The organism is Sphingomonas oligophenolica (assembly GCF_006438955.1).
Classification (GTDB): domain Bacteria; phylum Pseudomonadota; class Alphaproteobacteria; order Sphingomonadales; family Sphingomonadaceae; genus Sphingomonas; species Sphingomonas oligophenolica_A.
Genome location: NZ_RCZK01000001.1, coordinates 222,919 through 277,965 on the forward strand (window position 1 = coordinate 222,919; position 55,047 = coordinate 277,965).

Genomic DNA, 55,047 nt, shown 5'->3' on the forward strand with positions numbered 1-55,047 from the left:
GCAAGACCTGCGCTCGCGGTCGCGACGAAGGTGTTGATCATCGCCAGCGCCGCCGACCCGTTCGCCTCGAGCGCGCTGCCCGCGTTGAAGCCGAACCAGCCGACCCACAACAAGCCGGTGCCGACGCCGGTCATCGTCAGCGAATGCGGCACGATGCGCTCGGTCGGATAGCCGATCCGCTTGCCGAGGATCAGCGCCGCGACGAGGGCCGAGACACCCGCGTTGATATGCACCACGGTGCCCCCCGCGAAATCGAGCGCGCCCATCTTGAAGAACAGCCCGCCCGATGCCCACACCATGTGCGCGACCGGGAAATAAACGATCGTCAGCCAGATCGCGCCGAACACCATCACCGCGCTGAACTTCATCCGCTCGACGACCGATCCGAGCACGAGCGCGACGGTGATCGCGGCGAAGGTCATCTGGAAACAGATGAAGACATATTCGGGGATCGCGACGCCTGCGGTAAAGGTCGCGGCGGTCGATTCCGACGTGACGCCGCGGAGAAAGGCCTTGCCGAAGCCGGAGATGACATCACCCCCGCCGTCGCCGAACGCCATCGTATAGCCCCACATCACCCAGATCAGCATCGCGAGGCACGCGACCGCCCCGATCTGCGTCATCGTCGCGAGCATATTCTTGGCGCGGGTCAGACCGCCGTAGAACAGCGCGAGCCCGGGCAGGATCATCATCAGGACAAGGACGGTGGAGGTCATCATCCACGCGGTATCGCCCTTGTCGACCGTCGGTGGCGACGCCGCCGCGGCGGGCACCTGCAGCGCAGCGTCCTGCGCCCAGGCGGGCAGCGCCAGGAACAGCGCCGTGCCCGCGCCTACATGAGCGGCAATCTTCAATGCGTGTTTCATTCCGTCCCCCCTCACAGCGCAGAATCGTCGGTTTCGCCGGTGCGGATCCGCACCGCCTGGCCGACATCGAGCACGAAGATCTTGCCGTCGCCGATCGCGCCGGTGTTCGCTGAGGCTTGCACCGCCTCGACGACGCGGTCGGCCAGGCCGGCGGCGCAGACCACCTCGATCTTGATCTTGGGCACCATATTGGTGCTGTATTCGGCACCGCGGTAGATTTCGGTCTGGCCCTTTTGCCGCCCGAAGCCCTTGACCTCGGTTACCGTCATGCCGGCCACTCCCAACGTGGTGAGCGCTTCGCGCACCTCGTCGAGCTTGAACGGTTTGATGATCGCGATGATGAGTTTCATCCGTACCCCCCCAGTTGGTCGTGATGCTGCATCGCAACACTCGTGCCAGATGCGCAACCACGGGGAAGCGCGGAACGGACGCGCGGTGACATCAAATCGTGCGTAAAATAGGATCAGCGCGGGGCGGCTGCCTGCTTTTTAGGCAGCGTCGACGATCGCCTTGGCCGCGGCGAGATCGTCCTCGTCGACCATCACCCGCACCGGGATCAGCAGATAGCTGCCATCGGCGATGCTCGTGCCGCCATCGAAGACGACCGCGGGAATGCCTTCGGATTCGAGCCGTCCCGCAACGATATTGGCAAGATTGCGATCGAACCGCCCGACCTCGACCAAGCTCATGCGGGTATCACCGTCTGCGGGCGGACCGGAAACCCGTCGATGCTCCGCGTCCGCGTTGCCATCGTCGCGAGATAGGCATCGGGCTCCTGCTGCGCGTGGTATTTCACCAGCGTCTGGCGCTCCTTTTCCAGCGTCATCCGCGGCACGCCCCAGCCGCAACTCGTCTGCAACCCCTCGACCGCGATCGCGAAGATCTGCCGCGTCCCCGGCAGCAGCTCGAAATGTGCAGCGAGCGGACTGAATCCCTCGTCCTGTGGCAACACCGCGCGGCCACGGCCATAGATCCGCAGGATCAGCGCGGGGTTGTCGAACGCGCAGAACATGATCGTGATCCGCCCGTCGGCGCTGAGGTGCGCCTGCGTCTCGTTCCCCGATCCGCCCAGATCGAGATAGGCGACGGTCGAATCGTCGAGCACGCGGAAACTGTCCATGCCCTTGGGACTGCAATTGATCCGCGCGCCATCGGCGGCGGTCGCGACGAAGAACACCGGCTGTTTCGCGATAAAGTCGCGATGGTCGCGGTTGACGTGATCGAAGAATTCCATCGCCCGGCTCCGGATTGACGCATTCGCGCCCGACCTATATCTTTCGATCATGGCAACGTCGATTGATGATCGCGGCCCCCGTGCCGCTCGACATGCTCGGCGCGATCCGTTTGCCGAGGCCAAATCCTTGAATCTGGACGTCACCGGACTCGACGAGGCGGGAGCGCGACGCGCGGTCGGCAAGGAACAGGCCAGACAATATTACGCGGAAAACCGCGAATCCGTCGATGCATATAACGCTTGGATCAAAAAGAACGGGCTGCCGCTCGATAAATACCGACTCTTCTGATGGCGCAATTCGACGTGTACCGACTGTCGTCGGGTGACGTCGTCGTGGACTGCCAAACCGATCAATTATGGCATCTGGCGACCCGCGTCGTGGTGCCGCTGTTCGCCGACCATGAGGGCGTGCCGCCCAATGCGCGCCTCAATGCGGCTTTTCCGATCGATGGCGCGGAATGAATATTGATGACGCAGGCCATCTCCGCTGTTCCTGCGAGCCTGCTGCGGACTAGGATCGGCACGCTGGCAATGCAGTATCTCAAGATCCAGGCGGCGCTCGACACCCTTACCGGTAGCTACTGACACCGCCGCTATGGCGTAAAATCCCGCAGCCCCGCGACCGTCGTCGTATCGAGCCGCTTGATCAGCGCCACCACCAAATCGACCATCCCGTCGAAATCGCCGCGATCGATCACGCCGTTGTGCGCATGGGTGTAGCGCGCGGGAACGACGAGGTTCACCGTCGGCACGCCGCCCGCGGTCGCCTGGATCGCGGCACTGTCGTCGCCATAGCCCTGGACGAGGTCGCGCTGGAGCGGGATCCCCGCCGCTCTTGCGGTGTCGGCAACGAGTGCCACCATCTTGCGATTGGGGATCGCACTCGAATCATACAGGAAGATGCCCGGCCCGCCGCCGAGCACTGCCTGCGTTTCCTCGGGGTTGCGCCCGGGGCTGTCGCCGGTGATCCCGCCCTCGATCGCGATGCCGATATCAGGCTTGATCAGGTCCGCGGCGGTCCGCGCACCGCGCAGGCCCACCTCCTCCTGCACCGTCGCCGCGACGTAGAGCTGGTTGGGGTGGCCGCTCGCCTTGAGCCGCCGCAGCGCCTCGATCACCACCGCGACGCCGACCCGGTCGTCCCACGCCTTGCCCAGATAGCGTCCGTTGGCGAGAGCCGCGAACGGCGCGTCGGGCACCACCGGATCGCCCGCCCCGATCCCGAGCGCCGCGACCTCGGCGGCATTCTTTGCGCCGACATCGAGATACAGCGAATCACGCGGGAACACGCGGGTCCGCTCCTCGGCGGGAACGACGTGGATGTCGCGGATCCCGGTCACTGCGCGCACCGGGCCTTTCGACCCGATGATGATCCAGCGCTGGTCGGGCAGCGCCTGGTCGAGCCAGCCGCCGAGCATCTGCATCGACAGGAACCCGGTCCCCGTCACGCGCCGCACCACCCCGCCAAGCTCGTCCATATGCGCATCGAGCATGATCTTGGGCCCCGATGCGCCTTGCTTCGCAATCACCGACCCCAATCCGTCATAGGTCACGCTATCCGCGAGCGGCTTCACCTCGCGCACCACGATCCGGCGGACATCCTCCTCGAACCCCGGCGGCCCCGGCGCATCGGCGAGTTCGGCGAGCAGCCGTTCGGTCCGGTCCCCGGTTTGCGCCAATGCGGGCGACGCGAGGGTAAGCGCGATCAGCGCGACAAATATGGGTTTGAGCATACGGTCAGCGTCGCAGGCCGGGCGGGATCAGGCAAGCCCCTTACCCAAACGTCACCCCGGACTTGTTCCGGGGTCCATCGAGCGGCTTGGCGTAAGCTAGCGGCAGGAACGCGGCGCCCGCGGCATCATGGACCCCGGACCAAGTCCGGGGTGACGGGTGGTGCGAGGAATTACGCCGCGGTCCCGCCCACGGTCAGCCCATCGACCAGCAGCGTCGGCTGCCCGACCCCGGCGGGCACCGACTGCCCGCCCTTGCCGCACACCCCGATGCCCTCGTCGAGCGCGAAGTCGTTGCCGACGCCCGCCACCTTGGTGAGCACGGTCGGCCCGTCGCCGATCAGCGTCGCGCCCTTGATCGGCGCACCGATCCGGCCGTTCTCGACGAGATACGCCTCGGTGCAGCTGAATACGAACTTGCCCGACACGATGTCGACCTGCCCGCCACCGAAGCTCTTGGCGAAAATCCCGCGCTTGACGCGGCTGAGCAGTTCCGCGGGATCATCCTTGCCCGCCTTCATGAAGGTGTTGGTCATCCGCGGCATCGGCGCGTGCGCGAAGCTTTCGCGGCGACCATTGCCGGTCGGCTCGACCCCCATCAGCCGCGCGTTGAGACGATCCTGCATATAGCCCTTCAGGAAGCCGTCCTCGATCAGAATCGTCTCGCGCGTCGGGGTGCCCTCGTCGTCGATCGACAGCGACCCGCGCCGGTCGGGCAGCGAGCCATCATCGACGATCGTGATCCCGCGCGCCGCGACCTGCTCGCCGATCCGCCCCGAGAACGCCGACGTGCCCTTGCGGTTGAAATCACCCTCCAGGCCATGACCGATCGCCTCGTGGAGCACGATCCCCGGCCACCCCGGCCCGAGCAGCACCGTCATCTCGCCCGCGGGTGCGGCGACCGATTCGAGGTTTACCAGCGCCTGCGCCAGCGCCTCGTCGATCGCGCGGTTCCACGTCGCGGGCTCGAACAGCGAATCGTACAGATACCGCCCGCCGATCCCGAACGTGCCCGTCTCGCGCCGGCCATTCTGCTCGACCACGATCTGGACGTTGAGGCGCACCAAAGGCCGCACGTCGGTCGCGACGAAACCATCGGCGCGGACGATCTCGACCACGGCCCACGTGCCGCTCAATCCCACCGACACCTGCGCCACCCGCGGATCGCGCGCGCGCGCCGCGGCATCGATCGTCTGGCATAGATTCACCTTGTCCGCGAACGGCACCAGGTCGAGCGGATCGGCGTCGGTATACAGGTGGCGGTTCGTCCCCTGCGGCGGCGGTGCCTTGGCCGCGGTCCCCGGCTCGATCAGCGCCATCGTCTCGCCCGCGCGCTTGATCGCGGCTTCGGACAGCTCGTTGGCATGCGCGAACGCGGTCATCTCGCCCGATACCGCGCGCAGCCCGAACCCCGCATTGGTGTCGTAGCTCGCGGTCTTCAGCCGCCCGTCGTCGAACCCGAACGCCTCCGATTTCTTGTATTGCAAATAGAGTTCGCCGTCATCGGCCTTGCCAAGCGCCGCGGCGGTCAGCGCCTGCGCGGCGTCGGGTGACAGCGTGTCGCGATACAGGAACGAGCGGGGGTCTGAAGCTATCGTCATCCCCTAAAGATAGGAGCGCGGTGTCCTCGCGTAAACCTAAGGCTTGGCGGGCAGCGTATAGGTAAGGTCGTAACGATGGACGCCGCCCTCGATCTCGATACCGAACGTCCCCGCGATGCCCGCCAGCGCGCCCGTCCCGGTATCGGGCGCGATCACGACGCTGAGGTCCGCCGTGCCCGCCTTGTCGATCGTGCCCCGGTGCAACAACGCGAACCCTCCGCCGTGCCCATCGACGGTGCCCGTGAATTGATCGACCGCGACATAGGCCCCCGCCTGACCCGGCTTGGGTGCGCCCGCGCTCAGCATCGTGCCGGTCGCGGTGCCGGTCATGCCTCCGGTAAAGGTCTTGGCGATCCCCATCCGCGCCGTCGGCAACCCGCCCGCGGGCGCGTCAGCCTGCGCTTCGGGCGTAATCTCGACCGTGAACGTTCCAATCGCATGCATCGTCGGACTCCTGTCGAATGGGGGTGCGGCGGCGATCAGCGCGGGCGCAAGCAGATAGGCCAGCCCCCGCATCCTACCGCCCCGCGCCATCCCCGTGATCGGGTAGCAGCGACTGATCCGCGCCGTCCGCCGCGCCGCCAACCAGGATGAACCGCCGGTCGCAATAGCCGCAATCGACATAGCCACTCTCGTCAATCTCAAGATACACCCGCGGATGCCCCAGCGCCGCGCCGCCCGGAATATCGGTGGCGCCATCGCACGCGACACGGCGGTGGGAGACGCGGACGGTTTCGGGTGGCGGTACCATGGTGGCGCGATAGCAAGCGCCGGTGCTGCCCACAATCCTCCCCGGCACGGGGAGGGGGACCGCGCTCGAAGAGCGTGGTGGAGGGGCAGCGCCAAGCACTAGTCCTGCTTGGCTGCCCCTCCACCATGCTCCGCATGGTCCCCCTCCCCCGTCGGGGGAGGATTGTAGAGTTACACGTCGCGGCCTATCCCCCGCCCCATGACCACCGAAGCCGCGATCAGCATCCAGTCCCTCTCCAAAACCTACGCCGGCGGCAAGCAGGCGCTCGACGCGGTGACGTTCGACGTCCCCCGCGGCCAGATCTTCGGCCTCCTCGGTCCCAACGGCGCGGGCAAGTCGACGCTGATCAACATCCTGGCGGGGCTCGTCAACAAGACCGGCGGCACCGCGTCGATCTGGGGTTTCGACATCGCCGAACACCCCCGCAATGCCAAGGCGTCGATCGGGATCGTCAACCAGGAAATCCTGTTCGACCCGTTCTTCACGCCGTTCGAAACGCTCGAGATCCAGGCCGGGCTCTACGGCGTCGCCAAGCCGCAGCGGCGGACGATGGAACTGCTCCGCGCGGTCCATCTGGAGGACAAGGCCAACGCCTACGCCCGCACGCTGTCGGGCGGCATGAAGCGCCGCCTGATGGTCGCCAAGGCGATGGTCCACGCGCCCCCCGTCCTCGTCCTCGACGAACCGACCGCGGGGGTCGACATCGAACTGCGCCAGCAACTATGGACCTATGTCCGCAGCCTCAACGCCGCGGGCGTCACCGTCGTGCTGACCACGCACTATCTCGAGGAAGCCGAGGAACTCTGCGACCGGATCGCGATCATCAACCACGGCAAGCTGATCGCCAACGAACCGACCCGCGACCTCGTCGGGATGGCACAGGAAAAGATCGTCGCGGTCACGGTCGACCGCGACCTGACCGTCGCGCCGGTGGCCGCGTGCTTCGAAAAGATCGTGCTGAAGGGCGACCGCGTCCTCGAAATCACCTACCACAAGGGCCGCGTCAACGCCGGCGAAGTCCTCGCCGCGGTCCAGGCCGACGGCCTCGGCATCGTCGACGTAACAACCAAGGAAGCCGATCTGGAGGACGTGTTCCTCAACCTGACCCGCGCCGCAAACGCTTAATGTCGCTGCGTCTGGTAATGGTGGTTTGCAGTCCGACAGCTTTCGGGAACGAGGATTGCCTAAGCTGCCGTCGCTGGATCAATCGATGGCGGCAGCTAGGCGCCCTACTCTCGGCCGTTCGGCGACGCGAACCCAGTTCCCAAAAGCTGCCGTTCGCTCGCATGCGACAGCGTCCATTGCGGCGCTTGCCACCAGACTGCTTTTCCAGCCATGGCAGCGTGATCGATCCGGCCCTGCCGGAGACCGCCGTCATCGCACCGGCGAAGCTGCACCACGTAGTGGGACACGATCGCGATAACTACACCGCTGCGCTACATGCATCGTGATCCTGAGCGGGTTAACCACGCCGCAAGTGAGCTCAGCAGCGTATCCGGCCTGCCGAGGGTCTCACGCGATCCCGAAAAACAGCGTTCGTCTGATTCAATGCTCGCAACCAAGATCGGTCAGATCGGCCTCGATGTCGCTCCGATCTGCCTTGATGCCAAGTGCGTCGAAATGACGCGTCATGTAAGCATCGTTGGACGTGATGCTGCGCAGCTTAGTTTTCAGATTGCCGATCGTGACGCGCAACTGACGCCGCTCAGCAGTATCGGTCGCCAAAGGCACAAGCGTCGCCAGCTGTTCCGAGAGGTCCGAGACCTTTTCTAAATCCAACTGACGATGCGCGAGGCCATCATACAGCGCGGCCAGGGCAAGCTGTTCCTTGAGCGGAAAGTGGCTCAATGTCTGGCTTCCGCTGGCTAAATCCCAGTTGGCCGAGTGCATCCAGAACATGATTGCGTCGCTTGGTCTCGTCGATTTAATCGGGACCGCGGCGCCTACGGGTGCTTCCTGAGCCCAACGATCCAGCCGGTCGATCACTTTTACGGCGCAGGGAGCAATCGCCATGTTGACTTCCCACCGACCACGATCATTTGCCAGTTCACCCATTAGTGACGTGCGAACGACATCGACCGTCTCGTGCCAGTGCCACGCCTCGACGAGTTGTTCCCCCGTGAGCGCGATCAGGACGCCCAGCACGATTATCGCTACCTCGCCGAGGAACTCGCGCGAGTTATGGACCGGCTTGGGTTTGTGAATTTCCACGCTCTGATCCTCGCACTTGGGCGCTTGGGCAGGATCAGCTTCGAAAGCCGCAACCGGCGCGATTTCAGGCGATTCTCCCATGTAGCTCATTGGCTATACGGTTGCAGGCCACTTGCAATCCCTCAGTTAATCAGTGCCTGCTTTTGGAAGTCCATCGCGGCTCGGAGGAGGCGGCTATTGAGCGGTTGCGGTCAGGCAGCATTCCGTCCCGAAACCTGTCGGTCTGCATCCAGTCTCGCCTGATAGACAGACGGAGCGGGAATGGCGAGTAAGGGGTGGAAAGCTTCACTTCCGCTTCCTGGAAATTGCCGGTTTCATCACAACCGTGCCGGTGTAGGCTAGGCATGTTCGGGGAGATGGCAAAAATGGGCACGATCAACAAGGAACGGTTCGTACTTTTCAGCGACGGAGTGTTTGCAATCATACTCACGCTGCTCGTGCTCGACCTGAAGGTCCCCGAAAGTCTCGGTTTGGCGGGACTCAGAACCGCAACGCCTGGCCTGTTGGTGCACGCAGGAGCCTTTTTCGTAATCGGTATGGCGTGGATCACTCATCATCATTTCCTCGAGCATGTGGAGCGGATCGGCAGCAACATGCTCGGATACAATCTGCTAGTCCTCTTTTGGATCACACTGGTTCCCTTTGGCGCGCGCACGGCAGCGGAACATCCCTATGACGGCCTGGGTGCCGCGATCATGGTGGCCAGCATCGCGCTCAATTTGGCAAGCCTCTTGTTGATGGCTTGGTTTGGCGATTATGAGTCAGTTACTCACGACCCGATCATGCAACCATTAAGAAGGCGCCGCGGGCGCTATTTTCTCGCCTATCTCGCAATCGCCCTGATCGTCACGATGCTTTGCTTCGACTCCCCATGGTTTGGTTATGGATTCCTGATGTGGGGTGCCAGCGTTCTTTGGGTTGCTCCTCCGAGCGTAGTCCATGCGCGGCTAGTGGCGGAGGAAAACGGTTAAAGGCCCAAGTGCAGATCGTCCACACAAGGGTCAGGAGCCGAAAGTCCGCTTATCGTGCAGCTAGCTTTGCAAGCAGACCGTCCGGAACCGGCCCAACTCTCGCCGAAGAGCAATTGCTCAGCGAACGGCAGGTTTCAGGAAACCGAGAATTTGTGCTGGACGGCCGAGATTGGGCGCTTGCCGCCCGGCAGTTTCTCGACGTAAAACCTGCAAGTGGTCTTTTAGACGAGTCGCGTTGATTAGGAGCGCCGCAACGGAGATGTGTGGGTGGAAAGGAGACATGTGCCCGTCTTGGGCGGTCAATTGCTGCCGAATAGCTTCCCACTGTCCAACCGGGCATGGCTTGTTTTTTCTGGTGATAATGTCCGATGGGTGATTAAACTTATCGTGTTGTAGCCTGAATAAGGGGAAAGAAATGGCGATCGATTATGAGGCTCAGGCACGTGCGGAAGTGGCTGCGATGGAGGCGGACTGGCAGAAAGCTTGGCTGGCCTCTGATCCCGCTCGCATAACTTCGTTTTTTGCCGAAGACGGAATTGCGATGTTCACTGGCCTTACAATCCGGGGCAGAGAAAACATTCTGGCGTTAGTCGAGGCCTACTGTTCGGACCCGGCATTCTCTCTGAAGTTCGGCGTAGAGCGCCTCGATATGGCCCGATCATGCGATTTAGCGGTGATGGTTGGCACGTTCGTGACGCAACACCGACCCCGAAACATCGGAAATTATTACAACGACTGGCGCAACTACAGCCACATATGCCAAGGAGAGTGATGGGCAATGGCGCTGCCGACTAGACGTGGGTGTTCCCGCTGCCGCCTGATCACGAGATAAGCTGAAGAGCGTGGACATTGGGAATTAGGTCGAGAGAAAGCGCTTCGAAAATATCGGCTTTCGGTGGGTTTCGGCAAACCGAAAATTCGCGCTGACCTGCTGGTATTGGGGCGCTTCCTGCCCGGTCGATTCTGAACAAGCGGACCGGCAGCTATCTATGCCTCGCCGCCTAAAAGCGGTCCGACGGGAAAGTCCCCAGGTGCGGACCTTCATGGGGCATGGCGGCGAGCCTGAGCGAACGGCAGGTTTTAGGGACGCCGATCGGCGGGTTGAATGGCGACAACTGGGCGGAAGCCGCCTCTATGAATGTAGGAAAATAGCTGCCAGACCGATCAGATGCTGACTTTGACGCGTCTCTCTCCGATCGCCTCGCCCCAGGCGCCCGGCCCGGCCCGGACGAACCCGCGCGACGCTCTCCACTTTGTCCACTTCACCCGTCGTCGATGACCGCGACCAGCGACATCCTCATCATCGGTTCGGGCGCCGCGGGACTCACCGCCGCGCTCAACCTCGCCGATCGGTTCAGCGTGACCGTGCTCGCCAAGGGCGCGCTCAACGAAGGGTCGACCGCCTGGGCGCAGGGCGGGATCGCCGCGGTGCTCGAACCCGGCGATACGTTCGAAAGCCATATCGAGGATACGATGATCGCGGGCGCAGGGTTGAACGACCGCGCGATTGTCGAATTCGTCATCGAAAACGCCCCCGCCGCGATCCACCGGCTCGAAGAGCTCGGCGTGCCGTTCGCTACGGAGGGCGCCGACGGTCAGGGCGCGCTCCACCTGACCCGCGAAGGCGGCCATTCGCACCGCCGCATCGTCCATGTCGCCGACGCCACCGGCTGGGCGGTACAGGAGGCGTTGCAGCGCGCCGCCGAGGCGCATCCCAACATCACCCTCGTCCCCGATCAGGTCGCGATCGATCTCGCCACCAGCCGCCACGAGGAACGCTATTCGGGCGCGGGCAACGTCTGGGGGGTCTATGCGGTCGACAAGCCGAGCGGGCGCGTCAGCCTGTTCACCGCGCGCGCGACGATCCTCGCGACCGGGGGCGCTGGGCGGACCTATTTGTTCTCGACTGCGCCGCGCGGCGCGACCGGCGACGGGATCGCGATGGCATGGCGCGCAGGCTGCCGCGTCTCCAACATGGAGATGATGCAGTTCCACCCGACCTGCCTCTACAATCTCGAGGTCAAGAATTTCCTGATCACCGAGGCGGTCCGCGGCGAGGGCGGGCATCTCATCAATCCCTCGACCGGCAAGCGCTTCATGGCGGATTACGATCCCGAACGGCTCGAACTCGCGCCGCGCGATATCGTCGCGCGCGCGATCGATGCCGAGATCAAGCGCGACGGGCTCGATTATGTCCATCTCGATATCAGCCACCTGCCCGCCGATTTCGTCCGCGGGCATTTCCCCAACATCTATGAAAAATTGCTCGGGCTCGGCATCGACATGACGACCGGGCCGATCCCGGTGGTCCCCGCGCAGCATTACACCTGCGGCGGGATCGTCATCGATCGCGACGGCCGCACCGACCTGCCCGGGCTCTATGCCGCGGGCGAATGCACCGAAAGCGGGCTTCATGGCGCCAACCGGCTCGCGTCCAACTCGTTGCTCGAATGCTTCGTGTTCGGCGAGGCGGCGGCGAAGAGCATCGCCGCGCGCTGGGACGACCTACCCGCCGTACCGACGATCCGTGCATGGGATGAAAGCCGCGTCGCCGATTCGGACGAGGAAGTCGTGATCCAGCAGAACTGGACCGAGATCCGCCGCTTCATGTGGAACTACGTCGGGATCGTCCGCACCACCAAGCGGCTCGAACGCGCGCAGCACCGGATCCGGATGCTGACCGACGAGGTCAACGATTATTACGGCCATTTCCGCGTGACCCCCGACCTGATCGAGCTGCGCAACCTGCTCGCGACCGCCGACCTGATCGTCCGCAGCGCGCTCCACCGCCACGAAAGTCGCGGGCTGCACTTCACGCTCGATTATCCCGCCACGCTCCCCGACGCGGTCGACACCGTGCTGGTGCCCTGACCATCCCCGCGGGGGTGGGATGCAGGTCGACATCGCAGCCAAACGGAGTGCGACCGGCCCGGAACGAGCGCGACCGGAGCGACCGGCCGCAAGCGCGACGGCGTGTTCGCGCGTTGATCGAAGCAATGAGTCTGGATCTGCCGGTCCCCTGGCCCCGACCGCCGCCGGGGGTGTGTTAAGCGGGTAGGCCTCGAAACACGTTCGAGGCCGCGAGCTGCGCATCGACCGCCGCGAGCAGGCGGTCGAGCCCCGCCTGGTCGCGTGCCTCTGCGCGGACAGTGAGCGCGGCCTGCGTGTTCGAGGCGCGCAGCAGCCACCAGCCGTCGGCGGTGGTGACGCGCGCGCCATCGGTGCGGTCGACCTGCGCGGCAGCGTCAGCGAGCCGTGCGAGCACCTCGGCGACGACCGCGGTCTTGCAATCCTCGGCAACCGCGAAGCGCAGTTCGGTGGTGCTGACATAGGCGGGCAGCGCATCGCGCAGCTCGGCGAGCGAGTGTCCCGACAGATGCAGCGCGCGGATCAGCTGGATCGCCGCATAATGCGCGTCGTCGACGCCGTAGAGATCGGCGAAGAAGATGTGGCCCGACATCTCGCCTCCGAGCGGGGCGCCGGTCTCGCGCAGCTTCTGCTTCATCAGGCTGTGGCCGCTTTTCCACATCAGTGGCACGCCGCCGAGCGCGGTGATGCGATCGAACAGCGCCTGGCTCGCCTTGACGTCGCCGATGATCGTCGCGCCGGGATGCGCGGCGAGGACAGGTTGCGCCAGAATGGACAGAAGCTGATCCGCCCAGATCACCCGGCCTTGCGCGTCGATTGCACCGATCCGGTCGCCATCGCCATCGAAAGCCACACCGAAATCGAGCTTTTTCTCGGCGACGACGCGCTTCAGGTCGGCCAGATTCTCTTCTATCGTGGGATCGGGATGATGATGGGGAAATTCGCCGTCGACATGGGCATGGAGCACATGATGCTCACCCGGCAGCAGCTTCACCAATTGCTCGACGACCGGGCCGCTCGCGCCGTTGCCGCAATCCCACGCCACCCGATAGGTGCCACCAGTATAGCCCGCCATCAGCCGCGCGACATAGGCGTCGCGCACGTCGGCGTCGGTGACCGATCCTGCCCCCTCAGCCCAGCCGCCGGTCGCGGCAAGTTCCGCCAGGCGTTTGATGTCGTCGCCGAAAAACGAGCGATGGTGGAGTATCAGCTTGAAGCCATTGTCATCGCGGGGATTGTGGCTGCCGGTTACCTGGATGCCGCCATCCACTTCTAGATGCGCCTCGGCATAATAGAGCATCGGGGTCGGCCCCATCCCGATCCGCACGACGTCGACGCCCGAGGCGACGAGTCCCTCGACCAGCGCCGCTTCGAGCAGGGGCGAGGTCAGCCGACCATCGTAGCCCACTGCGATCCGCGTGCCCCCGGCCTGGCGGACCCGCGTCGCGAAGCAGCGGCCGAGCGCATGCGCGTCGGCGGCGGACAGGTTGATCCCCACCGTGCCCCGGACGTCGTATTCGCGCAAAATCGCGGGATCGAACCGGTGGGTCATCGCCCCTTCAGCAGCAGATCGCGCGCGGCGTTGACGCGGCGCGCCAGGTCGACCGAGCCCCCGCGGTCGGGATGGACCTGCGCGGCGAGGCGGCGGTGCGCGGCATGAATGGCATCGGCGTCGGCACCTTCGGTCACCCCCAGGATCTCGCGTGCCTCCGCCTCGGTCGCGACCGGCAGCCGCTTAGCCTTCTTCGGCTTGAGATAGGTCCAGGCGAGCAAGATGCACGCAATCGCGATGAGCCAATGGATCATGCGACGAGGTGCAGTGCGGGTTCGGGCAGCTGGAGCGCGGCCATCATTTCGCGCAGTTCCTGCCGCGCGGCGACGTGGCTGAGGCCCATCGACCCGAATTCCTTCGAATCGATCATCGTGAGGCCGGCGGGGAACAGCTCGCGATAGATCACGCGCTCGCCGAGCCCGGGGATGATGCGAAAGCCGACGCGCTTGGCGAGCTGGGTCAGCGCTTCGGAGACGCGGCGCATGTTGCGCGCCTCGATATGCTGGAGGCGGTTGCGCAGCACGACCCAGTCGATCTGCGTCCCGTCGGCGCGCGCGCGCTGCTTGCGCGCGTCCCAGATCAGTTCGGAATAGAAGCTGGGGCGCGTCACCTTGTAGGTTTCGGCGTCGACCTGGCCGATCAGGTCGAAATCGACGAAGCTGTCGTTCATCGGGGTCACCAGCGTGTTCGACATTGCCGCTGCGGTGCGCGCGAACGGGTCGTCGCGCCCGGGGGTGTCGACGACGAGATAATCCGCATCCGCCGACAGCTCGGCCCATAGCCGCTCGAACGCTGCCTCGGTCTGGTCGGTCAGCGTCGCATGGACCGGCATCGGCAGATCGCTGCCGGTGCGCCGCGCGGTCGCCGCGCGGTTGTCGAGATAGCGCCCGACGGTACGCTGGCGATGATCGAGATCGAGGCAGGCCACGCGCGCGCCCTTCGCCGCGAGCGCGATCGCGACATGGACCGCGGTGGTCGACTTGCCGGTGCCGCCCTTTTCGTTGGCGAAGACGATAACGTGAGGAGAAGGGGGAACATGGGGCCCATGGGGCAAGACGGTTTCCTCTTGGCGCAATTCGGTTGATCGGTGTTCGCCGCCTCCATAGAAGCCGCGCGCTCATTGTTCGAGGGGTTTGAGGTGGACACGGTCCGGGAAATTGGCGCGTTGCGGGACGCGGTGGCGGCGTTGCGCGACGACGGGGCGGCGATCGCGCTGGTCCCGACGATGGGGGCGCTCCACGACGGCCATGTCGCGCTGGTCGAGGCGGCGCGACGCCCCGGCGTGTGCATCGTCGCATCGATCTTCGTCAATCCGCGGCAGTTCGGCGCGAACGAGGATCTCGCGCGCTATCCGCGGCGCGAACAGGCGGACCTCAGGATGCTGACCGAGGCGGGGTGCGACCTGGTCTGGATGCCGTCGGTCGAGACGATGTATCCCGACGGCTTCGCGACCAATATCAGCGTCGGCGGGGTCAGCGAGACGTTCGACGGTGTCGCGCGGCCCGGGCATTTCGACGGCGTCGCGACGGTGGTCACCAAACTCTTCAACCAGGTCCGCCCCGACATCGCCTATTTCGGCGAGAAGGATTTCCAGCAGCTCGCGGTGATCCGGCGGATGGCGATCGATCTCGACCTGGGGATCGACATCGTCGGCGTGCCGACCCAGCGCGACGACGACGGGCTCGCGCTGTCGTCGCGCAACGTCTATCTCGACGTGCACGAGCGCGCGAAGGCGACGGCCCTGCCGCGGGCGCTGGGCATTGCGGCGCGGAGCATCGCGCGCGGCGACGACGCCGAGGATGCGCTGGTCGAGGCGCGCGCGACGCTGAACGCGGCGGGGTTCGACATCGACTATGTCGCTCTCGCCGACGCCGAGACGCTGGCGGCAAACCCCGCGGCGGATCGCCCCCGGCGGCTGCTGGCGGCGGCGCGGATGGGGGCGACGCGGCTGATCGACAATATCGCGATCCAGGATGACTAATTCGCGTTAACCATTTGGTGACACGAATCGAGGCAGGCTGATCCCCAGGGCAATAAGGGGTCCAACCATGGGTAGCAGTCTCAAGCGTGCGCAGTTCCTGATCGACAGCCGGATGCGCGACGCCGTGCGCGGCGATCCGGATGCGCTATACGATCTGGGTGTGTGTTATTCGACCGGGACGTCGGGGGTCGGGATCGACCTGATCGAGGCGCACAAGTTCTTCAATCTTGCCGCGGTATCCGGGCTCGATTGTGCGGCGGATGCACGCTCGGACATCGCCGAGGAGATGACGGCACGCGAAATCGCGACCGCCCAGGCCGCGGCACGTGCGTGGCTGGGATCGATGCAGCGCCGCGCGGCGTAACCCCCGCCGTCGCAACGATCGGGGCGGACGCCGAACCCCGCGCTGCCCGCGCGGTGCCGATCACGTCAGGTCTTGCCCAAGCGACGCAGGCGGCGCGTCAGGCTGCCTTCTCCTTTGTCACCGCCTTTTTCTTCGGGGCCGCTTTCTTGGTAGCTGGCTTCTTCGCGGCGGGTTTCTTCGCGCCCTTCTTCTTGCCCTTGGCCGGTCCCTGCGCGGCGCGGGCGTCGATGAGCTGGGCGGCTTCCTCGAGGGTCAGTGCATCCTGCTCGATCGACTTGGGTAGCGTCGCGTTGGTTTCGCCGTCGGTGACATAGGCGCCGTAGCGACCCTCCATCAGCTTGATCTCTAGCTCGGTCCGCGGATGGGGGCCGAGAATCTTTAGCGGCTCGCGCGCGGCACCGCGCCCGCGGCCGCCGCCTGCCGCTGCTTCGGCTAGCTTGACGACCGCGGCGTTCATGCCGGTTTCGAACACGTCGGCGGTGGTCTGGAGTCGCGCGTATTTGCCCGCGTGCTTGAGGTACGGGCCATAGCGGCCGATCGCGGCTTCGATCGGTTCGCCGGTTTCGGGGTGGGTGCCGATCGTCCGTGGCAGCCCGAGCAGCTTGAGCGCCCATTCGAGGTCGAGTTCGCCGATGTCCTTGGGGATCGACGCGCGCTTGGCCTCCTTGCCCTCGCCGAGCTGGATATAGGGGCCGAACCGCCCCGATTTGCGCTCGACCTCGAGCCCGGTCTCGGGATCCTTGCCGAGCCCCTCGGGCATCGCCTCCTCGCCGTCGCCGCCCGGTTGCGCGAAGCGGCGGGTGAACTTGCACTCGGGATAGTTGGAGCAGGCGATGAACGCGCCGAACTTGCCGCCGCGCAGCGCGAGCCGGCCTTCGCCGCAATTGGGGCAGAGCCGCGGATCGCCGCCGTCTGCCTGGTCGGGAAACAGATAGTCGCCGAGAAAAATATCGAGCTCGGCGGTGATTTCGCTCGGCTTGAAATCCATCACCTCGGTGGTGCGCGGCTTGAAATCGCGCCAGAACGCCTCGAGCACCGACTGCCATTCGGCACGGCCACCCGATACGTCATCGAGTTCCTCCTCGAGATCGGCGGTGTAGTCATAGGCGACGTATTTTTCGAAGAAGCGTTCGAGGAACGCCGTCACCAGTCGCCCGCTCTCTTCGGCGAAGAAGCGGTTTTTTTCGATCCGGACATACTCGCGGTCCTTCAGCGTCTTGATGATCGAAGCGTAGGTCGACGGACGCCCGATGCCGAGCTCTTCCATCCGCTTGACGAGGCTCGCTTCGGAAAAGCGCGGCGGCGGCTGAGTGAAATGCTGTTCGGCGTCGACCGCCTTCTTGGCGGGGGCATCGCCCTCGCGCATCCGCGGCAGGCGGCGCGAATCCTCATCCTGGCTGTCGTCGGTGCCTTCCTCATAAAGCGCGAGGAAACCGGGAAAGAGCACGACCTGCCCGGTCGCGCGGAGCATCGTGCGACCGGTGCCGTCGGCGAGGTCGACCGCGGTACGCTCCATCCGCGCCGACGCCATCTGGCTCGCGAGCGCGCGCTTGAACACCAGGTCGTAGAGCCGCGCGTGATCGCCGCCGCCGAACCGTTCCGCGGTGAAATCGGTCGGGCGGATCGCCTCATGCGCTTCCTGCGCATTCTTGGCCTTCGACTGATATTGACGAGGGGAATCGGGGACGTAGCTGGCATCGTAGCGGTTCGCGACCGCGAGCCGCGCGGCGCTGATCGCGCTCGAATCCATCTGGACGCCGTCGGTCCGCATATAGGTGATCGCGCCGTCTTCGTAGAGGCCCTGCGCGATCCGCATCGTGTGATCCGCCGAGAAGCCCAGTTTGCGTGCTGCCTCCTGTTGCAGGGTCGAGGTAGTGAACGGCGGCGGTGGGTTGCGGCTGGCGGGCTTGGTCTCGACCGACTGGACCGCGAAGCGACCGTCGACGACTGCCTGTTTGGCGCGCATCGCATCGGCTTCGTTGCCGATCGACAGGCGATCGATCTTGTTGCCGTCCCACTGCGTCAGCCGCGCGACGAACGGCGTGCCGTCCTGTTCGAGGGTCGCGGTGACCGACCAATATTCTTGCGCGCGGAACAGTTCGATCTCGCGCTCGCGCTCGACGATCAGGCGGAGCGACACCGACTGGACGCGGCCTGCCGATTTCGCGCCGGGGAGCTTGCGCCACAGCACGGGCGAGAGCGTGAAACCGACGAGGTAATCGAGCGCGCGGCGCGCGCGATACGCGTCGATCAGGTCGGTATCGAGTTCGCGCGGGTGCTTCATCGCCTCGGTCACCGTCGCCTTGGTGATCGCGTTGAAGGTGACGCGCTGGACGTCTTTTGGGAGCGCCTTGCGCTTGGCGAGCACCTCCTGGACATGCCACGAAATCGCCTCGCCTTCGCGATCGGGATCGGTCGCCAGGATCAGCCGATCGGCGGTCTTGGCGAGATCCGCGATCGCCTTCAACTGCTTGGCCTTATCGGCGTAATTCTCCCACTCCATCGCGAAGCCGTTGTCGGGATTCACCGATCCGTCCTTCGGCGGCAGGTCGCGGACATGACCGTAGCTCGCGAGCACGCGATAATCGGAGCCGAGATATTTCTCGATGGTTTTCGCCTTGGCGGGCGATTCGACGATGACGAGTTGCATGGCGGTGTTAAGCTGTCCTCACGTGTACGCGCGAGCATGGGGGCCATCGGGAAATCGCGTCAAGCGCGGGAATCATCGCGGGCGATCCTCGCGATCGGGGTCAATTCAGGCTGACGCGGCCCCCGGCGTGGCGGTCGAGCCGCCCCGCGAGTTCAAGTTCGAGCAGCACCATCTGGACGATCGCGGGGGGGAGCCCGGCCTGGCGGATCAGTTCGTCGACAGCGACCGGGACGGGGCCGAGCAGGTCGACCACACGGCGGCGGTCGGTGTCGTCGGCGTCGTCGGGCGGCGCGCCGGCGAACGGATCGATCGGCGCGCGGACCGCGCGCGCGTCGATCGGGCGAATTTGTTCGAGCGCATCGGCGGCGGACTGGATCAGCGTCGCGCCGTCGCGAATTAACTGGTTGCACCCCTGCGCACGCGGATCGAGCGGGCTGCCGGGGACCGCCATCACCTCGCGCCCCGCTTCCCCTGCGAGCCGCGCGGTGATCAGCGAGCCCGATCTGGGGGCGGCCTCGACCACGATCGTGCCGAGCGCCAGCCCCGCGATGATCCGGTTGCGATAGGGGAAGTGGCGCGCGCGCGGTTCGATGCCGGGGGGTTGTTCCGCGATCAGCAGCGCGTCCCGTGCGATGCGTTCCTGGAGTTCGGCATTTTCGGGCGGGAAGACGACGTCGATCCCGCTCGCGACGACCCCGATCGTCGCGGTGTCGGCGCCGACATGCGCGGCGGTGTCGATCCCGCGCGCCAGCCCCGAGACGACGGTCGCGCCCTCGGCGGCGAGATCGTGGGCGAGATGACGCGCGAACCGGCACGCCGCCGCCGATGCGTTGCGCGCGCCGACGATCGCGACGGTGGGCCGATGCGCCAGCGCGATGGCACCGCGCACGATCAGCGCGGGCGGGGGGTTGTCGATCTGGGTCAGCAGCGCGGGATAATCGGGGTCGCCGATGAACAGGTAGCGCGCGCCGAGCCGGTGGGTCGTCGCCATCTCGCGCTCGATCGTCGGTGGGTCGGCGATGCGGGGCGGTTGACCCCCGCCGCGGCGCGCGAGCATCGGGAGCGCGTCGAGCGCGGCGGCGGCGGTCGAAAACCGCGCGAGCAATTGGCGATAGGTGACCGGGCCGATCCCGGCGGTGCGGATCAGGCGGAGCTGGGCGAAGGCGCCGTCGTCCCGCCCGCGGTCAGCCATCCTTGCGGCCGAGCCGGGGTTCGGTCCCGGCCAGCAGCCGTTCGATATTATCGCCGTGTTTCCACAGCACGATCAGCGCGAGGACGAGCAGCAGTAGGACATAGTCGAACCGGTTGAACAGCGCGGCGGCAACCGGGGTGCTGAACGCCGCGACCATGCCTGCGACCGACGAAATTCGCAGCGTGGCGAGCAACCCGAGCCAGACCGCGGCGTAGACCACCCCCAGCGGCCAGTAGAGCGCCAGCACGATCCCCATCAGCGTCGCGACGCCCTTGCCACCCTTGAACCCCAGCCAGACCGGATAGCAATGGCCGACGAACACCGCCGCCGCCGCCAGCACCTCGTTACCGGGAAACAGCCACCTCGTCAGCCACACCGCCGCCGCGCCCTTGAGCAGATCGAGCACCAGCGTCGCCGCGGCCAGGCCCTTGCGGCCGGTGCGCAGCACGTTGGTCGCGCCGATGCTGCCCGATCCGATCGTCCGCAGATCGCCCGCGCCGAACGCACGCGTCAGCAACACCCCGAACGGGATCGCCCCGAGGAAATACCCCAAGGCAAGAGCTGCGGCGGGCGCGAGCCAGACGATTTCGGTTGTCATGTTCCCCCTTAGTACTCCGATCATATCGGGTACGTGACGAATCGCCAATAACCTTGCTCAGCTTGGCCGCGTGCGAGAGTGCGGATAGAGCCCCGCGGATGGATGACCGGCCGATCTTGTTTTTCGATTCCGGGGTCGGCGGGCTGTCGATCGTTGCGCCCGCGCGCGCGCTGCTGCCCGATGCGCGGTTCGTGTACGCGGCGGATTCGGCAGGGTTCCCCTATGGCACTCGGTCGGAGGAGGAGATCGCGGCCCGCGTCCCCGCGCTGCTCGGGCGATTGTGCGAACGCTATGCGCCGCGGTTGATCGTGATCGCGTGCAACACCGCCTCGACAATCGCGCTCGGCAGCGTCCGCGCCGCGCTCGACGTCGCGGTGGTCGGGACGGTGCCCGCGATCAAGCCAGCCGCGGCGCTGAGTCGAACCCGGACGATCGGCGTGCTGGGCACCGACGCGACCGTCCGCCAGGCCTATGTCGACGATCTGGCGGCGCGATTCGCGGCGGATTGCACGGTGCTGCGCCACGGGTCGGCGGCGCTCGTCGAACTCGCGGAGGCGAAGCTGCACCGCGAAGCGGTCGATACCGCCGCCTATGCCGCGGCGCTCGGCGGTTTGCTGGGTCAGCCCGGCGGCGACCGGATCGACGTGATCGTCAACGCATGCACGCATTTTCCGCTGGTCGAACCCGAACTCGCGGCGGCGGCGGGGCGACCGATCCGCTTCGTCGACGGCGCGGCGGGGATCGCGCGGCGGATCGTCGCGCTGACCGAGGGGCAGGAATGGTCGACAACACCCGGCGAGGGGATCGCGGTGTTCACCCGGCTGGGGAATCGCGAACGCGCGCTCGCCCCCGCGCTGGTGGCGCGCGGTTTCGTCCGGCTGGAGGTGCTGTAACGCGACGTTTGGGGACGGGCGGAGACCCGGATCCTCGCAAAACGCTGGAAATCCGCGCGCGCGCGGGTTAGTTGCGCGGCATGACCGTAGGTTCCGATTCCGCTGGCTCCGTTCCCGTCGGCGCGGGAGTCGATTATTCGCGCGTGTTTTCGCAGGCGATCGACCGCCTCCACGCCGAGGGGCGCTACCGCGTCTTCATCGATATCCTGCGCAACAAGGGGTCGTTTCCCAGCGCGCGCTGTTTTGCGGGGCATAACGGCCCCAAGCCGATCACGGTGTGGTGTTCGAACGATTATCTCGCGATGGCGCAGCATCCCAAGGTGATCGCGGCGATGGAGGAGGCGCTCCACGACGTCGGCGCGGGATCGGGCGGCACCCGCAACATCGGCGGTAACACGCATTATCATATCGATCTCGAGCATGAACTCGCCGATCTCCACGGCAAGGAGGCGGCGCTGCTGTTCACCAGCGGCTATGTCTCGAACGAGGCGACGCTGGCGACGCTGGCCAAGATCCTGCCGGGCTGCATCATCTTTTCGGACGAGCTGAACCACGCCTCGATGATCGCAGGCATCCGCCATTCGGGGTGCGAGAAGCAGATCTACCACCACAACGACCTCGCGCACCTCGAAGCGCTGCTCGCCGCCGCCGACCCCGCCGCCCCCAAGCTGATCGCATTCGAAAGCGTGTATTCAATGGAGGGCGACATCGCGCCGATCGCCGCGATCTGCGACCTCGCCGACCGGTACAACGCGCTGACCTATTGCGACGAGGTCCATGCGGTGGGGATGTATGGCCCGCGCGGCGGCGGGATTTCGGAACGTGAGGCGGTCGCGGACCGGATCACGATCCTCGAAGGAACGCTGGGCAAGGCGTTCGGGGTGATGGGGGGCTATATCGCCGCCGATCGCACGATCATCGACGTGATCCGCAGCTACGCGCCCGGCTTCATCTTCACCACCAGCCTGTCGCCGGTGCTGGTCGCGGGCGTGCTCGCGAGCGTCCGCCACCTGAAGGCATCGAACGAGGAGCGCGTCGCGCAAAAGGCGGCGGCGGCGACGCTGAAGTCGATGCTGGCGGACGCGGGGCTGCCGGTGATGATCGGCGACACCCACATCGTCCCCGTCATGGTCGGCGATCCGGTGAAGGCGAAGAAGATCAGCGACGTCCTGCTCGCCGAATACGGCATCTACGTCCAGCCGATCAATTACCCCACCGTCCCGCGCGGCACCGAGCGGCTGCGCTTCACCCCCGGCCCCGCGCATGACGAGGCGATGATGCGCGACCTGACCGACGCGCTGGTCGAGATCTGGAGTCGGCTCGAGCTGCGCAAGGCGGCGTAGGCGTAGGCGGCGGCGACGGATCGACCGCGTCCGCGCCGCGCGACGTTCACGCGAAGATGCGCGCCTCCACGGCATCGGCAGCCGACGAGAGCCGGGGTGTTGAAAAGGAATGGCGGGTTTCGCCCACTTGCGGACATTCAGGAGCCGGAGCAAACTCTGGCCATGACAACATATGCCGAAGTTGATCCGATCATCGACGCTTGGGCACAAGTGACGGTCAAAAAGCTCTTTACCGAATGGGCGGATCAGCCCGCGAGGTTCGCTTACCTTCCGGGGCTACGCCCCTTCGAGTGCTTTCAAATTTCTATTGATCCGCCAATTGCCGGTCGTGTCGCCGTGTTGGCTCGCTCCGTTGATACCGACGACGACAGCGAGTTCGAGCAGCACTGGGAAGGCACCACGAACGCGCTTCCCGCTCTTCTCGAAGCGGCTACGGCTACGGTGCGACTGTGGGTGAACCGCTCAACTGCGAATGGCAGCTAACCACCATTTCGGGCCATTACGGTGCGCTGACCAGACGTGCCGCGCGGCATCCTCGCTGCATCCGCCCGCGCGTCACTCGCCGCGCTTGGCGGCTTCCTTGGCGGCGTTGGGGTCGACCGAGGGGGCGCCCGCCGCGGGGGTACCGGTGTTGGCCAGGTCGCCGGTCGCGGCGCGCGGATCGGCTTCGACCGCATTTTCCGCGGGGCTCGCGCTCTTGTCGGGGGCGCCCGCGGCCGGGGCGGCGGGGAGCGGAACGTTCGATCCCTGCTGGTTGAGATAGAGGATCACGTTGGCGCGATCCTGCGCGTTGCCGAGCCCCGCAAAGGTCATCTTGGTGCCGTTGGCGAATTTGCGTGGGGACGTCAGCCAGGCGTTGAGCTTGTCGAAATCCCATGATCCGCCGACGCTTTTCAGCGCTTCGGAGAACGGATAGCCGCCCTTGCCCTGCGCGACCGCTTCGCCGACCGTGGCGTACAGGTTCGGCCCGACGCCGTTGGCCCCGCCCTGGTTGATCGTGTGGCAGGCAGCGCACTTCTTGAAGACTTCCGCGCCCTTGGCGGGATCGGCGGACGCGAGCAGCGTCGCGATGGGCACCTCGGCAACCGCACCCGCGGCACCCGCTTCCTGAACGCCCTCGATCGGATAACCCATCTTTTCGGGGCGTTCCCCGTGGTAGATCATGCCGCCGACGATCGACAGGCCCAGGGCCGCGCCACAGGCGGCCAGCGTCCAGCCGGCGATCGTGTTGGTCCGAGTATCCATTGCGCGCGACGGCCCCCAATATGTTCTAGGCTTGGAAGAAAGCTCGGCTCCCCATAGAAAAGGCGGAAGGCCACCGCAAGCCGCGCTTGTCGCGCCGCGCAACCGCATCTACCCCGCGCGTCATGGAGACCTTCGCCGCCCCCGCCCGCCCGATCGTTGCCGCGATGGCCGCCGCCGCCGCCGCCGAACCCGCGCGCGCGGTCGCGTTTCAGGGCGCGCCGGGGGCCAACAGTCATGTCGCCGCGGTCGAGGCGTTCCCCAATGGCCTGCCGCTGCCATGCTTTTCGTTCGAAGATGCGATCGATGCGGTGAAGGCGGGCGACGCCGATTGCGCGATCATCCCAATCGAAAATTCGCTCCACGGCCGGGTCGCGGACATCCATTTTTTGCTGCCCGAATCGGGGCTGGTCATCACCGGCGAACATTTCCTGGGCATTCGCCACGCGCTGATGGGGACCGGCATCCGCGCCGACGTTCGCCAGGCGATGAGCCATCCGCAGGCGTTGGGCCAGTGCCGCCACTGGCTGAAGGCGCACGACATCCAGCCGCTGGCCTATCCCGATACCGCGGGCGCGGCAGCGGTGGTCGCGGAACGCCGCGACCCGCGCATCGCCGCGCTCGCGCCGCCGCGTGCCGCCGCGATCTATGGCCTGACGCTGTTCGACGCCGACATCGCGGATGCCGATCACAACATGACGCGGTTCGTGGTGCTGGCGCGTGGCGGCAAGCCGCCGGTGGGCGCGGGACCGTGGATGACGACGCTGATCTTCGAGGTGAAGAACGTGCCTGCAGCGCTCTACAAGGCGATGGGCGGGTTTGCGACCAACGGGGTCAACATGACCAAGCTCGAAAGCTACCAGCGCGGCGGCAGTTTCGCAGCGACCGAATTCTATGCCGATATCGTCGGCAAGCCCGGCGACGAGAATGTCGACCGCGCGCTGGAGGAACTGGGGTTCCAGTCGAAATGGCTGCGGGTGCTCGGTACCTATCAGCAGGCGCGTGCTCGACCGTAATGATGCGCTACGTAGACGGCGAGCCACTACATAGATCCGTTCGTGCTGAGCTTGTCGAAGCACGGTGAGACTCACCGCCCTTCGACAAGCTCAGGGCGAACGGTGCTGGGTATGATCGATCCAGCGCCAATCAGAACTAAGAAGACCTACTTCAGCCTGCGGCCCACACCGTTAGCAGGGTGTGCGCGATCGCGTAGGGGGGCGGTGCGATGAACGCGCCGTCCTCGCCTGCCAGGATGCGGCGAACCTCGTCGCGGGGGACCCAGATCGCGTCTTCGAGCTCGTTGGCGTCGATCGTCAGCGTATCGTCGTCGGCGGTCGCGACGCAAGCCATCATCAGCTGCGAAGGGAAGGGCCAGGGCTGGCTGGCGATGTAGCGGACGTCGCGGATACGAACGCCGGCCTCCTCGTGGATTTCGCGCGCGACCGCTTCCTCGACCGATTCGCCGGGTTCGAGAAACCCCGCGAGCGCCGAATAGCGCCCGGGCGGCCAGCCCTTGCCGCGCCCGAGCAGCGCGCGCCCATCATGCTCCGCGATCATGATCACGACCGGGTCGACGCGCGGGAAATGCTCCGCGCCGCACTGCGGGCAGGATCGGCCCCAGCCTGCACGGAACAGCGTGGTCGCGGTGCCGCAGCGTGCGCAAAAACCGTGGCGCAGATGCCAGTCGATCAGGCTGCGCGCGGCGGCATAGGTCGCCGCTTCACCCGGCGCGAGGCTGGCGAGCGCGCCCATCAACGCGGGGTTGCGCATCGCGGGCAGGTCGTCGTGGCGCAGCCCCGGCAGCAACGCGGCGAAATGCGCGCGCCCGTCGCCGATCCCGAGCAGGATCAATTCGGCCTCGTCGGGCGCGTCGGTCAGTGTCGTCCAGCCGAGCCGGGCGTCGTCGGCGATCGCGGGGATCAATCCGTCGAGCCGGAGTAGCCGCGCGCGCCAGTCAATCGTTGCGGCCAGCGCGGTGGGATCATGGCGAAGGTGATCGGCGCGATCGAGCGTGCCGCCGGTAAACCCCGGGACGACCGTCATCGGCGGAATTTGGCCACGTCCTTTGCCAGCGCGGCTATCGCTTCGGTGCGCAGCGGCCATTGTTCGCCGGGGAAGTAATTGACCATGATCGTGCCGCGCGCGCGCTTGGCGGGATCGACGAACGCGGTCGTTCCCGCCGCGCCACCCCAGCCATAGGTACCCTTCGACGGGAAGCCGCCGGGGCCGTCGGTGAGATAGACCGTGCCGCCCGCGCCGAAGCCGATCTCCGCCGCCGCGGGGCGCGTCGTGCCGCCCCCGGTCGATCCGTTGCCGTTGGCGTTGCCGAGGCCGGGAAATTTCACCCCGTTGGGAAGCAGGTTCGACATCATCAGCTTTGCGGTTTCGGTCTTCATGACGCGCACGCCATCGAGCGTGCCGTCATGCTGGAGCATGTCGAGGAAGCGATCGTAATCACGCGCGCTCATGACGAGCCCTGCGCCGCCATAGGGAAAGCTCGGCGCACGGGTGTAGGGCGAGGTCGCGGGAGGATCGAACGGCACCATCTGGTCGCCGACGAACGCGACGGTGGTGGCGAGTCGCTTTACGTCGCGCTGCGGCACCGTCCAGAAGCTCGACTGCATCTTCAGCGGCGCGAAGATTCGGGTGTTGACGAATTGGTCGAACGGCATCCCCGACGCGACCTCGATCACCCGGCCCATCACGTCGAGCCCAATCGAATAATGCCATTTGGTGCCGGGTTGATAAACCAGCGGGACGGTCGCGACGCGGTTCGCGAATTCCTCGAGCGTGGCGGGGCGGGCCTTGCGCGCCTGTGCCTCCGTCGCCGCATTGACCTCGCCGGGAAGGATGCCCTTGGCCTCGTACAGCTTGAGCAGCGGCCCCTTGGCGCTGATGTTGTAGCCGAGGCCAGAGGTATGCGTCAGCAGTTCGCGGATCGTGATCTCGCTCTTGGCGGGAACCGCGGCGAGGCTGGTGTCGGGATCGGTCAGCACCGTCATCGTCTTGAACGCGGGGATGTATTTGCTGACCGGATCGTCGAGCCCGATCTTGCCCTGTTCGATTAGGATCATCGCGGCGGCGGCGGTGATCGGCTTGGTCATCGAATAGACCCGCCACAGCGAATCGGGACCGGCGGGCAGCGCGTCGGCGGCGAGCCCGATCTTGCCTGCGGCGGGATAGAGCGTCGGCAGATCGCCGAGACCATAGGCCGCGACGACGCCGGGCATCTTGCCGCCCCGGATATAGCCGTCGAACAACGCCTGGGTCTCTGGCAGCAGCACGCTGGCGGGAAGCCCGCGCGGCGACAGCGTGGCGATCGGCGGTGCGGGCTTGGCTTGGGCACGAAGTGGCGCCGGTGTCGCCTTGGTAGCCGTCTGCGCTTGGGGCAGCGCCTCGATCTCGCCGCCGATCGCGGCAGTGGTGGCCAGCGCGATCGCGCCCGTCGTAACGATCCAGAAACTGCGCTTCACGATGCTCTCCTTATCGCGGCTGCCGCCTTGGCGAAGAGGGTCGGTAGTCCCGCCGCGTCGAGCGTCGCGATCGGCCACCACTCGCCCCCCTCCGCGACGTGGTTGGGGGTCTGATGCGCCTCGACGCGCGCGACCGCAAGCGCGAGATCGATGTCGAAATGGGTGAAGCCGTGGGTGACCCTGTTGTCGAGTACGCGCCAGTCCGCCACGGCGGGGGGCGAGGCGAGCCCGGGCGGCGAATCGGTCCACGCGCCGGTCGGCAATGCGCGCATCCCGCCGAGCAATCCGGTCGGTGGGCGACGAACCAGCAGTATATGTCCGTCGCGTTCCAGCCAGAAGATCGTGCCGTGGCGGTGCGGGCGTGCTTTTCGCGCGGTCTTGACCGGCATCGTCTCGGGATCGCCCGCCGCGAATCCCGCGCATTGCGTCCGCAGGGGGCAGAGCAGGCAGCGTGGATTGCGGGGGGTGCAGATCGCGGATCCCAGGTCCATCATGGCTTGCGCGAAATCGCCCGCCCTCGCGTCGGGGGTGATCGTATCGGCGGCGGCGCGAATCGCGACGCGCGCACCCGGCAGGGCGTCGCGAATCGCGAAAAGGCGGGCGACGACGCGCTCGACATTGGCGTCGACGACGACCGCACGTTCGCCGAACGCGATCGCGGCGACCGCGGCGGCGGTGTACGCGCCGAGCCCTGGCAAGGCGCGCAGTTCGGCCTCGGTGCGCGGGAATTGCCCGCCATGGTCGGCCACCACGACCTTTGCCGCAGCGAACAGATTGCGCGCCCGCGCATAATAACCGAGCCCCGCCCAGGCGGCCATGACGTCCTCGTCGCGCGCCGCGGCCAGGCTCGCGAAATCGGGCCAGCGGTCGACCCAGGCAGCGAAGCGCGGGCGGACGGTGGCGACGGTGGTCTGCTGGAGCATCACCTCCGACAGCCAGACGCGATAGGGGTCGGGGGTGTCGCCCGGCTGTGCGCGCCACGGCAGGTCGCGGCGATGCGCGTCGTACCAGCCGAGCAACGCATCGGCGACACCGGGCGCGCTGGCGGGGAGCGGCGAAGAGCGCTTGGCGTCCACGCCCCCGCTATGGCATGGGTAGCGGCATGAGCAAGCGCGTCCGCGCCCCCCGCCAGGAATCCCGACCTGAACCGGAGCGGCAGAACCGCAGCCGCGCGGTGTCCGAACTGCTGCCCGCGATCGGCGGCGCGGCGTTCCGCAAGTTCGGCTTCGTGCAGAGCTCGATCGTCAGCCGCTGGCCCGAGATCGTCGGCGAAAAGTGGGCGGGCGCGTCGGCCCCCGAATCGATCCGCTTCCCGCCGGGGCAGAAGAGCGCGGGCGTGCTGACGCTCACCGTTCGCGGCGCTCACGCCCCGATGATGCAGCATGTCGCGCCCGAGATCATCGAGCGGGTCAACCGCTTCTTCGGCTATGCCGCGGTCGCCAAGCTGACGATCCGCCAGGGCGAGGTCGCCACGTGGCGGGTCCCCGCCGCGCCGCCGTCGGAGCGCCCGGTGCCCCCCGAACTCGGCAACGAGCTGAAGGGAATCGCCGATCCTGAACTGCGCGCGGTGCTCGAATCGCTCGCCGCCGGGGTGGCGGCGACCCGTGGCCTTCCCAAGATAGGGTAATTCGATGCGTTGGTTGTTCGCGTTCCTTTCGGTCATCCTGCTCACCGCCGCCGCGCCGCCCCGCGATTGGTCGGCGACGACGACCCGGCTGCCCAATGGCGCGATGCTGACCGGCAACCCCGCCGCGCCGCTGCGGCTGGTCGAATATGGCAGCTATACCTGTTCGCATTGCGCTGCGTTTGCGGCCGAGAGCGAGAAGGTGCTGCGTGGCGAGATGATCCGCGACGGATCGGTTGCGCTCGAATATCGCCACATGGTCCGCGACCGCCTCGATCTCGGCGCGGCGTTGCTCGCGCGGTGTGGCGGCGCGCGCCAGTTCGCGCGCGCATCGGCGGCGATCTTCGCGGCCCAGCCGACCTGGCTCCAGGCGGCGATCGACTGGTCCCCCAAACACCCCAAGATCGCGGGCTATCCCCCGCTCAAACAGGCGCGCGCGCTGGCCGACGGCACCGGGCTGACCCGGCTGATGCGGACGCGCGGGCTGACCGCGACGCAGGTTGCGGCGTGCTTTGCGAATACCAAGGAAGCCGACGCGATCGTGAAGCTGACCGCCGACGCCCCCGCCGGGGTCACCTCGACCCCGACCTTCTTTATCAATAACGAAGTCGTGCCGCCCACCGGGTGGGACGGACTCGAAACCATTCTGCGCGCCAAGGGCGCCAAGTGAAGGGCCTATCCCGATGAGATTTTTGACTGCGCTGTTCCTGCTGCCGCTCGCGCTCGTCGCGTGTTCGAAGGGGGAGACGACGGGCAACGTCACCGCCGCCCCGGTCGCCGCCGCGGCCGCGCCCGCCGGGCAGAAGTGGCAGGATGTCGTCGCGAAGACGGACGAGGGCTATCGGATGGGCAATCCCGATGCGCCGGTAAAGGTGGTCGAATATGGCGCGCGGCTGTGTCCGGGGTGCAAGCAGTTCGCGACGACCGCGTTTCAACCGCTGATCGACAACTATGTCTCGACCGGCAAGGTCAGCTTCGAATTCCGCGACTTCCTGATCCACGGTCCCGCCGAACTCGGGCTCGCGCTGATGGGCCAGTGCGGCGATCCGGCGACGTTCTTCCCGATCCTCGAGCAGACTTATGCGAATCAGGATGCGCTCAACGACGCGATGATCAAGGTGCCGCCGACGCAGATTCAGGCGCTGCAGGGCAAGTCTCCCGTTGCGATCGTCACCGGCTGGACCGAGGCGATCGGCGGGATCGACTTCATGAAGCAGCGCGGGATGCCCGAAGCGAAGGCTAAGGCATGCCTGGCCGACACCAAGAAAATGGACGCGATCACCGCGGTCACGCAGAAACGCGGAGGAGACGGGACGGTCGAATCGACCCCGACGGTAATCGTCGATGGCAAGCCGATCGACAATCCGACCTGGGACAATGTCGAACAGGCGCTGAAGGCGGCGGGGGCGTAAGCCAAGGACACACGACCGGCGTTGGGGGGCGCCACCCATGCGGATCAAGCGGCTTCGGATCGCCGGGTTCAAGAGCTTCGTCGATCCGGCCGATCTCAGGATCGAGCCGGGGCTGACGGGCGTCGTCGGCCCCAATGGCTGCGGCAAATCGAACCTGCTCGAAGCGCTGCGCTGGACGATGGGCGAAGCGAGCGCGAAGTCGCTCCGCGGCGCGGAGATGGAGGATGTGATCTTCGCGGGCACCGCGACCCGGCCGCCGCGTGATTTCGCCGAAGTCTCGATTCTCGCCGAGTTGCCGACCGCCGACGGGGTCGAGGAGACCGAGATCGTCCGCCGGATCGAGCGCGGTGCGGGGTCCGCCTATCGGATCGACGGGCGCGACGTGCGGGCGCGCGACGTCGCGCTGCTGTTCGCCGACGCCGCGACCGGGGCGCATAGCCCTGCGCTCGTCAGCCAGGGCAAGATCGGCGCGGTGATCGCCGCCAAGCCCGCCGATCGCCGCGCGATGCTCGAAGAGGCGGCGGGGATCGCGGGGCTCCACGTCCGCCGCCGCGACGCCGAACAGAAATTGCGCGCAACCGAGGCGAACCTCGCGCGGCTCGACGAGATCATCGCCGACCAGGACGCGCGCGCCGCTGCGTTGAAACGCCAGGCGCGCGCCGCCGAACGCTATCGGCTGGCTTCGGCGCAGATCCGCGTCGCCGAGGCGCGGATGATTTTCGCGCGCTGGCGTGACGCGGTCGCTGCCGCCGACGCTGCCCGCGCGGAGGCGGCGGTCGCCGACGAGTGGGTGCGCGCCACGACCGACGCGAGCGCGGCGGCGGCGGCGTATCAGCACGAGGCCGCGGAGACCGTTGCCGCCGCGCGCGCCGCCGCGCTGGCCGCGCGCGACCGCGCGAGCGAGGCCGCGCACCGGCTCGCCACGCTGCGCACCGAGCGCGCCACCGCCGAGCGGCGGATCGCCGATCTTGCCGATGCGGCGCGGCGAATGACCGACGATCGCGCGCGCGAAGGATCGCTGGCGCGCGATGCCGCCGACGCGCTGACTCGGCTGGATCGCGAGATCGGTACGCTCGACGCGGATATCCGGGCGGCGGCGAACGACGCGCCGCGGCTCGAGACCGCGGTCGCCGACGCCGAGCGGATGGGGCGCGATGCCGAGGTCGCGCTGGCGCAGGCGCTCGGCCGACAGGCGAGTGAGGCGGCGGAAGCTCGGGTCGCGACCGCGGCGCTCGCAGCGGCGGAGGCGCGGTGCGCGCGGGTGGCGCGCGGGGCGGCGACGATCGACGGCGCACTTGCCGAGCTGGGCGATCCCGCGCCGATCGAGGCCGAGCGCGACGCGGCGGCGGCGGTGCGGGCTGGGGCACTGGCGGCGGGGGACACCGCGCGCGGCGCGATCGAGCACGCCGATGCCGACGAGCGCACCGCGACCGCGACCCGCGCGGCGGCGGACGCAGCGCTGGCGACCGCGCGCGCGAACCTCGCCGCGATCGATGCGGAGGCGGCAGCGCTGACGCGTGCGACGCAGCGATCGGGGACGGACAAGCTGCTCGATCGGGTCGCGGTCGAGGCGGGGTACGAGCGTGCGCTCGCGGCGGCGCTCGGCGACGATCTCGATACATCGCCCGATGCGTGGGAGGGCGCGCGGCCCGGGGGTGACGATCCTGCCCCCCCGCCGGGCACCGCACCGCTGGTCGATCAGGTCACCGCGCCCGCCGCGCTCGACCGGCGGCTCGCGCAGATCTTCATCGCGGATCGCGACACGGGGCAGGCGCTCGCGGTCGGGCAACGGCTGGTGACGCGCGAGGGCGCGCTGCGGCGCTGGGATGGCTATGTCGCGACCGGGAGCGGCGCGGCGGCGGCGGAGCGACTGGCGCGGCTCAACCGGCTCGCGGCGATCGTCGGCGAACGACCGGCGGCGGCGGCGGCGTTGGCGGCGGCGGAGATGGCGCGCGCCGCGGTCGAGGAGCGCATCACGACCGCACGCACCACCGCAGCGCGTGCGCGCGAGGAACTGCGCGCCGCCGATACCCGCAGCCGCGAGGCGGCGCTGGCGGAGGACCGCGCGACGACGCGGCTGGAACGGCTCGCGGACCGGCGCGCCGATCTCGCCGCGCGCCGTGCGCAGGTCGCGCACGAGGACCACGAGGCGGCACACGAGCGCGCGTCCGCGCGCGCGGCGGTCGCGGCGTTGCCCGATACCGCGGCGAGCGCCGCGGCGGTCGCGACGCTGGGTCACGCGGCGGAACAGCGCCGGGCGGCGGTCGCGGAGGCACGCGAGGCGCGAGGTGCGGCGGCGCGGCGGCTCCAGGCCGACCGCGAACGGCGCGCCGCGGCGCAGGCGGACACGCGCACCTGGCGCGCGCGCGCGGGCGAGGCGGCGCAGCGGATCACCGCGATGGATGCACGCGAGGCCGAGATCGCCTCCGAGCACGACGCGGTGGCGGCGCGCCCCGCCATGCTCGAAGCCGAGATCGCGGCGCTCTCGGCGGAGCACAACGCGATGAGCGCGTCCGCCGCGACGCTTGCCACCGCCGAGCGTGACGCCGAGGCCGCGCTGCGATCGACCGAGGCGACCCAGCGTGCTGCGATCGAGGCCCTCGCCGAGGCGCGCGAGGGCCGCGCGGGGGCGGCGGCGCGGCTCGAATCGCAGGAGCTTCGTCGGGTCGAGATGGGGCGGCTATCGGGCGAACGCTTCGAATGCCCCGTGCCGGTGCTGCCCGAAAAACTGGGGTTCGACGCGATGAGCGTGCGATGCCCCGCCGATGAATCTGCGACCCACGAGAAACTGAGCGTCGATCGCGAACGGATCGGCCCGGTGAACCTGGTCGCCGAGACCGAACTCGCCGAACTGGAGGCCGCGAGCATCGGCAACGCAACCGAGCGCGACGAACTGGGGCAGGCGGTGAACCGGCTGCGCGGGTCGATCGGGACGCTCAACCGCGAAGGGCGCCAGCGGCTGCTGACCGCGTTCGAGGCGGTCAATGGGCATTTCCAGCGGCTGTTCGCGACGTTGTTTAACGGCGGGCAGGCGCATCTTGCGCTAATCGATTCGGACGATCCGCTCGAGGCGGGGCTCGAGATCATGGCCCAGCCGCCGGGCAAGCGCTTGCAGTCGCTGACGTTGCTGTCGGGGGGCGAACAGGCGCTGACCGCGGTCGCGCTGATCTTCGGGCTGTTCCTGACCAACCCCGCGCCGATCTGCATCCTCGACGAGGTCGATGCGCCATTGGACGACGCCAATATCGAGCGGTTCTGCGACCTGCTCGACCGGATGACGCGCGAAACCGAGACGCGTTACCTGATCGTCACCCACAATGCGGTGACGATGAGCCGGATGCACCGTTTGTTCGGGGTGACGATGATCGAACAGGGGGTGAGCCGGTTGGTGTCGGTCGATCTCCAGGCAGCGACGACGCTGCTCGCGGCAGAGTAGCGCCGGCCGCTAAGGCGGAGGGCGCGAATTGATCCGAATCAATCGACAACGGTTCTGCGGGAACGTAAAGAGAACACATGGCCCAGCTCGACACCCGCGAGAAGCTCGAAATTCTCGCCGACGCCGCGAAATATGACGCGTCCTGTTCGTCGTCGGGCACCGTCAAACGCGGGTCGAAGGACGGCAAGGGATTGGGATCGACCGACGCGGGGATGGGGATCTGCCACGCCTATGCGCCCGATGGGCGGTGCATCAGCCTGTTGAAAATCCTGCTGACCAACAGCTGCATCTTCGATTGCCATTACTGCATCAACCGCAAGAGTTCAAACGTCCGCCGCGCACGCTTCACCGCGAAGGAGGTCGTCGACCTCACCATCGCCTTTTACAAGCGCAACTATATCGAGGGATTGTTCCTCAGCTCGGGGATCATAGCCTCGTCGAACTACACGATGGAGCAGATGGTCGAGGTCGCGCGCAGCCTGCGCGAGGACCATCATTTCCGCGGCTATATCCATTTGAAGACGATTCCCGACGCCGATCCCGCGCTGGTCCACCAGGCCGGGCTCCATGCCGATCGCGTGTCGATCAACATCGAATTGCCGACCGCGGGCGGGCTGAAGCGGCTGGCGCCAGAAAAGGACGGGGTGCGGATCGAAACTGCGATGCGCGAGGTGAAGGCGGCGATCACCGACGGGCGCGATGCGAAGAAGAAGTACAAGTCCGCACCGACTTTCGCGCCCGCGGGCCAGTCGACGCAGATGATCGTTGGCGCTGACGCCGCGACCGACCGCGACATCGTAACCCGCGCGTCGTCGCTCTACGATCGATTCGGGCTGCGCCGGGTCTATTATTCGGCGTTCAGCCCGATTCCCGATGCGAGCAGCGTGTTGCCGCTCCAGCGTCCGCCGCTGATGCGCGAACATCGGTTGTACCAGTCCGACTGGCTGATGCGGTTCTACGACTATGCGCCCGCCGAGATCGTTGCGGCGGCGGATACGTCGACCGGGATGCTCCCGCTCGACATCGATCCCAAGCTCGCCTGGGCGCTCAAATTCCGCGGGTCGTTTCCGGTCGACGTCAACCGCGCGCCGCGCGAAATGCTGCTGCGGGTGCCGGGGTTGGGAACCAAGGCGGTCGCGGCGATCCTGACGAGCCGACGCTGGCGGCGGTTGCGGCTCGACGATGTCGCGCGGCTGACGGTATCGATCGCGAAGGTGCGGCCATTCATCGTCGCGGAGAACTGGCGGCCCGTCGTGCTGGCCGACCGCGCCGATCTGCGCCCGCTGATCGCGCCGAAGAAGGAACAGCTCGAACTGTTCGCGGCGTAAGTATCAGCGCGTGACGCGGGTGATGTGTCCCATTTTGCGGCCGGGGCGGGCCTGGCGCTTACCGTAGAGGTGGAGGTGCGCGCCGGGTTCGGCGAGCGCGGGTGCCCAGGGATCGTCGCCGATCAGGTTTTCCATCGTCACCCGCGTGCCGGTCAACGCGGTGCTGCCGAGCGGCAGGCCACAGATCGCCCGGATGTGGTTTTCGAATTGCGAGGTTTCGGCGCCCTCGATCGTCCAATGGCCCGAATTGTGGACGCGGGGCGCCATCTCGTTGAACACCGGGCCGTCCGCACCGACGAAGAATTCGCACGCGAGGACGCCGACATAGTCGAGGCGTTCGGCGATCCGCAGCGCCAGATCGGTCGCTTCCTCGGTTTGCGCGAGCACCTCGACCGGGGCGGGAAGGGTGGAGGTCCGCAGGATCGCGTCGCGGTGGACGTTGTGCGGCGCGTCGTAGCGGGCGGTGGCGCCATCCCGCCCGCGCGCGATCAGGATCGAGAATTCGTGGGTGAAGGGGACGAACGCCTCGAGCACCGCGGGGCCGCCGATCGCCTCCCACGCGGTGTCCGCGTCGGAGGGCGAATCGAGCTTTACCTGGCCCTTGCCGTCGTAGCCGAAACGCGCGGTCTTTAGGATCGCGGGGGTGCCGACCGCGGCGATGCCCGCTTCGAGCGTCGCGAGGCTGTCGACCTGGGCCCAGCGCGCGGGGCGGCCGCCGACCTGTTCGACGAAGCGCTTCTCCGCGATCCGTTCCTGCGCGATGCGGAGCGCGCGCGGATGGGGATGGACCGCGACGCGCGTCGCGAGCCATTCGACCGGCTCGCACGCGATATTTTCGAATTCGTAGGTCACGACGTCGCAGGCGTTGGCGAAATCGGCGAGGACGATGCGGTTGTGATAATCGGCGCGGGTCATGCTCGACGCCGATTGCGCGGCGATGCTCTCGCGGTCGGGGGCGAGGACGTGGGTGCGATAGCCGAGCTGCGCCGCGGCGGTGGCGAGCATCCGACCGAGCTGGCCGCCGCCCAAGATTCCGATCGTGGCGCCGGGCTCGAGTCTGCCTAGCTCGGTCATGTAGGGTCGGTCGCGACCGCCTCGGTTTGCGCGGTGCGCCAAGCCTGGAGGCGATCGCTCAGCGAGTCGTCGCCGAGCGCGAGGATCGCGGCGGCGAGTAGCCCAGCGTTGATCGCGCCTGCCTTGCCGATCGCGAGCGTGCCGACCGGAATCCCCGCGGGCATCTGGACGATCGAGAGCAGGCTATCCTGGCCGCGCAACGCCTTCGATTCGACCGGCACGCCGAGGACCGGAAGATGCGTCATCGCCGCGGTCATGCCGGGGAGGTGCGCGGCTCCGCCGGCGCCCGCGATCACCAGCTTCAGCCCGCGCGATGCCGCGGTTTTGGCATAGTTGACCAGACGATCGGGGGTGCGGTGCGCCGACACCACGCGGGTTTCGTGAGTGATATCGAGTTCGGTCAGGATCGCTGCGGCGTGGCGCATCGTCTCCCAGTCGGAAGTCGATCCCATGATGATGCCGACAAGAGGCTGCGTCATCCGCTGCGCCTAGCTTGGCGGTGGCGTGAGGGCAAGCCGACCCCGTGACGCGAAACGCCCCGGGGTTTCCCCCGGGGCGTTGCTGGTTGCCGTGAGTGCGTCGGTCGCCGGGGCTAGTCGATTTTTGGCAGCGTTTCGAACTGGTGGTACGGCGGCGGGGAGGACAGCGTCCATTCCAGCGTCGTCGCGCCTTCGCCCCACGGGTTGTCGCCGACCTTCTTGCCCGCGATCAGGCTCCAGATCAGATTGCCGAAGAAGATCAGCATCGAGAACGCCATGATCTCGTAGCCATGGGTCGCGATCCCGTTCCAGTAAGCATATTGCTCGGTGTAATCGGGAATGCGCCGCGGCATGCCCTGAAGACCCAGAAAGTGCATCGGGAAGAACATCACGTTCACGCCGACGAAGAAAATCCAGAAATGCGCCTGGCCGAGGAATTCATTGTACATCCGGCCCGACATCTTCGGGAACCAGTAATAGAACCCTGCGAACAGGCTGAACACCGCGCCGAGGCTGAGCACATAGTGGAAATGCGCGACCACGTAATAAGTGTCCTGCATGTAATCGTCGATCCCGCCGTTGGCAAGCACCACGCCGGTGACGCCGCCGACCGTGAACATGAAGATGAAACCCATCGCCCAGACCATCGGGGTCTTGAACGACAGCGATCCGCCCCACATCGTCGCGATCCAGCTGAAGATCTTGATGCCGGTCGGCACCGCGATCACCATCGTCGCGGCGGTGAAGTACATCTTCACGTTCACGCTGAGTCCGGTCACGAACATGTGGTGCGCCCACACGACGAAGCCGACGACGCCGATCGCAACCATGGCATAGGCCATGCCGAGATAGCCGAAGACGGGCTTTTTCGAGAAGGTCGAGATGATCTGGCTGACGATGCCGAAGCCCGGCAGGATCATGATGTAGACCTCCGGGTGACCGAAGAACCAGAAGAGATGCTGGTAGAGAATCGGATCGCCACCACCCGCGGGATCGAAGAAGGTCGTCCCGAAATTACGGTCGGTCAGCAGCATCGTAATCGCCGCCGCCAGGACGGGGAGCGCGAGCAGCAGCAGGAACGCGGTGACGAGCACCGACCACACGAAAAGCGGCATCTTGTGGAGCGTCATGCCCGGCGCGCGCATGTTGAAGATGGTGGTGATGAAGTTGATCGCGCCGAGGATCGACGACGCGCCCGCCAGATGAAGCGACAGGATCGCCATATCGGTCGACGGCCCCGGCTCGCCATAGGTCGAGAGCGGCGCGTAGAGCGTCCACCCGTTGCCCGCGCCGCCAAAGAAGGGCGAGGCCAGCAGCAGCGAAAAGGCGGGAACGAGCAGCCAGAAGCTGATGTTGTTCATCCGCGGGAACGCCATGTCGGGCGCGCCGATCATGATCGGGACGAACCAGTTGCCGAAGCCCCCGATCATCGCGGGCATCACCATGAAGAACACCATGATCAGGCCGTGTGCGGTGATGAGGACGTTCCAGAGGTGGAGCGATTCATCGAGGCTCGCCGAGCCGCCATGAAGGTGCGCGGCCCAACCCTGGAGATACTGAATGCCGGGATGCGCCAGTTCGGCGCGCATCAGTCCCGAAATCGATCCACCGATGATCCCCGCGACGATCGCGAAGATCAGGTACAGCGTGCCGATATCCTTGTGGTTGGTCGACATGAACCAACGCGCGAAGAAGCTGGGCTTGTGGTCCGCATCGGCATGCGCGTGGTCGTCATGCGCGACGAAGGCCGAGGGGGGAAGAGCGGTATCGGTCATCTTAGCGTCCAACGTTGCCGACGGGTGCGGTAGCGGTCGCGCCCTGGGTGACTTCGGGAGGGGTGGCGGTCGTGTTCTCGAGCGCGCCGTTGCTGGTTGGGACGATGCCCGGCGGCGTCACCGAGGTGGCATCACCCAAATCGGCGCCCGGCTGCGGTATCACCTTGTTCGAGGGCTGACCCGGGGTCGGCATCGTGCCCCCCTTGGCCTTGACCCACGCCGCGAATTGCGCGGGCGGTACCGCTTCGACCGCGATCGGCATGAAGCCGTGGCGCGCGCCGCACAGTTCGGAACACTGGCCGAAATACAGGCCGGGCTTTTCGATCGTGAAGCTGGTTTCGTTGAGGCGTCCAGGCACTGCGTCTAGCTTGATCCAGAACGCGGGCATCGCCCAGCTGTGGATCACGTCGGTCGACGTCGTGATCAGCCGGATCGGCACGCCGACCGGCAGGACAATACGGTTGTCGACCGCAAGCAGCCGCGGGCCGTCGGCGGCAGTGCGATAGCGTTCGCCCGCGCTGACCTGATCCTTTTCCTTCAGCATATTGGCGGTGATCTCGAACCCGCCATTGTCAGGATATTGATACGACCAATACCATTGGTTGCCGATCGCCTTTAGTGTGATCGCTCCGGCAGGCGCCGGCTTGTACTGCGCGGCGAGCAGCCCGATCGACGGAATCGCGATAAGCGCCAGGATCACGACGGGGATCAGCGTCCACAGCACCTCGATCGTGGTGTTGTGGCTGGTCTTGCTCGGCACCGGGTTGCTGCCTTCGCGATAGCGGAAGACGACCCACATCAGGAGAAAGAGGACCAGCAGCGAAATCGCGACGATCACGGGAACCAGGATAACGTCATGGAAATGATGCGCACGACGACCGTTCTTAGTCACCTGAGGTTGGAGGCCGTACAGGCCGTCGGTCGGCTGGCCGACCATTGGCTTCACCGTCATCGGGGGCGCCCCGTCCATCGCCAGTTCCGGGCTGGCGGGCGCGGCGGTCACTGGCGCGGCGGCACTGGTCGGCGCGAGGTTCGAAACGTCCGCAGGCGCGGCGGCGGCTTGCGGCGCAGGCTGCGCGGCCTGCGCCCCGACGCCCGGCGCGAAACCGGTCAATGCGAGAGCGGCGGCGGCCACCACTCCCTTCAATCCGCTACCCTTAAAGCCGATGCGCATGCGTCAATTCACCCCAGTTCGAACCACCCGGCGCGGCGCGCGCCACGACGGACGTGCGCTACCCTGCGCCGTTGTTGCGATGCGCCTATACGCGCGGGTGACGCGAGCCTCAAGCGCGGACGGCAAGGAATCTGGCGACGCTGCTTGGCCTTGGCGCAGCGACCCCCTATTAGCCGCGCTTCGCGATCACGATCCGGGCACGCCATGACCGACGACGACATCCTCGCCGAATTCCGCGCCGCAGATGCGCTGCTCGAGGGGCATTTCATCCTGTCATCGGGGCTGCGCAGCCCGCGTTACCTGCAGTGTGCGCGGGTGCTGATGGACCCGGCGCGGGGCGCGCGGCTCGCGCTGGCGCTGGTCGAGCGGCTGCCGGGCGAGCTGAAGGCGAAGATATCCGCGGTGGTCTCGCCCGCGATGGGCGGGGTGATCGCGGGGCACGAAATGGCGCGCGCGCTGGGGGTCGAGGCGATGTTCCTCGAACGCCCCGACGGCGTGTTCGAACTGCGCCGCGGGTTCCGGCTCGCACCGGGGCAGCAGGTGCTGATGATGGAGGATGTCGTCACCACCGGCCTGTCGTCGAAGGAAGCGATCGCCGCGATCGCGCGCGCGGGCGGCGAAGCGATCGCGGCGGCGGCGCTGGTCGATCGATCGGGCGGCGGCGCGGAACTAGGCGTGCCATTCTATCCGTTGCTGCGGCTCGACGTGCCGACCTATGCGCCCGATGCGCTGCCGCCAGAGCTGGTGGCGATCCCCGCGATCAAGCCCGGCAGTCGCGCGACGTGACCGCGCCGCTGCGCCTGGGCGTCAACATCGACCATGTCGCTACTGTCCGCAACGCGCGCGGCGAGGGTTATCCCGATCCGGTGCGCGCTGCGCTCATCGCGGCGGCGGCGGGGGCGGACGGGATCACCGCGCACCTGCGCGAGGATCGGCGCCACATCACCGACGACGACATCGCGCGGCTGTCGGCCGAACTGACGGTGCCGCTCAACCTGGAGATGGCGGCGACCGACGAGATGCTTGGCATCGCACTGCGTCACCGGCCTCATGCGGCGTGCATCGTCCCTGAAAAGCGCGAAGAGCGGACGACCGAGGGCGGGCTCGACGCGGCGGGGCAGCATAACCACCTCCAGCATCTCGTGTCGGAACTCAGCGGCGCGAACATCCGCGTGTCGCTGTTCATCGAGCCCGATCCGCGCCAGATCGACGCCGCGATCCGGCTGGGCGCGCCGGTCGTCGAACTCCATACCGGGCGCTATTGCATGCTGGAGGGGTACGCGCGCGCGCAGGAGCTGGGGCGGATCGCGGACGCCGCGGCGCTGGCGGTGAAGAACGGGATCGAGGTCCATGCCGGGCATGGCCTGACCTATGACAATGTCGGGCCGATCGCGGCGATCCCCCAGGTGCGCGAGCTGAACATCGGGCATTTCCTGATCGGCGAGGCGATTTTTCTGGGGCTCGACGAAGCGGTGCGGCGGATGCGTGCGGCGATGGATGCGGCGCGTGGGTGATGGTCGGCAGAAGGGATTGGTTCGCGCGGAGACGCAGAGACGCGGAGTGACTGGCGTTCGGGTCTGGGGGATGAGGCGCAATCCGTCAGGCGCGGGTGGATTGCGGGTGCCTGCGGCGCGAGGAGAAAGCCGCGCGCAGCGCATTTCGTTCTTCTCCTCCTATTCTTCTCCGCGTCTCCGCGCCTCTGCGCGAACCAATCTTCTTCAAGAAACAGTAACGATGTGATCGTCGGGCTAGGATCAGACCTGTGCAAGATCGAGCGGATTGCGGCGTCGCTCGAGCGGTTCGGCGAGCGGTTCGAAAACCGCGTGTTCACCGAGGTCGAGCGCGCCAAGGCGGCGCGGCGGCCGTTTACCAAGGCGGGAACGCTGGCCAAACGCTTTGCCGCCAAGGAAGCGTTCGCGAAGGCGGTCGGGACCGGATTTCGGGCGGGGGTGTTCATGAAGGACATCGGCGTCGTCAACGCGGGCAGCGGCGCGCCGACGCTCAGCCTGACCGGCGGGGCCAAGGCCAGGGTTGACGCGTTGATACCCGAAGGCCACGGCGCCCGCGTACATCTGACCATGACCGACGATCATCCCTGGGCGCAGGCCTTCGTGATCATCGAGGCGATAGCCAACCCAAAGGCGAGTGACGACGAATGAAGGAAGCGGTGGTGGACGGCAACGCAGCGCCAGAGCGTCAGGACGGCGCCGAGCCCGCCCCTGCGCATGCTATCACGGTCAAGAAACGGACCGACTGGTGGACCGAGACCAAGGGCATCTTTTGGCTGATCCTGATCGTGCTCGGCTTTCACAGCTTCGTCGCCAAGCCCTTCTATATCCCGAGCGAATCGATGTTGCCGGGCCTCCGGATCGGCGACCGGCTGGTGGTCAGCAAGTTCGCTTATGGCTGGTCGTTCGTGTCGCCGACGATCCCCAACCCGGTCGCGATCTTCGACAGCCTGGTCCTCCACCGGCAGGAGGATAGCTGGAGCGTCGGTTTGCCGTTTATCCACGGACGGCTGCTCGGCAGCCTGCCAACCCGCGGCGATGTCGTGATCATCACCCCGCCGGGGACGCAGAATGATTATATCAAGCGGGTGATCGGCCTGCCCGGCGATACGATCGAGGTGCGCGGCGGCAACGTGATCCTCAACGGGCGCGCAATCCCGCGCGGGCCGCTGCATTTCGTCAATATCCCGGTCGACAGCAACAGCCCATGCAGCGATGCCGACTATCCCGGCGCGCGGGTGCGCGGGTCGCAAGGCGGAATGGTCTGCCACCTGCCGATCGTGACCGAAACGCTGCCCAATGGCCGCCGTTACGACACCGTCGAGCTGGGCTGGTCGCCGGGTGACAATTACGGGCCGATCGCGATCCCCGCCAACCACGTGTTCCTGATGGGCGACAACCGCGATCGGTCGGCCGACAGCCGCTTCCCGCTGTACGAACAGGGGCTGGGGGGTGCGGTGCCGTACGAGAACCTCGGCGGGCGTGCCGAATTCATCACCTTCAGCCTCGATGGCGATGCTTCGCTCAACCCGTTGACCTGGTGGGGATCGCTCCGCCCGGCGCGCGCGGGGACATCGCTCCATCCCGTGCAGGGTGCGAAGGCGCGCTGACGTGGATCTGCCCCCGCATCTCGTCCAGGCGCCCAGCCCCAACGAGTTGCGCGATCCGATCGTTCGCCAGGAACTGAAGCGCGCGGGGGTGTGGCTGGGGATGGCGAGCGCGATCGCGCTGGCGGTGATCCTGGTCCAGCCGCTGTTGATCATCTTTGCCGGAATCGTCTTCGCGGCGTTGCTCGACGGTGGCGTGCGGCTGCTTGGCCGGGTGCTGCCGATTCCGCGCGGGTGGCGGCTGCTGATCGTGGTCGTCGCGGTCGTGCTGTGCCTGCTCACGACCTTCTATCTGACCGGGGTGCAGGTGGCGCAGCAGGCGAGCCAGCTTCGCGCGACCCTTGAGATTCAGGCGAGTCGCTTCGGCAATTTCCTTACCGCGCAGGGGATGATGCCGGGTGCATCGGACGTCAACGGATTCGTCCGCCAAGCCCTGGGATCGGTCGGGCGGCTGACGTCGTGGCTCGGGACTGCGGTCGGCGCGCTCACCAGCATGGCGATGATCCTGGTGTTGGGGCTGTTCCTGGCGATGGACCCGCGCGCCTATGACCGCGGGCTGCAATGGATGATCCCGCGCGATTCACGCGCCGAGTTCGCGGAGACGATCGAGGCGATGGGGCGGACGCTCAGGCGGCTGCTCGCGGGGCGGCTAGTCGGGATGGCGTTCGAGGGCGTTTTCACGTGGATCGCGCTGGCGATCGGGGGCGTGCCGATGGCGCTGCTACTCGGAATCATCGCCGGAATTCTCGCATTCATCCCCAATATCGGCGCGATCATCACCGGGGCGATGATGGTCGCGGTGGGGTTCAGCGCCGGGGTCCACACCGGGTTGTGGGCGATCGGCACCTATCTGATCGTCCAGACCTTCGATGGTTATGTCGTCGTGCCGATGGTGGCGAAGCGGACGGTCGACCTGCCGCCCGCGTTGACGCTGGGTATGCAGATTCTCGCGAGCGCGCTGTTCGGTATCCTGGGGCTGGCGCTCGCCGACCCGATGACCGCGATGATAAAGACCGCGCTCGAACGCAGCGCCGACCGCGAGGACGCCGCGTCAGACCAAGCTGTCGAATAGCGCCAGGTAGCGCGCGCCCGAATCGAGCCCCGGCAGCGGAACCGGCGGTGGGCGGGGCGCATCGAGCCAATGGGTCAACGCGCGCGCCAGCGCCTGCGGATCGTCGCGGGGGACGATCGTGCCGAGCGAGGCGTCGATGACGATCTCGGCGATCGCCTCGCTCGAATCGGTCGAGACCACCGGCGTGCCGACCGACAGCGCCTCCCGCAGCACCCCCGGCACACCCTCGTAATCGCTGGTCAGCGCGATGACGCGCGCCACCTCCATCATCGCAACCGGGTTGGCGACATGCCCCGGTAGGTGAACGCGATCGGCGCCGGCCGCCGCCTTCGCGGCCAGATCGGCGCGGAGCGGGCCTTCGCCGAGGATCACCACCGTCACATCGGCGGGGAGCAGCGGAATGACGTCGATCAGTCGATCCCAGCGTTTCTGCGGCACCAGTCGGCCGACCCCCAGAATGACTCGCGTGCCCGGCAGCGCGACCGGCACTGCGCCGGGCACGGGGGGCGGGGGCGGATTGGGGATGACGCTGACCCGGCCATCCATCCGCAGCAACCGCGCGGCGGTAGCGGCAGTGGCAGGGGTCATCGCGACGAGCGCATCGAGGAAACGGCCGTGGAGCGTGAGCCAGCGCCGATGCGCGATATCGAGGAGGATCCCGTGGTCGCCGCGATCGGGGGCATTGGACATTTTGGCGACGATCGGCGGGCTCGCGAGTCCCAGCACCAGCCGCGCCCATGCCGCGGCGCTGGTGTAGTAACTGCCCGCGCAGAACAGCAGGTCGGGGCGCCGATCGCGGATGAGGCGGGGCAGCGCGGTCGCGAGCGCGCAAAAGGAGGGCGTGCCGAGGTCGACGAGATCGAGGCCCGGCGGCAATTCAGTGGCGAGCGGGCCGCTGCGATCGCCGATCAACAAGGTTACCCGCCGCCCCGCCTCAATCCACGCGCGCGCCAGCCGCAACTGCGCGCGCTCGACCCCGCCGCCGTCAAGAGTCCGCGCGAAGGTAAGGATATGATCGGCCGCCATCTGGTATCGGCTGTGGCACATTCCTATACAGGTGCAAGCGCCGCGCCTTGCGGCTACAGCGCTGCGCCTCAACGCCATCGGAGCCCCGGTGCCCATCACCCCGACCATCGAACCGCCGCTCGCCACCCTGTTGTCCCCGCTCGTCGCCGCGCCCTCGGCCGTCGTCGGGCTGGAGCCGGTGACGACGATCAAGAGCCGCTGGCCGACGATCATCGGCGCGCTGGTGACGGTCGCGATGCTGGTCGGACTGGGGCGGGAGTTATTCGGATCGGGGCTCGCGGGGCTGACGCGAACAGTGCCGCGCGATCCGTTGTTCTACGTTGCGTTCGCGGGGGTGTATTTCACGCTGCCGGTGTTCGACTATCTGATCTTTCGCAAACTGTGGGGGATTCCGCTGTCGGGGTTGGTCGCGCTGATCAAGAAGCGGATCGCGAACGACGTCGTCGTCGGCTATTCGGGCGAGGCGTATTTCTATGCCTGGGCGCGCGCGAAGGCGCGGTTCGTGGCGGCACCTTTCGGCGCGGTAAAGGATGTATCCATCCTGTCCGCGATCGCGGGTAATGCGATCACGCTGGCGATGATCGCGGTCGCGCTGCCGGTCGGGCGCCACCTGATCCCGCCCGAGATGATGCGCTATGTCTATGGGTCGCTCGCGATCGTGTTCGGCACGTCGATCCCGTTCCTGATTTTTTCGAAACGTGTGTTCTCGCTCGATCGCGGCCAGCTGTGGTGGGTGTTCGGCGCGCACATCGTGCGCTCGGTACTGACTTCGCTCTTTCTGGCGTTGGCGTGGCATTTCGCGCTGCCCGCAGTGTCAGTCGGGCTATGGCTGTTTTTGTCCGCGGGACGCCTGCTGTTCTCACGACTGCCGTTATTGCCCAACAAGGACCTGCTTTTCGCCAATTTTGCGATCCTGTTCATCGGGCAGGAAGGGGTCTTGTCCGGCCTGATCGCGTTCACCGCCGCGGCGGCGCTGCTCGTTCATGTCATCCTCATCGTCGCGTTCGGCCTTTATCGGCTAGCGATCAGGAGCGTAAAATGAAGTCTGTCATCCTCACCGTCGTGCTGGTCGCCGCCACCGGAATTGCCGCCGCACCTGCTACCGCCCAGATCATCGGCACCGACGCCGCGGCGTGCGCGCCGGGCGGCGGCCCCGCGATCCTGGCCAATCTGACCGGGCTGAAGGACCGCAAGGGCTCGCTCAAGCTCGAGCTGTACCCCGCGGCCGAGGACGATTTTCTGAAGGATGACTACGAGTTGGTCGCGCAGGGCAAAGTCTTCCGCCGGGTCCGGGCCGGCACGCCGGCGTCGGGCAGCGTGTCGGTGTGCATCCGCGTCCCCCATCCGGGCCGCTACGCGCTGCTCGCGACGCATGACCGCGATGGCAAGAACAAGTTCAATTTCTTCTCCGACGGCGCGGGCTTTCCGAGCAACAAGAAGCTCGGCATGTCGCGCCCCAAGCTGGCCGAAGCGGTAATCGACGTCGGCAGCGGCGTCACCACCACGACCATCCGGATGCAGTATCTGCGCGGCGTGCTATCGGGCTTCGGGCCGACCAAGGACGGCTGATGCGGATCGTCGACGTCAACGAATTCTATTCGCCGACCGGCGGCGGGGTTCGGACGTACGTCGACCGCAAGATGACCATCCTGGGCGAGATGGGCCATGAATTGATCGTGATCGCGCCGGGCCGCGAGGATCGGGTCGAGGAGCGCGCGGGCGGCCGGATCGTTTACGTCAAATCGCCCGGGATGCCGTTCGACAGCAATTACGGGTTGCTCTGGGACGCGGCGCCGATCCACGAACTGCTCGACCGATACGACCCCGATGTGGTCGAGAATTGTTCGCCCTGGCGCCCCGCGTGGATCGTGACCGATTGGCCGGGTACGGGCAACAAGCGCGCGATCCGGTCGTTCTTCGTGCATAACGACAATGTCGAGGCCTATCCCAAACGCTGGTTCGGCGGGGTCGCGTCGCCACAGGCGATCGAGCGCGCCTTCGCGTGGTACGATCGTTATCAGGGGCGGTTCCTCGATCGGCATGACACGGTTGTCACCAACGGTCCGGCGATGACCGCGCGACTGCGCGCGCGCGGCGTGCGGGTCGATGCGACGATGACGCTGGGGATCGAGCGCCGACATTTCTCGCCTGCATTTCGCGACGAAGAGTTGCGCGCGGCGTTGCTCGACGAGTGCAAATTGCCGCCCGGCGGGCATCTGCTGCTCGGGATCGGGCGGCACCATCCCGAAAAACGCTGGCCGGTGGTGATCGACGCGGTCGGGCGCGCCGGGGCGAAGCTGCCGGTGGGGCTGATCCTGCTGGGGCGGGGGATGGCGACCAAGGCGCTCGAGCGGCGGATCGGGGAAAGCCCGCACATCCGGTTGTTCCGCCCCACCTATGACCGCGCGCGCCTCGCCGCGATCATGGCGAGCGTCGATGCGTATATCCATGCGTCGGACGCCGAGCCGTTCGGGCTCGTCGGATACGAGGCGCTCGCGAGCGGTGCGCCGTTGATCCTGCCCGACGCGGGCGGGATGGCGGCGCTTGCCGACCCACTCTACACCGAGACGTATCGCGCGCGCGACGCGGTGTCTTGCGCCGAAGCGATCGGGCGCTTCTTCGCGCGCGACCAGGCGCCGATCCGCGCCGCGGCGGCGGCGGCGGCAGACGGTGTGCTCAGCGACGAGGAACATGCGCGGCGGCTGATCGCGCACTATGATGCGGTGATCGCGACGGCGACGGCGCGGACGGCGTAGGCCGACGTAACCTGCGTGGTCTGGCTCAGGGTTCGATCCACAGCGTGAACCGGTCACCCGGCACCGCGACCTTGCGATAGCCTGCTCCGCGCGCGCGGTCCGCCAGTAGCTGATCGAGCGCGGCATCGCCGCTGGTCCACGGACCCTCGCCCCCGGTCAGCACCGTCGGCGGCAGCGGCGCGGCGGCGGCCCGGTCGCGCGATACCAATGTCAGCGCACGCTCGTCGGCGGGTGATAACAACCCGCGGCTGCGAAAATAGAACGGCCCCGTCGCGAACCGCGGATCGATCGCGCGCGCGGTCGCGGGGACGAATGCGGGGGAGAGCGTAGCGACCGCGCCGGTCGCGCCCGCTCGATCCATCGCGGTACGGATCGCGGTACCGTCCCGGATCGCGGTAACCATGCCGCCCCCGGACGCGATCGCGATCAGCGACGGGGCGAGGCCCGCGCCGACGAAGACCGCCATCGCGACCCGCAGCCATCGTGCCGGCGGCTGTCGAGTCCAGACCAACGCCAGCGCGACGAAGAGCGGTGGGAGCAGTGGTAACAGATATTGCCGCCAGGTCGGGGTCGGGAGCAGTGCCGCGAACAATCCCGCGATGATGAGAACCAGCGGCAGCACCGGGCGGCGAGTGCCGCGCGCGATCCCGACGACGATCAGCGACAGCAGCGCGGGGCCGAGCGCGAGGAATTTGACGAAATCGATGATTTTCGCGCTCGCGGTGAGCTTCCACGCCCGCCCCGCCGCGCGATAATATTGGTCGGGTGCGGCCTGGGGGAAAACGAAGACCCCGAACGCAAATCCCTGCGGCGCGAGCCATAGGGTCCACGCCACGAACAGCGCGAGTGGCGCGACCCCAGCGAGCACCCAACCGGGACGTTGGCGGTGGGCGTCGACCAGCGCATAGCCACCATAGGCGAGCGCGGGGAACGCATAGGATAGTTTGGCGGCAGTGGCGGCGGCGAGGAGTCCCCCGATCGCCGCCGCTACTGCGCGCGTTCGTGCGGGACGGAGGGCGAGCCACAGCGCGACGGCGAGGCACGCAGCGGGGAGCGCATCGTTGCGCGCGGTGCCGATGCTGAAGAGCAGGATGTCGGTGGTCGCGAACAGTCCCGCGGCCACGACCGCCAACCACCGCGATGCGCCTGCGGTGCGCGCTGCTCCTGCCACCGCGATCACCGCGACGACACCGAATAGCGCATTGACGATGCGCAGCGCGGGCCAGGCCAAACTACCCGCCAGCGCCGCGACCGGTGCGAGCAGCAACGGCTGCAGCGGGGTCTGGAGATACGCATAGTCGCGATACTGCAGCAGCCCGTGCGCGGTCAGCACCGCAGCGGCAACATACTGGCTTTCGTCGTGATCGATCGGACGCAGCAGCGCGAGCGCCAAGAATATCAGTGACAACGCCGCCGCGCCCGTCATCATCCGCCGCGATCCCGCCATGACGACGCTCCTTAAAAAGCGCCGTCCCCGGTGTCACGAAAACATCACCGGCCCGGCGCAGGGACGGGTGGACAGGAGGGCTTCCATGACCATCACTATCGACCGTCGTTCACTCATCGCCACCGCCACGCTGGGGCTGGGCGCGTTCGCCATTCCCGGCTTCGCGCTCGCTCAAGATTTGGCGCGTGGTTTTACCCATGCGGTGGCGAGCGGCGAGCCCGCGAGCGATTCGATGCTGTTGTGGACCCGCTACGTCCCCGCCGGCGGCGGCGCGGTCGAGCTGACGGTCGAGGTTGCCGCCACTCCCGATTTCGCCAAGGTGGTTGCAGGCGGCACCGCGATCACCGGCCCATGGCGCGATCATACGACCAAGATCACGGTCGATGGCCTCGCGCCCGGGCAAGTCTATCATTATCGCTTTGTCGCGCCCGATGGCTCGTTCTCGCCGGTTGGCAGGACCAAGACGCTGCCCGACGAGAGCGGCAGGCAGTGGCGCGCGGCGATCTTTTCGTGCTCGAACATGGGGTTCGGCTGGTTCAACGCTTATGCGCACGCCGCGGCGCGCGACGACATCGACTGTGCGATCCACCTCGGCGATTATTTCTACGAATACGCCACTGGCAATTATCCGGTGGCCAAGGATGCGGTCGCCGGGCGCAACCCGCTGCCCGCCAACGAACTGCTCCAGCTTGCCGACTATCGCTTGCGCTATGCGAGCTATCGCAGCGATGCCGATCTCCAAAAGCTCCACCTGCTGCTGCCGATGATCGTCCAGTGGGACGACCATGAAAGCGCCAACGACAGCTGGGAAGGCGGCGCGGAAAACCACGATCCCAAGACCGAAGGTGCGTGGAACTTGCGCAGGGCCGCCGCGATCCAGGCGTATCGCGAATGGATGCCGGTCAGCGACGAGCCGTGGAAGGCGTATGACGTTGGTCGCCTCGCGACGCTGTTCCGCACCGAAACCCGCGTGCTTGCGCGAACCGAGCAACCCGATGTGGCGGCGCTGTTTAAATTTGCCGACCCCGCAACGGCGCTGAAAGCGTTCCACGACGGGGCGTGGCAGGATCCCGGCGCTACGATGATGGGCAGCCAGCAGGAAGTGTGGCTCGACCACGCGATCCGTGCCTCGGTGAAGACGGGACAGCGCTGGCAGGTGGTCGGGTTCGGGACGATCGTGGGTGACACCGGGCTGCCGCCAGAGGCGACGACCTGGCTCAACCAGAGCTCGAGCGATCGCGCGCGCGGCTATATCGAACATGGCATCGCGGCGGCGAAGGTGGGGCTGCCGTATAATTTCGATAGCTGGGGCGGTTATCCCGCGGCGCGCGCTCGCTTCCTGTCGGGCGCGCAGGCGAGCGGCGCGAACCTGGTCGTGATCTCGGGCGACAGCCACAATGCCTGGGCATACGACCTTGCGCAGCGCGGCAGCGCGGCGGGGGTTGAATTCGCCGGGTCGAGCGTCACCTCGAACGGGATCGAAAGCGGCTTCTCGCTCCAGCCCGCCACGGTGGCGCGCGAACTGGTTACGGCGAACCCCGAGCTCAAATGGTGCGACACGTCGAAGCGCGGCTATATGGCGATGACGATCACGCCAGATCGGGTCAGCAACGATTGGGTGATGGTCGATACCGTCAAGGTGAAAACGACGCGCGCAACCATCGCCCACACCGCGAGCGTGGCGCGCGGGCGCAACGTGATGGCGTGATTAGGCGCGTACCGCGGTCAGGAAGTAATCGAGCGCGGTGTTGTCGCTCAGGGTGAAGCCCGTGGCAGGCGAAAAGCTCAGTCCGCGGCGGTCGATCACCCTCAGGCCGGCTGCGGCCAGCAGCTCGGTCAGTTCATCGGGGGTCAGGAACTTCGACCAGTCATGCGTGCCGCGCGGGATGCGCCCGGTGCCCTCCGCGATCGTGATCATCGCGAGCCGCGACAGCGGGGTGCGGTTCGGGGTCGACAGGATCATCAGTCCGGCCTCTGCTACCGCCGCTGCCAGGCCGCGGACGAAGGCGGCAGGATCGGTAACGTGTTCGATCACTTCGAGGCAGGTCACAAGGTCATAGCGGTCGGCGATCGCGTCGACGCTGCCGGTGCGATAGTCGATCGTGAGCCCACTCGCGGCGGCGTGGAGCGCGGCGACCGCGACATTCTCCGCCGCCGCGTCGATCCCGGTGACCGTCGCGCCCAGCCGCGCGAGCGGTTCGCAGAGCAGGCCCGCGCCGCAGCCGACATCGAGTGCGGTTTTGCCCGCCAGCGGGGTGAAGCTTGGGGCATCACCGCCCCACTGAGCGTCGATCTGTTCGCGGATGTAGCGCAGCCGGGGCGGATTGAGCTTGTGGAGCATCGCCGAGGAGCCGCGGGGATCCCACCATTGCTTCGCCATCGCACCGAAATGCGCGGCCTCCGCCGGATCGATCGTTGTGCCGATCGTTACGCTGTCGCTTGCCACCGTCATGACGCCTTCCTATCAGGACCGCCGCCTCCACCCAACGGGATTTGCATCTACCGGCATGGCACGCATCGTGATGAAGTTCGGCGGCACGTCGATGGCGGGGATCGAACGGATCCGCCACGTCGCCGCGCGGGTGAAGCGCGAGGTCGATGCGGACAACGAGGTCGCGGTCGTCGTCTCGGCGATGGCGGGCGAGACCGATCGGTTGGTGAATTTCTGCCGAGAGGCATCGTCGCTCTACGATCCCCGCGAATATGATGTGGTGGTATCGAGCGGGGAACAGATCACCAGCGGGTTGCTCGCGATCGCGTTGCAGGCTGCGGGCGTGAAGGCGCGCAGCTGGCTCGGCTGGCAATTGCCGATTCGCACGTCGGACGGCCATGCCTCGGCGCGGATCGGGGAGATCGACACGACCGCGCTGAACGCGAGCCTGGCGGCGGGCGAGGTCGCGGTGATCCCCGGATTCCAGGGGGTCGCGTCCGGCGAGCGCGTGACTACGCTGGGGCGCGGCGGGTCGGATACCTCGGCGGTCGCGATGGCGGCGGCGATGAAGGCCGATCGCTGCGACATCTATACCGACGTCGATGGCGTCTACACCACCGATCCCCGGATCGTGCCGCGCGCGCGCAAATTGTCGAAGGTGACGTATGAGGAAATGCTCGAACTCGCGAGCGTCGGGGCAAAGGTGCTCCAGACCCGATCGGTCGGGCTGGCGATGAAGGAAAAGGTTCGGGTGCGCGTGTTGTCGTCGTTTGAGGACGGCGACGAGCCCCAGCGCGGCACGCTGATCGTGGGCGAAGAGGAAATTGACGACATGGAACGCCAACTCATCACCGGAATCGCGCACGACAAGAACGAGGCGAAGATTACGCTCGCCAGCGTGCCCGATCGCCCCGGTTCGGTTGCGGCGATCTTTACCCCGCTCGCGGACGCGGGGATCAACGTCGACATGATCGTCCAGAACGTCGCGCATGCGGCGCAATCGACCGACGTGACCTTCACGGTGCCAGCCGCCGACTTGCCGCGCAGCCTTGAGGTGCTTGGCCTCAACCAGGCGACAATCGGGTTCACGGCGATCGATCACGATACTCGCGTCGCCAAGATATCGGTCGTGGGCGTCGGCATGCGCAGCCACGCAGGCGTCGCGGCGACGATGTTCGCGACGCTGGGCGAACGCGGCATCAATATCCAGGTCATCACGACCAGCGAGATCAAGGTCAGCGTGCTGATCGAGGAGGATTACACCGAGCTTGCGGTGCGGGTGCTCCACACCGCCTACGGCCTCGATGCCGAGGATGCGGCGGCGTAGGCGTCGTACAATTCGCATCGTGCGAAAAATGACCTAAGGCCGCCATCATGAACGATACATCTTCGATCGGCGCGGCGCGTCTCCACCGCCGGATGGCGCGGGGCGCCGCATTTCTGGGCAGCGACTACGCAATCATGGCGGGTGCGATGTCGTGGGTCAGCGAGCGCAATCTCGTCGCCGCGATGTCGAACGCGGGCGGGTTCGGGGTGATCGCGTGCGGCGCGATGACTACCGACCTGCTCGATGCCGAGATCGCGGGCACCAAGACGCTTACCGCCAAGCCGTTCGGGGTAAACCTGATCACGATGCACCCCGATCTATTCGCGCTAATCGAGGTGTGCGCGAAGCACGCGGTTGGCCATGTCGTGCTGGCGGGCGGGCTTCCACCGAAGGGTAGTCTTGAGGCGATCAAGCAGATGGGGGCGAAGGTCATCTGCTTCGCGCCGACGCTGGCGATGGCGAAAAAACTGATCCGATCGGGGGTCGACGCGCTGGTGATCGAGGGAATGGAGGCGGGCGGGCACATCGGCCCGGTCTCCACCAGCGTGCTCGCGCAGGAAATGCTACCGACGATCGCCAACGAAGTGCCGGTCTTCGTCGCGGGCGGGATCGGTCGCGGCGAGGCGATCGCGGGGTATCTCGACATGGGCGCGGCGGGGGTCCAGCTCGGCACGCGGTTCGTGTGCGCAACCGAATCGATTGCGCATGCCAATTTCAAGAAGGCGTTCATCCGCGCCAGCGCGCGCGATGCGGTGGCGAGCGTCCAGCTTGACCCGCGGCTCCCGGTGATCCCGGTCCGCGCGCTCAAGAACGCGGCGGGCGAATCGTTCGGCGCCAAGCAGCGCGAGGTCGCCGCGCTGCTCGACGGCGGCAAGGTCGAGATGCTCGAAGCGCAGCTTCAGATCGAACATTATTGGGCGGGCGCATTGCGCCGCGCGGTGATCGACGGCGATGTCGAACATGGCAGCGTCATGGCGGGCCAGTCGGTTGGCATGGTTACCAAGGAAGAACCGCTCGCCGACATTATCGCGACGCTGATGGCGGAGGCGGCGGGCGCGTTGGAACAGCGCGCGGCCTGACCTATCGGTTCGGCAGCCGCACGAAATTGACCGCGAACAGCGCCGCCAGCGCATAGTCGATCTGCGCGAAGGCGAAACTTCCCATCGTGATCGCACCATGCGCGTAGAGAATCGTCATCGGCACCGCGAAGCTGAGTTTCGACGCGATCCCGATCGGGATCACCAGCCGATAGCGCACCGGATCGGTGGCGATCAGCAGATAGGCAAGCTGGGTCACCGCCGCCGCGCCCGCAAAGGCGTAGAGCCACTGCGTCTCGATCGTGAGCGGAGCGCGGAAGTAGAGCGATAACGTCGCGGCGAGGCCGTAAACCCCGGCCAGTGCGAAACTCCACGTCGCCATCCGCATGTCGTCGATCCTCCCTCGATCGGGGTAACCTTACGATCGATTAACCTTTTTGCGCGCATAGTTTCTCACGCCGGGGGGCAGTGAGGAATGGTCGTCATGAAGTATCCGCTGGTTCCCGCCTTCGCGATGTCGGCCGTCGTGCTGGTTACGCTGGCGGGATGTGCGACAAAGCCAGCGGTAATCGCCGAAGCACCGCCGCCGCCGGCTACGGCACCCGTCGTCGTGGCGATGCCCAAGGGAGCGTATGTCGGGATGGCGATCCCCGCGCGGCTGCCCGACGGGCGCTATGCCACCCCGAACCGCGATCTGACCCCCGATGCCACGATCTGGCATTTCCGCGTCGCGCTCAACGTTGCGGCGCTCGCGTGTCGGGGCGAGGAGGGCGACCGCATCGTCGCCGGATACAATTCGATGCTCACGCGCGAGAAGGCACCGCTGGCGGCCGCCGAGACGCATTACGCCGCCGAATTCAAGGCGACGGGCACGAAGGACTGGCGCGCGACCTACGACAACGGGATGACGCGGCTGTATAATTTCTTTTCCCAATCGCCAGCGCGCGACGCATTCTGCGATGCCGCGGCGGCGACGCTTGCCGACGCCGCGCTGGTCGACGATGCCGGGTTGAG

Annotated in this window: 57 protein-coding genes (2 of these 57 cut by a window edge); 30 read left to right on the forward strand and 27 right to left on the reverse strand. The window is 66.8% G+C overall.

Annotated elements, in window-relative coordinates:
* The 4 genes from EAH84_RS01130 to EAH84_RS01145 form a co-directional block, all read right to left on the reverse strand.
* Positions 1 to 866, reverse strand: partial view of an ammonium transporter gene (locus EAH84_RS01130; protein WP_140866418.1) — the 5' portion only. 484 nt of this gene lie to the left of the window's left edge; the window shows 866 of its 1,350 coding nt (coding positions 1-866); it begins with the start codon at positions 864 to 866; the stop codon falls past the left edge of the window.
* A gap of 11 nt (positions 867 to 877) precedes the next feature.
* Positions 878 to 1,216 carry a P-II family nitrogen regulator gene (locus EAH84_RS01135; RefSeq protein WP_140866421.1) on the reverse strand — a complete coding sequence of 113 codons (339 nt, stop codon included), beginning with the start codon at positions 1,214 to 1,216 and terminating at the stop codon, positions 878 to 880.
* A 138-nt stretch (positions 1,217 to 1,354) separates the two neighbouring features.
* Positions 1,355 to 1,555: a DUF2007 domain-containing protein gene (locus tag EAH84_RS01140; RefSeq protein ID WP_140866424.1), complete on the reverse strand. Its 201-nt coding sequence runs from the start codon at positions 1,553 to 1,555 to the stop codon at positions 1,355 to 1,357.
* Complete coding sequence (locus tag EAH84_RS01145) at positions 1,552 to 2,100, reverse strand: pyridoxamine 5'-phosphate oxidase family protein (protein ID WP_140866426.1); 549 nt, start codon at positions 2,098 to 2,100, stop codon at positions 1,552 to 1,554. The genes EAH84_RS01140 and EAH84_RS01145 overlap by 4 nt, the downstream gene beginning before the upstream one ends.
* A gap of 49 nt (positions 2,101 to 2,149) precedes the next feature.
* On the opposite strand from EAH84_RS01145, the gene EAH84_RS01150 reads away from it, so the two are divergent.
* Genes EAH84_RS01150 through EAH84_RS16265 form a run of 3 tightly spaced genes read left to right on the forward strand, consistent with a single transcriptional unit; the run spans position 2,150 to position 2,685 of the window.
* Positions 2,150 to 2,389, forward strand: coding sequence for a type II toxin-antitoxin system CcdA family antitoxin (locus EAH84_RS01150; protein ID WP_140866429.1), 240 nt, complete (start codon positions 2,150 to 2,152; stop codon positions 2,387 to 2,389).
* Positions 2,389 to 2,562 (forward strand): CcdB family protein, encoded by a 174-nt coding sequence (locus tag EAH84_RS01155; RefSeq protein WP_140866432.1) that lies wholly within the window; start codon positions 2,389 to 2,391, stop codon positions 2,560 to 2,562. The genes EAH84_RS01150 and EAH84_RS01155 overlap by 1 nt, the downstream gene beginning before the upstream one ends.
* A 6-nt stretch (positions 2,563 to 2,568) precedes the next feature.
* A complete protein-coding gene (locus tag EAH84_RS16265) occupies positions 2,569 to 2,685 on the forward strand; it encodes a CcdB family protein (RefSeq protein ID WP_241656392.1) in 117 nt (38 codons plus the stop codon).
* An 8-nt stretch (positions 2,686 to 2,693) separates the two neighbouring features.
* On the opposite strand, the gene EAH84_RS01160 is transcribed toward EAH84_RS16265, so the two are convergent.
* The 4 genes from EAH84_RS01160 to EAH84_RS01175 form a co-directional block, all read right to left on the reverse strand.
* The gene (locus EAH84_RS01160) at positions 2,694 to 3,833 is read right to left on the reverse strand and encodes a M42 family metallopeptidase (RefSeq protein ID WP_140866434.1); all 1,140 of its coding nucleotides are present in this window, start codon (positions 3,831 to 3,833) and stop codon (positions 2,694 to 2,696) included.
* Between the two features lie 170 nt (positions 3,834 to 4,003).
* Positions 4,004 to 5,431, reverse strand: coding sequence for a metalloprotease TldD (gene tldD / locus EAH84_RS01165; RefSeq protein ID WP_140866437.1), 1,428 nt, complete (start codon positions 5,429 to 5,431; stop codon positions 4,004 to 4,006).
* A 36-nt stretch (positions 5,432 to 5,467) separates the two neighbouring features.
* The gene (locus tag EAH84_RS01170) at positions 5,468 to 5,947 is read right to left on the reverse strand and encodes a DUF3224 domain-containing protein (protein ID WP_206663921.1); all 480 of its coding nucleotides are present in this window, start codon (positions 5,945 to 5,947) and stop codon (positions 5,468 to 5,470) included.
* A 1-nt stretch (position 5,948) separates the two neighbouring features.
* A complete protein-coding gene (locus EAH84_RS01175; protein ID WP_140866440.1) occupies positions 5,949 to 6,182 on the reverse strand; it encodes a zinc-finger domain-containing protein in 234 nt (77 codons plus the stop codon).
* Between the two features lie 198 nt (positions 6,183 to 6,380).
* On the opposite strand from EAH84_RS01175, the gene EAH84_RS01180 reads away from it, so the two are divergent.
* Entirely contained in the window at positions 6,381 to 7,307 is a 927-nt protein-coding gene (locus EAH84_RS01180; RefSeq protein WP_140866443.1) for an ABC transporter ATP-binding protein, read from the forward strand.
* A gap of 420 nt (positions 7,308 to 7,727) precedes the next feature.
* Here the strand turns inward: EAH84_RS01180 and EAH84_RS01185 are convergent, their stop codons facing one another.
* Positions 7,728 to 8,483: a hypothetical protein gene (locus tag EAH84_RS01185; RefSeq protein ID WP_140866446.1), complete on the reverse strand. Its 756-nt coding sequence runs from the start codon at positions 8,481 to 8,483 to the stop codon at positions 7,728 to 7,730.
* Between the two features lie 254 nt (positions 8,484 to 8,737).
* On the opposite strand from EAH84_RS01185, the gene EAH84_RS01190 reads away from it, so the two are divergent.
* From EAH84_RS01190 to nadB, 3 genes are all read left to right on the forward strand, one after another.
* Positions 8,738 to 9,364, forward strand: a complete 627-nt coding sequence (locus EAH84_RS01190; RefSeq protein WP_140866449.1) for a TMEM175 family protein — start codon at positions 8,738 to 8,740, stop codon at positions 9,362 to 9,364.
* 415 nt (positions 9,365 to 9,779) lie between these two features.
* A complete protein-coding gene (locus EAH84_RS01195; protein WP_140866452.1) occupies positions 9,780 to 10,136 on the forward strand; it encodes a YybH family protein in 357 nt (118 codons plus the stop codon).
* A 503-nt stretch (positions 10,137 to 10,639) separates the two neighbouring features.
* Entirely contained in the window at positions 10,640 to 12,235 is a 1,596-nt protein-coding gene (gene nadB / locus EAH84_RS01200) for an L-aspartate oxidase (protein ID WP_140866455.1), read from the forward strand.
* Between the two features lie 175 nt (positions 12,236 to 12,410).
* Here nadB and pgmG read toward each other — a convergent pair whose 3' ends face one another.
* Genes pgmG through EAH84_RS01215 form a run of 3 tightly spaced genes read right to left on the reverse strand, consistent with a single transcriptional unit; the run spans position 12,411 to position 14,838 of the window.
* Positions 12,411 to 13,784 (reverse strand): phosphoglucomutase/phosphomannomutase PgmG, encoded by a 1,374-nt coding sequence (gene pgmG, locus EAH84_RS01205; RefSeq protein ID WP_140866458.1) that lies wholly within the window; start codon positions 13,782 to 13,784, stop codon positions 12,411 to 12,413.
* On the reverse strand, positions 13,781 to 14,038 hold the full coding sequence (locus tag EAH84_RS01210) for a DnaJ domain-containing protein (RefSeq protein ID WP_194150340.1): 258 nt from the start codon (positions 14,036 to 14,038) through the stop codon (positions 13,781 to 13,783). Before EAH84_RS01210 ends, pgmG begins: the two co-directional genes overlap by 4 nt.
* On the reverse strand, positions 14,035 to 14,838 hold the full coding sequence (locus EAH84_RS01215; RefSeq protein ID WP_140866460.1) for a division plane positioning ATPase MipZ: 804 nt from the start codon (positions 14,836 to 14,838) through the stop codon (positions 14,035 to 14,037). The genes EAH84_RS01210 and EAH84_RS01215 overlap by 4 nt, the downstream gene beginning before the upstream one ends.
* An 84-nt stretch (positions 14,839 to 14,922) precedes the next feature.
* Here EAH84_RS01215 and panC point away from each other — a divergent pair, with 84 nt between their 5' ends.
* Positions 14,923 to 15,765 carry a pantoate--beta-alanine ligase gene (panC, locus tag EAH84_RS01220; RefSeq protein WP_140866462.1) on the forward strand — a complete coding sequence of 281 codons (843 nt, stop codon included), beginning with the start codon at positions 14,923 to 14,925 and terminating at the stop codon, positions 15,763 to 15,765.
* A 67-nt stretch (positions 15,766 to 15,832) separates the two neighbouring features.
* Positions 15,833 to 16,129, forward strand: a complete 297-nt coding sequence (locus tag EAH84_RS01225; protein ID WP_140866465.1) for an SEL1-like repeat protein — start codon at positions 15,833 to 15,835, stop codon at positions 16,127 to 16,129.
* Between the two features lie 97 nt (positions 16,130 to 16,226).
* Here EAH84_RS01225 and topA read toward each other — a convergent pair whose 3' ends face one another.
* The 3 genes from topA to plsY form a co-directional block, all read right to left on the reverse strand.
* The gene (gene topA, locus EAH84_RS01230) at positions 16,227 to 18,779 is read right to left on the reverse strand and encodes a type I DNA topoisomerase (protein WP_140866468.1); all 2,553 of its coding nucleotides are present in this window, start codon (positions 18,777 to 18,779) and stop codon (positions 16,227 to 16,229) included.
* Positions 18,780 to 18,879: 100 nt separating this feature from the next.
* A complete protein-coding gene (dprA, locus tag EAH84_RS01235) occupies positions 18,880 to 19,971 on the reverse strand; it encodes a DNA-processing protein DprA (RefSeq protein ID WP_140866471.1) in 1,092 nt (363 codons plus the stop codon).
* Complete coding sequence (gene plsY, locus EAH84_RS01240; protein ID WP_140866474.1) at positions 19,964 to 20,569, reverse strand: glycerol-3-phosphate 1-O-acyltransferase PlsY; 606 nt, start codon at positions 20,567 to 20,569, stop codon at positions 19,964 to 19,966. Before plsY ends, dprA begins: the two co-directional genes overlap by 8 nt.
* A gap of 98 nt (positions 20,570 to 20,667) precedes the next feature.
* Here plsY and murI point away from each other — a divergent pair, with 98 nt between their 5' ends.
* From murI to EAH84_RS01255, 3 genes are all read left to right on the forward strand, one after another.
* Positions 20,668 to 21,462, forward strand: coding sequence for a glutamate racemase (gene murI / locus EAH84_RS01245; protein ID WP_140866477.1), 795 nt, complete (start codon positions 20,668 to 20,670; stop codon positions 21,460 to 21,462).
* A gap of 80 nt (positions 21,463 to 21,542) precedes the next feature.
* Positions 21,543 to 22,805 (forward strand): 5-aminolevulinate synthase, encoded by a 1,263-nt coding sequence (gene hemA, locus EAH84_RS01250; RefSeq protein ID WP_140866480.1) that lies wholly within the window; start codon positions 21,543 to 21,545, stop codon positions 22,803 to 22,805.
* Between the two features lie 99 nt (positions 22,806 to 22,904).
* Entirely contained in the window at positions 22,905 to 23,288 is a 384-nt protein-coding gene (locus EAH84_RS01255; RefSeq protein WP_206663922.1) for a hypothetical protein, read from the forward strand.
* 72 nt (positions 23,289 to 23,360) lie between these two features.
* Here EAH84_RS01255 and EAH84_RS01260 read toward each other — a convergent pair whose 3' ends face one another.
* The gene (locus EAH84_RS01260; RefSeq protein ID WP_140866484.1) at positions 23,361 to 24,050 is read right to left on the reverse strand and encodes a c-type cytochrome; all 690 of its coding nucleotides are present in this window, start codon (positions 24,048 to 24,050) and stop codon (positions 23,361 to 23,363) included.
* Positions 24,051 to 24,172: 122 nt separating this feature from the next.
* Between EAH84_RS01260 and EAH84_RS01265 the strand changes: the two genes are divergently transcribed.
* Positions 24,173 to 25,063, forward strand: a complete 891-nt coding sequence (locus EAH84_RS01265) for a prephenate dehydratase (RefSeq protein WP_140866487.1) — start codon at positions 24,173 to 24,175, stop codon at positions 25,061 to 25,063.
* Positions 25,064 to 25,214: 151 nt separating this feature from the next.
* On the opposite strand, the gene nudC is transcribed toward EAH84_RS01265, so the two are convergent.
* From nudC to EAH84_RS01280, 3 genes are read right to left on the reverse strand one after another with little or no spacing between them, the layout of a single operon-like run.
* Positions 25,215 to 26,090 (reverse strand): NAD(+) diphosphatase, encoded by an 876-nt coding sequence (gene nudC / locus EAH84_RS01270; protein WP_140866490.1) that lies wholly within the window; start codon positions 26,088 to 26,090, stop codon positions 25,215 to 25,217.
* Complete coding sequence (locus EAH84_RS01275) at positions 26,087 to 27,520, reverse strand: serine hydrolase domain-containing protein (protein ID WP_140866493.1); 1,434 nt, start codon at positions 27,518 to 27,520, stop codon at positions 26,087 to 26,089. The genes nudC and EAH84_RS01275 overlap by 4 nt, the downstream gene beginning before the upstream one ends.
* Positions 27,517 to 28,596, reverse strand: coding sequence for an A/G-specific adenine glycosylase (locus tag EAH84_RS01280; protein WP_140866496.1), 1,080 nt, complete (start codon positions 28,594 to 28,596; stop codon positions 27,517 to 27,519). Before EAH84_RS01280 ends, EAH84_RS01275 begins: the two co-directional genes overlap by 4 nt.
* Positions 28,597 to 28,622: 26 nt before the next feature.
* On the opposite strand from EAH84_RS01280, the gene EAH84_RS01285 reads away from it, so the two are divergent.
* The 5 genes from EAH84_RS01285 (at position 28,623) to EAH84_RS01305 (ending at position 35,320) form a co-directional block, all read left to right on the forward strand.
* Positions 28,623 to 29,147, forward strand: a complete 525-nt coding sequence (locus EAH84_RS01285) for a DUF721 domain-containing protein (protein ID WP_241656393.1) — start codon at positions 28,623 to 28,625, stop codon at positions 29,145 to 29,147.
* 4 nt (positions 29,148 to 29,151) lie between these two features.
* Positions 29,152 to 29,814 carry a thioredoxin domain-containing protein gene (locus tag EAH84_RS01290; protein WP_140866502.1) on the forward strand — a complete coding sequence of 221 codons (663 nt, stop codon included), beginning with the start codon at positions 29,152 to 29,154 and terminating at the stop codon, positions 29,812 to 29,814.
* Between the two features lie 13 nt (positions 29,815 to 29,827).
* Positions 29,828 to 30,556, forward strand: a complete 729-nt coding sequence (locus EAH84_RS01295) for a thioredoxin domain-containing protein (protein ID WP_140866505.1) — start codon at positions 29,828 to 29,830, stop codon at positions 30,554 to 30,556.
* A gap of 37 nt (positions 30,557 to 30,593) precedes the next feature.
* Positions 30,594 to 33,992 carry a chromosome segregation SMC family protein gene (locus EAH84_RS01300; RefSeq protein ID WP_140866507.1) on the forward strand — a complete coding sequence of 1,133 codons (3,399 nt, stop codon included), beginning with the start codon at positions 30,594 to 30,596 and terminating at the stop codon, positions 33,990 to 33,992.
* 77 nt (positions 33,993 to 34,069) lie between these two features.
* The gene (locus tag EAH84_RS01305; RefSeq protein WP_140866509.1) at positions 34,070 to 35,320 is read left to right on the forward strand and encodes a putative DNA modification/repair radical SAM protein; all 1,251 of its coding nucleotides are present in this window, start codon (positions 34,070 to 34,072) and stop codon (positions 35,318 to 35,320) included.
* Positions 35,321 to 35,323: 3 nt separating this feature from the next.
* Here EAH84_RS01305 and EAH84_RS01310 read toward each other — a convergent pair whose 3' ends face one another.
* The 4 genes from EAH84_RS01310 to coxB all read right to left on the reverse strand — a co-directional run bounded on the left by EAH84_RS01310 (position 35,324) and on the right by coxB (position 39,822).
* Positions 35,324 to 36,394, reverse strand: a complete 1,071-nt coding sequence (locus EAH84_RS01310) for a 5-(carboxyamino)imidazole ribonucleotide synthase (RefSeq protein ID WP_140866512.1) — start codon at positions 36,392 to 36,394, stop codon at positions 35,324 to 35,326.
* Entirely contained in the window at positions 36,391 to 36,873 is a 483-nt protein-coding gene (gene purE / locus EAH84_RS01315) for a 5-(carboxyamino)imidazole ribonucleotide mutase (protein WP_140866515.1), read from the reverse strand. The genes EAH84_RS01310 and purE overlap by 4 nt, the downstream gene beginning before the upstream one ends.
* Before the next feature lie 113 nt (positions 36,874 to 36,986).
* The gene (gene ctaD, locus EAH84_RS01320) at positions 36,987 to 38,648 is read right to left on the reverse strand and encodes a cytochrome c oxidase subunit I (protein ID WP_140866518.1); all 1,662 of its coding nucleotides are present in this window, start codon (positions 38,646 to 38,648) and stop codon (positions 36,987 to 36,989) included.
* Position 38,649: 1 nt separating this feature from the next.
* Positions 38,650 to 39,822 carry a cytochrome c oxidase subunit II gene (coxB, locus tag EAH84_RS01325; protein ID WP_140866521.1) on the reverse strand — a complete coding sequence of 391 codons (1,173 nt, stop codon included), beginning with the start codon at positions 39,820 to 39,822 and terminating at the stop codon, positions 38,650 to 38,652.
* Between the two features lie 204 nt (positions 39,823 to 40,026).
* On the opposite strand from coxB, the gene pyrE reads away from it, so the two are divergent.
* The 5 genes from pyrE (at position 40,027) to EAH84_RS01350 (ending at position 44,009) form a co-directional block, all read left to right on the forward strand.
* Positions 40,027 to 40,608 (forward strand): orotate phosphoribosyltransferase, encoded by a 582-nt coding sequence (gene pyrE, locus EAH84_RS01330; RefSeq protein ID WP_140866524.1) that lies wholly within the window; start codon positions 40,027 to 40,029, stop codon positions 40,606 to 40,608.
* Positions 40,605 to 41,336: a pyridoxine 5'-phosphate synthase gene (locus EAH84_RS01335; protein WP_140866527.1), complete on the forward strand. Its 732-nt coding sequence runs from the start codon at positions 40,605 to 40,607 to the stop codon at positions 41,334 to 41,336. Before pyrE ends, EAH84_RS01335 begins: the two co-directional genes overlap by 4 nt.
* Before the next feature lie 222 nt (positions 41,337 to 41,558).
* Entirely contained in the window at positions 41,559 to 41,981 is a 423-nt protein-coding gene (acpS, locus tag EAH84_RS01340) for a holo-ACP synthase (protein WP_140866529.1), read from the forward strand.
* Entirely contained in the window at positions 41,978 to 42,940 is a 963-nt protein-coding gene (lepB, locus tag EAH84_RS01345; protein ID WP_140866532.1) for a signal peptidase I, read from the forward strand. Before acpS ends, lepB begins: the two co-directional genes overlap by 4 nt.
* A 1-nt stretch (position 42,941) precedes the next feature.
* Positions 42,942 to 44,009, forward strand: coding sequence for an AI-2E family transporter (locus tag EAH84_RS01350; RefSeq protein ID WP_241656394.1), 1,068 nt, complete (start codon positions 42,942 to 42,944; stop codon positions 44,007 to 44,009).
* Here EAH84_RS01350 and EAH84_RS01355 read toward each other — a convergent pair.
* Positions 43,989 to 45,035, reverse strand: coding sequence for a glycosyltransferase (locus tag EAH84_RS01355; RefSeq protein ID WP_140866535.1), 1,047 nt, complete (start codon positions 45,033 to 45,035; stop codon positions 43,989 to 43,991). The two genes, EAH84_RS01350 and EAH84_RS01355, sit on opposite strands and share 21 nt — an antisense overlap.
* A gap of 88 nt (positions 45,036 to 45,123) precedes the next feature.
* On the opposite strand from EAH84_RS01355, the gene EAH84_RS01360 reads away from it, so the two are divergent.
* Genes EAH84_RS01360 through EAH84_RS01370 form a run of 3 tightly spaced genes read left to right on the forward strand, consistent with a single transcriptional unit; the run spans position 45,124 to position 47,791 of the window.
* Positions 45,124 to 46,077 (forward strand): hypothetical protein, encoded by a 954-nt coding sequence (locus tag EAH84_RS01360; protein WP_241656395.1) that lies wholly within the window; start codon positions 45,124 to 45,126, stop codon positions 46,075 to 46,077.
* Positions 46,074 to 46,604, forward strand: coding sequence for a DUF2141 domain-containing protein (locus tag EAH84_RS01365; protein ID WP_140866538.1), 531 nt, complete (start codon positions 46,074 to 46,076; stop codon positions 46,602 to 46,604). The genes EAH84_RS01360 and EAH84_RS01365 overlap by 4 nt, the downstream gene beginning before the upstream one ends.
* Complete coding sequence (locus EAH84_RS01370; protein WP_140866541.1) at positions 46,604 to 47,791, forward strand: glycosyltransferase; 1,188 nt, start codon at positions 46,604 to 46,606, stop codon at positions 47,789 to 47,791. Before EAH84_RS01365 ends, EAH84_RS01370 begins: the two co-directional genes overlap by 1 nt.
* A 25-nt stretch (positions 47,792 to 47,816) precedes the next feature.
* Here EAH84_RS01370 and EAH84_RS01375 read toward each other — a convergent pair whose 3' ends face one another.
* The gene (locus tag EAH84_RS01375) at positions 47,817 to 49,238 is read right to left on the reverse strand and encodes a DUF2029 domain-containing protein (RefSeq protein WP_241656396.1); all 1,422 of its coding nucleotides are present in this window, start codon (positions 49,236 to 49,238) and stop codon (positions 47,817 to 47,819) included.
* Between the two features lie 85 nt (positions 49,239 to 49,323).
* Here EAH84_RS01375 and EAH84_RS01380 point away from each other — a divergent pair, with 85 nt between their 5' ends.
* Positions 49,324 to 50,946: an alkaline phosphatase D family protein gene (locus EAH84_RS01380; protein ID WP_140866544.1), complete on the forward strand. Its 1,623-nt coding sequence runs from the start codon at positions 49,324 to 49,326 to the stop codon at positions 50,944 to 50,946.
* On the opposite strand, the gene ubiG is transcribed toward EAH84_RS01380, so the two are convergent.
* Positions 50,947 to 51,690: a bifunctional 2-polyprenyl-6-hydroxyphenol methylase/3-demethylubiquinol 3-O-methyltransferase UbiG gene (ubiG, locus tag EAH84_RS01385; protein ID WP_140866547.1), complete on the reverse strand. Its 744-nt coding sequence runs from the start codon at positions 51,688 to 51,690 to the stop codon at positions 50,947 to 50,949. It lies immediately after the preceding gene.
* Between the two features lie 55 nt (positions 51,691 to 51,745).
* On the opposite strand from ubiG, the gene EAH84_RS01390 reads away from it, so the two are divergent.
* Together EAH84_RS01390 and EAH84_RS01395 are read left to right on the forward strand one after the other, a co-directional pair.
* Positions 51,746 to 52,996 (forward strand): aspartate kinase, encoded by a 1,251-nt coding sequence (locus EAH84_RS01390; protein ID WP_140866550.1) that lies wholly within the window; start codon positions 51,746 to 51,748, stop codon positions 52,994 to 52,996.
* A gap of 47 nt (positions 52,997 to 53,043) precedes the next feature.
* The gene (locus tag EAH84_RS01395) at positions 53,044 to 54,075 is read left to right on the forward strand and encodes an NAD(P)H-dependent flavin oxidoreductase (protein ID WP_194150341.1); all 1,032 of its coding nucleotides are present in this window, start codon (positions 53,044 to 53,046) and stop codon (positions 54,073 to 54,075) included.
* 1 nt (position 54,076) lies between these two features.
* Here the strand turns inward: EAH84_RS01395 and EAH84_RS01400 are convergent, their stop codons facing one another.
* Positions 54,077 to 54,421, reverse strand: a complete 345-nt coding sequence (locus tag EAH84_RS01400) for a hypothetical protein (RefSeq protein ID WP_140866553.1) — start codon at positions 54,419 to 54,421, stop codon at positions 54,077 to 54,079.
* Positions 54,422 to 54,517: 96 nt separating this feature from the next.
* On the opposite strand from EAH84_RS01400, the gene EAH84_RS01405 reads away from it, so the two are divergent.
* Positions 54,518 to 55,047: the 5' portion of a hypothetical protein gene (locus tag EAH84_RS01405; RefSeq protein ID WP_140866556.1), read on the forward strand. The gene runs 202 nt beyond the window's last position; 530 of the gene's 732 nt are visible here — the first part of the coding sequence; it begins with the start codon at positions 54,518 to 54,520; its stop codon lies off the right edge, out of view.

Coding starts and splice junctions, on each gene's coding strand:
- EAH84_RS01135 (WP_140866421.1), bottom strand. CDS start 1,216: ATGAAACTCATCATCGCGATCATCAAACCGTTCAAGCTCGACGAGGTG.
- EAH84_RS01140 (WP_140866424.1), bottom strand. CDS start 1,555: ATGAGCTTGGTCGAGGTCGGGCGGTTCGATCGCAATCTTGCCAATATC.
- EAH84_RS01145 (WP_140866426.1), bottom strand. CDS start 2,100: ATGGAATTCTTCGATCACGTCAACCGCGACCATCGCGACTTTATCGCG.
- EAH84_RS01150 (WP_140866429.1), top strand. CDS start 2,150: ATGGCAACGTCGATTGATGATCGCGGCCCCCGTGCCGCTCGACATGCT.
- EAH84_RS01155 (WP_140866432.1), top strand. CDS start 2,389: ATGGCGCAATTCGACGTGTACCGACTGTCGTCGGGTGACGTCGTCGTG.
- EAH84_RS16265 (WP_241656392.1), top strand. CDS start 2,569: ATGACGCAGGCCATCTCCGCTGTTCCTGCGAGCCTGCTGCGGACTAGG.
- EAH84_RS01160 (WP_140866434.1), bottom strand. CDS start 3,833: ATGCTCAAACCCATATTTGTCGCGCTGATCGCGCTTACCCTCGCGTCG.
- tldD (WP_140866437.1), bottom strand. CDS start 5,431: ATGACGATAGCTTCAGACCCCCGCTCGTTCCTGTATCGCGACACGCTG.
- EAH84_RS01170 (WP_206663921.1), bottom strand. CDS start 5,947: ATGCGGGGGCTGGCCTATCTGCTTGCGCCCGCGCTGATCGCCGCCGCA.
- EAH84_RS01175 (WP_140866440.1), bottom strand. CDS start 6,182: ATGGTACCGCCACCCGAAACCGTCCGCGTCTCCCACCGCCGTGTCGCG.
- EAH84_RS01180 (WP_140866443.1), top strand. CDS start 6,381: ATGACCACCGAAGCCGCGATCAGCATCCAGTCCCTCTCCAAAACCTAC.
- EAH84_RS01185 (WP_140866446.1), bottom strand. CDS start 8,483: ATGAGCTACATGGGAGAATCGCCTGAAATCGCGCCGGTTGCGGCTTTC.
- EAH84_RS01190 (WP_140866449.1), top strand. CDS start 8,738: ATGTTCGGGGAGATGGCAAAAATGGGCACGATCAACAAGGAACGGTTC.
- EAH84_RS01195 (WP_140866452.1), top strand. CDS start 9,780: ATGGCGATCGATTATGAGGCTCAGGCACGTGCGGAAGTGGCTGCGATG.
- nadB (WP_140866455.1), top strand. CDS start 10,640: ATGACCGCGACCAGCGACATCCTCATCATCGGTTCGGGCGCCGCGGGA.
- pgmG (WP_140866458.1), bottom strand. CDS start 13,784: ATGACCCACCGGTTCGATCCCGCGATTTTGCGCGAATACGACGTCCGG.
- EAH84_RS01210 (WP_194150340.1), bottom strand. CDS start 14,038: ATGATCCATTGGCTCATCGCGATTGCGTGCATCTTGCTCGCCTGGACC.
- EAH84_RS01225 (WP_140866465.1), top strand. CDS start 15,833: ATGGGTAGCAGTCTCAAGCGTGCGCAGTTCCTGATCGACAGCCGGATG.
- topA (WP_140866468.1), bottom strand. CDS start 18,779: ATGCAACTCGTCATCGTCGAATCGCCCGCCAAGGCGAAAACCATCGAG.
- dprA (WP_140866471.1), bottom strand. CDS start 19,971: ATGGCTGACCGCGGGCGGGACGACGGCGCCTTCGCCCAGCTCCGCCTG.
- plsY (WP_140866474.1), bottom strand. CDS start 20,569: ATGACAACCGAAATCGTCTGGCTCGCGCCCGCCGCAGCTCTTGCCTTG.
- murI (WP_140866477.1), top strand. CDS start 20,668: ATGGATGACCGGCCGATCTTGTTTTTCGATTCCGGGGTCGGCGGGCTG.
- hemA (WP_140866480.1), top strand. CDS start 21,543: ATGACCGTAGGTTCCGATTCCGCTGGCTCCGTTCCCGTCGGCGCGGGA.
- EAH84_RS01260 (WP_140866484.1), bottom strand. CDS start 24,050: ATGGATACTCGGACCAACACGATCGCCGGCTGGACGCTGGCCGCCTGT.
- EAH84_RS01265 (WP_140866487.1), top strand. CDS start 24,173: ATGGAGACCTTCGCCGCCCCCGCCCGCCCGATCGTTGCCGCGATGGCC.
- nudC (WP_140866490.1), bottom strand. CDS start 26,090: ATGACGGTCGTCCCGGGGTTTACCGGCGGCACGCTCGATCGCGCCGAT.
- EAH84_RS01285 (WP_241656393.1), top strand. CDS start 28,623: ATGAGCAAGCGCGTCCGCGCCCCCCGCCAGGAATCCCGACCTGAACCG.
- EAH84_RS01290 (WP_140866502.1), top strand. CDS start 29,152: ATGCGTTGGTTGTTCGCGTTCCTTTCGGTCATCCTGCTCACCGCCGCC.
- EAH84_RS01295 (WP_140866505.1), top strand. CDS start 29,828: ATGAGATTTTTGACTGCGCTGTTCCTGCTGCCGCTCGCGCTCGTCGCG.
- EAH84_RS01300 (WP_140866507.1), top strand. CDS start 30,594: ATGCGGATCAAGCGGCTTCGGATCGCCGGGTTCAAGAGCTTCGTCGAT.
- EAH84_RS01305 (WP_140866509.1), top strand. CDS start 34,070: ATGGCCCAGCTCGACACCCGCGAGAAGCTCGAAATTCTCGCCGACGCC.
- EAH84_RS01310 (WP_140866512.1), bottom strand. CDS start 36,394: ATGACCGAGCTAGGCAGACTCGAGCCCGGCGCCACGATCGGAATCTTG.
- purE (WP_140866515.1), bottom strand. CDS start 36,873: ATGACGCAGCCTCTTGTCGGCATCATCATGGGATCGACTTCCGACTGG.
- ctaD (WP_140866518.1), bottom strand. CDS start 38,648: ATGACCGATACCGCTCTTCCCCCCTCGGCCTTCGTCGCGCATGACGAC.
- coxB (WP_140866521.1), bottom strand. CDS start 39,822: ATGCGCATCGGCTTTAAGGGTAGCGGATTGAAGGGAGTGGTGGCCGCC.
- pyrE (WP_140866524.1), top strand. CDS start 40,027: ATGACCGACGACGACATCCTCGCCGAATTCCGCGCCGCAGATGCGCTG.
- lepB (WP_140866532.1), top strand. CDS start 41,978: ATGAAGGAAGCGGTGGTGGACGGCAACGCAGCGCCAGAGCGTCAGGAC.
- EAH84_RS01355 (WP_140866535.1), bottom strand. CDS start 45,035: ATGGCGGCCGATCATATCCTTACCTTCGCGCGGACTCTTGACGGCGGC.
- EAH84_RS01365 (WP_140866538.1), top strand. CDS start 46,074: ATGAAGTCTGTCATCCTCACCGTCGTGCTGGTCGCCGCCACCGGAATT.
- EAH84_RS01370 (WP_140866541.1), top strand. CDS start 46,604: ATGCGGATCGTCGACGTCAACGAATTCTATTCGCCGACCGGCGGCGGG.
- EAH84_RS01375 (WP_241656396.1), bottom strand. CDS start 49,238: ATGGCGGGATCGCGGCGGATGATGACGGGCGCGGCGGCGTTGTCACTG.
- EAH84_RS01380 (WP_140866544.1), top strand. CDS start 49,324: ATGACCATCACTATCGACCGTCGTTCACTCATCGCCACCGCCACGCTG.
- ubiG (WP_140866547.1), bottom strand. CDS start 51,690: ATGACGGTGGCAAGCGACAGCGTAACGATCGGCACAACGATCGATCCG.
- EAH84_RS01390 (WP_140866550.1), top strand. CDS start 51,746: ATGGCACGCATCGTGATGAAGTTCGGCGGCACGTCGATGGCGGGGATC.
- EAH84_RS01395 (WP_194150341.1), top strand. CDS start 53,044: ATGAACGATACATCTTCGATCGGCGCGGCGCGTCTCCACCGCCGGATG.
- EAH84_RS01400 (WP_140866553.1), bottom strand. CDS start 54,421: ATGCGGATGGCGACGTGGAGTTTCGCACTGGCCGGGGTTTACGGCCTC.